The sequence below is a fragment of the Sphaerisporangium sp. NPDC004334 genome (genome assembly GCF_053602655.1).
This window is the reverse complement of record NZ_JBSGDZ010000048.1, coordinates 1-40,425: the sequence shown is the minus strand read 5'-3', so window position 1 is coordinate 40,425 and position 40,425 is coordinate 1. Positions and strand designations below refer to the sequence as shown.

Annotated in this window: 38 protein-coding genes; 26 read left to right on the top strand and 12 right to left on the bottom strand. The window is 72.1% G+C overall.

Annotation, left to right across the window (positions count from 1 at the left end; translation table 11 throughout):
- On the bottom strand, window positions 1-492 hold a 492-nt coding region (locus ACWEN6_RS38510; protein ID WP_452576914.1), incomplete at its 3' end, for a carbamoyltransferase N-terminal domain-containing protein.
- 164 nt (window positions 493-656) lie between these two features.
- Between ACWEN6_RS38510 and ACWEN6_RS38505 the strand changes: the two genes are divergently transcribed.
- Together ACWEN6_RS38505 and ACWEN6_RS38500 are read left to right on the top strand one after the other, a co-directional pair.
- On the top strand, window positions 657-1,181 hold the full coding sequence (locus ACWEN6_RS38505) for a D-glycero-alpha-D-manno-heptose-1,7-bisphosphate 7-phosphatase (RefSeq protein ID WP_452576912.1): 525 nt from the start codon (window positions 657-659) through the stop codon (window positions 1,179-1,181).
- Window positions 1,182-1,194: 13 nt separating this feature from the next.
- Window positions 1,195-2,142, top strand: a complete 948-nt coding sequence (locus ACWEN6_RS38500) for a glycosyltransferase (RefSeq protein ID WP_452576910.1) — start codon at window positions 1,195-1,197, stop codon at window positions 2,140-2,142.
- Window positions 2,143-2,250: 108 nt separating this feature from the next.
- Here ACWEN6_RS38500 and ACWEN6_RS38495 read toward each other — a convergent pair whose 3' ends face one another.
- The 3 genes from ACWEN6_RS38495 to ACWEN6_RS38485 all read right to left on the bottom strand — a co-directional run bounded on the left by ACWEN6_RS38495 (window position 2,251) and on the right by ACWEN6_RS38485 (window position 5,253).
- The gene (locus ACWEN6_RS38495; RefSeq protein WP_452576908.1) at window positions 2,251-3,000 is read right to left on the bottom strand and encodes a hypothetical protein; all 750 of its coding nucleotides are present in this window, start codon (window positions 2,998-3,000) and stop codon (window positions 2,251-2,253) included.
- Window positions 2,958-4,706: a hypothetical protein gene (locus ACWEN6_RS38490; protein ID WP_452576907.1), complete on the bottom strand. Its 1,749-nt coding sequence runs from the start codon at window positions 4,704-4,706 to the stop codon at window positions 2,958-2,960. Before ACWEN6_RS38490 ends, ACWEN6_RS38495 begins: the two co-directional genes overlap by 43 nt.
- 166 nt (window positions 4,707-4,872) lie before the next feature.
- Window positions 4,873-5,253: a VOC family protein gene (locus ACWEN6_RS38485; protein ID WP_452576905.1), complete on the bottom strand. Its 381-nt coding sequence runs from the start codon at window positions 5,251-5,253 to the stop codon at window positions 4,873-4,875.
- A 463-nt stretch (window positions 5,254-5,716) separates the two neighbouring features.
- Here ACWEN6_RS38485 and ACWEN6_RS38480 point away from each other — a divergent pair, with 463 nt between their 5' ends.
- The 6 genes from ACWEN6_RS38480 to ACWEN6_RS38455 all read left to right on the top strand — a co-directional run bounded on the left by ACWEN6_RS38480 (window position 5,717) and on the right by ACWEN6_RS38455 (window position 13,789).
- Window positions 5,717-7,771 carry a glycoside hydrolase family 6 protein gene (locus ACWEN6_RS38480; RefSeq protein ID WP_452576903.1) on the top strand — a complete coding sequence of 685 codons (2,055 nt, stop codon included), beginning with the start codon at window positions 5,717-5,719 and terminating at the stop codon, window positions 7,769-7,771.
- 286 nt (window positions 7,772-8,057) lie between these two features.
- Window positions 8,058-8,726 (top strand): HEAT repeat domain-containing protein, encoded by a 669-nt coding sequence (locus tag ACWEN6_RS38475; RefSeq protein ID WP_452576901.1) that lies wholly within the window; start codon window positions 8,058-8,060, stop codon window positions 8,724-8,726.
- Window positions 8,727-8,732: 6 nt separating this feature from the next.
- Window positions 8,733-9,737: a HEAT repeat domain-containing protein gene (locus ACWEN6_RS38470; RefSeq protein ID WP_452576900.1), complete on the top strand. Its 1,005-nt coding sequence runs from the start codon at window positions 8,733-8,735 to the stop codon at window positions 9,735-9,737.
- A 360-nt stretch (window positions 9,738-10,097) separates the two neighbouring features.
- Window positions 10,098-11,540, top strand: coding sequence for an MFS transporter (locus ACWEN6_RS38465; protein ID WP_452576898.1), 1,443 nt, complete (start codon window positions 10,098-10,100; stop codon window positions 11,538-11,540).
- Complete coding sequence (locus tag ACWEN6_RS38460) at window positions 11,537-11,953, top strand: MarR family winged helix-turn-helix transcriptional regulator (RefSeq protein WP_354840680.1); 417 nt, start codon at window positions 11,537-11,539, stop codon at window positions 11,951-11,953. Before ACWEN6_RS38465 ends, ACWEN6_RS38460 begins: the two co-directional genes overlap by 4 nt.
- A gap of 237 nt (window positions 11,954-12,190) precedes the next feature.
- Window positions 12,191-13,789, top strand: coding sequence for an AAA family ATPase (locus ACWEN6_RS38455; protein ID WP_452576896.1), 1,599 nt, complete (start codon window positions 12,191-12,193; stop codon window positions 13,787-13,789).
- Window positions 13,790-14,195: 406 nt separating this feature from the next.
- Here the strand turns inward: ACWEN6_RS38455 and ACWEN6_RS38450 are convergent, their stop codons facing one another.
- From ACWEN6_RS38450 to ACWEN6_RS38435, 4 genes are all read right to left on the bottom strand, one after another.
- Window positions 14,196-15,572, bottom strand: coding sequence for a hypothetical protein (locus ACWEN6_RS38450; protein ID WP_452576894.1), 1,377 nt, complete (start codon window positions 15,570-15,572; stop codon window positions 14,196-14,198).
- A gap of 342 nt (window positions 15,573-15,914) precedes the next feature.
- Window positions 15,915-16,481, bottom strand: coding sequence for a dienelactone hydrolase family protein (locus tag ACWEN6_RS38445; RefSeq protein ID WP_452576893.1), 567 nt, complete (start codon window positions 16,479-16,481; stop codon window positions 15,915-15,917).
- Window positions 16,482-16,686: 205 nt separating this feature from the next.
- Entirely contained in the window at window positions 16,687-17,850 is a 1,164-nt protein-coding gene (locus ACWEN6_RS38440) for a family 2 encapsulin nanocompartment cargo protein polyprenyl transferase (RefSeq protein WP_452576891.1), read from the bottom strand.
- A gap of 261 nt (window positions 17,851-18,111) precedes the next feature.
- A complete protein-coding gene (locus ACWEN6_RS38435; protein WP_452576890.1) occupies window positions 18,112-19,521 on the bottom strand; it encodes a family 2B encapsulin nanocompartment shell protein in 1,410 nt (469 codons plus the stop codon).
- A 729-nt stretch (window positions 19,522-20,250) separates the two neighbouring features.
- Here ACWEN6_RS38435 and ACWEN6_RS38430 point away from each other — a divergent pair.
- The 17 genes from ACWEN6_RS38430 (at window position 20,251) to ACWEN6_RS38350 (ending at window position 36,160) form a co-directional block, all read left to right on the top strand.
- Entirely contained in the window at window positions 20,251-22,260 is a 2,010-nt protein-coding gene (locus ACWEN6_RS38430) for an erythromycin esterase family protein (protein WP_452576889.1), read from the top strand.
- Between the two features lie 94 nt (window positions 22,261-22,354).
- A complete protein-coding gene (locus ACWEN6_RS38425; protein ID WP_452576888.1) occupies window positions 22,355-23,065 on the top strand; it encodes a dienelactone hydrolase family protein in 711 nt (236 codons plus the stop codon).
- 134 nt (window positions 23,066-23,199) lie between these two features.
- Window positions 23,200-23,811: a D-sedoheptulose-7-phosphate isomerase gene (locus ACWEN6_RS38420; protein ID WP_452576886.1), complete on the top strand. Its 612-nt coding sequence runs from the start codon at window positions 23,200-23,202 to the stop codon at window positions 23,809-23,811.
- A 63-nt stretch (window positions 23,812-23,874) separates the two neighbouring features.
- Window positions 23,875-24,645 carry a D-sedoheptulose-7-phosphate isomerase gene (locus tag ACWEN6_RS38415; protein WP_452576885.1) on the top strand — a complete coding sequence of 257 codons (771 nt, stop codon included), beginning with the start codon at window positions 23,875-23,877 and terminating at the stop codon, window positions 24,643-24,645.
- Between the two features lie 10 nt (window positions 24,646-24,655).
- Window positions 24,656-25,732 carry an NADH-quinone oxidoreductase subunit B family protein gene (locus ACWEN6_RS38410; RefSeq protein WP_452576883.1) on the top strand — a complete coding sequence of 359 codons (1,077 nt, stop codon included), beginning with the start codon at window positions 24,656-24,658 and terminating at the stop codon, window positions 25,730-25,732.
- 40 nt (window positions 25,733-25,772) lie between these two features.
- Complete coding sequence (locus tag ACWEN6_RS38405) at window positions 25,773-27,560, top strand: nickel-dependent hydrogenase large subunit (RefSeq protein ID WP_452576881.1); 1,788 nt, start codon at window positions 25,773-25,775, stop codon at window positions 27,558-27,560.
- Window positions 27,547-28,128 carry a NifU family protein gene (locus tag ACWEN6_RS38400; protein ID WP_452576879.1) on the top strand — a complete coding sequence of 194 codons (582 nt, stop codon included), beginning with the start codon at window positions 27,547-27,549 and terminating at the stop codon, window positions 28,126-28,128. The genes ACWEN6_RS38405 and ACWEN6_RS38400 overlap by 14 nt, the downstream gene beginning before the upstream one ends.
- Before the next feature lie 179 nt (window positions 28,129-28,307).
- The gene (locus ACWEN6_RS38395) at window positions 28,308-28,973 is read left to right on the top strand and encodes a DUF5947 family protein (RefSeq protein ID WP_452576878.1); all 666 of its coding nucleotides are present in this window, start codon (window positions 28,308-28,310) and stop codon (window positions 28,971-28,973) included.
- The gene (locus ACWEN6_RS38390; RefSeq protein WP_452576877.1) at window positions 28,966-29,598 is read left to right on the top strand and encodes a DUF6084 family protein; all 633 of its coding nucleotides are present in this window, start codon (window positions 28,966-28,968) and stop codon (window positions 29,596-29,598) included. The genes ACWEN6_RS38395 and ACWEN6_RS38390 overlap by 8 nt, the downstream gene beginning before the upstream one ends.
- Complete coding sequence (locus ACWEN6_RS38385) at window positions 29,595-31,046, top strand: hypothetical protein (protein WP_452576876.1); 1,452 nt, start codon at window positions 29,595-29,597, stop codon at window positions 31,044-31,046. The genes ACWEN6_RS38390 and ACWEN6_RS38385 overlap by 4 nt, the downstream gene beginning before the upstream one ends.
- A complete protein-coding gene (locus ACWEN6_RS38380; protein WP_452576875.1) occupies window positions 31,043-31,696 on the top strand; it encodes a hydrogenase maturation protease in 654 nt (217 codons plus the stop codon). Before ACWEN6_RS38385 ends, ACWEN6_RS38380 begins: the two co-directional genes overlap by 4 nt.
- 15 nt (window positions 31,697-31,711) lie before the next feature.
- A complete protein-coding gene (locus ACWEN6_RS38375; protein ID WP_354840723.1) occupies window positions 31,712-32,104 on the top strand; it encodes a hydrogenase maturation nickel metallochaperone HypA/HybF in 393 nt (130 codons plus the stop codon).
- Complete coding sequence (locus ACWEN6_RS38370; RefSeq protein ID WP_452576874.1) at window positions 32,079-32,330, top strand: HypC/HybG/HupF family hydrogenase formation chaperone; 252 nt, start codon at window positions 32,079-32,081, stop codon at window positions 32,328-32,330. The genes ACWEN6_RS38375 and ACWEN6_RS38370 overlap by 26 nt, the downstream gene beginning before the upstream one ends.
- Window positions 32,331-32,335: 5 nt before the next feature.
- Window positions 32,336-33,463, top strand: a complete 1,128-nt coding sequence (gene hypD, locus ACWEN6_RS38365) for a hydrogenase formation protein HypD (protein ID WP_452576873.1) — start codon at window positions 32,336-32,338, stop codon at window positions 33,461-33,463.
- Between the two features lie 182 nt (window positions 33,464-33,645).
- On the top strand, window positions 33,646-34,830 hold the full coding sequence (hypE, locus tag ACWEN6_RS38360; RefSeq protein ID WP_452576872.1) for a hydrogenase expression/formation protein HypE: 1,185 nt from the start codon (window positions 33,646-33,648) through the stop codon (window positions 34,828-34,830).
- A 273-nt stretch (window positions 34,831-35,103) separates the two neighbouring features.
- Window positions 35,104-35,634, top strand: a complete 531-nt coding sequence (locus ACWEN6_RS38355; protein WP_452576871.1) for a cupin domain-containing protein — start codon at window positions 35,104-35,106, stop codon at window positions 35,632-35,634.
- Between the two features lie 118 nt (window positions 35,635-35,752).
- Complete coding sequence (locus tag ACWEN6_RS38350; protein WP_452576870.1) at window positions 35,753-36,160, top strand: hypothetical protein; 408 nt, start codon at window positions 35,753-35,755, stop codon at window positions 36,158-36,160.
- Window positions 36,161-36,394: 234 nt separating this feature from the next.
- On the opposite strand, the gene ACWEN6_RS38345 is transcribed toward ACWEN6_RS38350, so the two are convergent.
- The 4 genes from ACWEN6_RS38345 to ACWEN6_RS38330 form a co-directional block, all read right to left on the bottom strand.
- Window positions 36,395-37,495 carry a hypothetical protein gene (locus ACWEN6_RS38345; protein ID WP_452576869.1) on the bottom strand — a complete coding sequence of 367 codons (1,101 nt, stop codon included), beginning with the start codon at window positions 37,493-37,495 and terminating at the stop codon, window positions 36,395-36,397.
- A gap of 62 nt (window positions 37,496-37,557) precedes the next feature.
- Window positions 37,558-38,022: a GNAT family N-acetyltransferase gene (locus ACWEN6_RS38340; RefSeq protein ID WP_452576868.1), complete on the bottom strand. Its 465-nt coding sequence runs from the start codon at window positions 38,020-38,022 to the stop codon at window positions 37,558-37,560.
- Window positions 38,023-38,092: 70 nt separating this feature from the next.
- A complete protein-coding gene (locus ACWEN6_RS38335) occupies window positions 38,093-39,184 on the bottom strand; it encodes an HD domain-containing protein (RefSeq protein WP_452576867.1) in 1,092 nt (363 codons plus the stop codon).
- Entirely contained in the window at window positions 39,172-39,501 is a 330-nt protein-coding gene (locus ACWEN6_RS38330; protein WP_452576866.1) for a PadR family transcriptional regulator, read from the bottom strand. Before ACWEN6_RS38330 ends, ACWEN6_RS38335 begins: the two co-directional genes overlap by 13 nt.
- Before the next feature lie 161 nt (window positions 39,502-39,662).
- On the opposite strand from ACWEN6_RS38330, the gene ACWEN6_RS38325 reads away from it, so the two are divergent.
- Window positions 39,663-40,337 (top strand): SDR family NAD(P)-dependent oxidoreductase, encoded by a 675-nt coding sequence (locus tag ACWEN6_RS38325; RefSeq protein ID WP_452576865.1) that lies wholly within the window; start codon window positions 39,663-39,665, stop codon window positions 40,335-40,337.
- The last annotated feature ends 88 nt before the right edge of the window (window positions 40,338-40,425 follow it).

Genomic DNA, 40,425 nt, shown 5'->3' with positions numbered 1-40,425 from the left:
CAGGTCGCCGCCGCGGTAGTGGCCGGCCAGGTGCGACACCGCCTCACCCCGCCCGTCGCACACCAGCACCGCCGAATCACGATACGGCGCCGCCAATCCGGCCGAGGCGGCGTGCGCGACGTGGTGCGGCACGTAGGCGACCTGGTCGGGGTCCAGTCCCGGCAGGTAGGTGGACAGGAACGACGGGGCGCGGCGGGCGTAGGAGGTGCGCAGGTCCTCCCAGCGCTGGTCCTGACCGGGGCCGCCGGGGCGCACGAGCGCGGGGTCGTAGGAGTAGGCGACCGCGTCCAGGTCCTCAGGGCGCAGGCCCGCCTGGCTCAGGCACCACGCGGCGGCCTGCTCGGGGAGCTCCCAGGCCGAGAAGGGCACGGGACGCTTGCCATGTTTGCGGCGGCTGAACCGTTCCTCCTCCGCGGCCGCCACCACGCGCCCGTCGACCACGAGCGCGGCGGCGGGGTCGTGGAAGATCGCATTGATGCCGAGGAACCTCATCGCTTCTCCCTCCATCGGCGGGGGATGACTACCGAGAGAAGCGCTTCCCAAACAGTAAGCAGCGGCAAAACGGGCACTAAGGAAGGAGCACGCTGCGTGTCGTCACCCAAAGTAGTCGTTTGTCCCTTACGAGAAAGGGCATCCGGCAGGCTGGAGGTCTCCCCGTGCCGATCCACCCCCGTCCACGCGCGGTGCTGTTCGACCGCGACGGCACGCTCATCCACGACGTCCCCTACAACGCCGACCCGCGGCTGGTCAGCCCCATGCCCGGCGCACGGGCCGCCCTCGACCGGCTGCGCGGGGCCGGAATGCCCCTCGGCGTGGTCACCAACCAGGCCGGCGTGGCCAAGGGCCTGTTCGACGCCGTCGCCCTGCGCAGGGTCAACGCCCGCGTCGAGGAGCTGCTCGGCCCGTTCGGGGTCTGGGCGGTGTGCCCGCACGACGACGGCGACGGTTGCGCCTGCCGCAAGCCCATGCCCGGCCTCGTCCTGCGGGCCGCGCGGGCCCTCGGCGTCGCCCCGGCCGACTGCGTGGTCATCGGCGACATCGGCCGCGACATGGAGGCCGCCCGCGCGGCCGGGGCCAGGGGCATCCTGGTCCCGACCCCGGTGACCCTCCCCGCCGAGGTCGACGCCGCCCCGGAGGTCGCCCGCGACCTCGCCGACGCCGTCGAGCGGGTGCTGACATGAGAGAGGCGAGGCCATGAGGGTGCTGCTGTGGCATGTGCACGGGTCCTGGACGACCGCGTTCGTCCGGGGCGGCCACGACTACATGGTGCCGCTCACCGCCGGCCGTGGCCCCGACGGGCGCGGAAGGGCGCGCACCTACACCTGGCCCGCCTCCGTCCGCGAGGTCCCATGGGACCGCCTGCGCGAGGAGGACGTCGACGTGGTCGTGCTCCAGCGGCCGCACGAGCCGGACCTGGCCGAGCGCTGGCTCGGCCGCCGTCCCGGCCGGGACGTGCCCGCCGTCTACGTCGAGCACAACACCCCTGCCGGGGACGTCCCGGCCACCCGCCATCCGCTGGCCGGCCGAGACGACATCCCGCTGGTGCACGTCACGCACTTCAACGAGCTGTTCTGGGACGCGGGGCGGGCGCCCACCCGGGTCATCGAGCACGGCGTCGTCGACCCCGGCCACCGCTACACCGGCGAGGTGGCCCGGGCCGGCGTCGTGGTCAACGAGCCGGTGCGCCGCACCCGGGTCGCCGGGACCGACCTGCTGCCGGCGTTCGCCGCCGCCGCGCCGCTGGACGTGTTCGGCATGAAGGTCACCGGCCTGCCGTACGGCGTCTTCGAGGACCTGCCGCAGCGCGAGATGCACGCCGAGCTGGCCCGGCGCCGCGTCTACCTGCACCCCTACCGGTGGACGTCGCTGGGCCTGTCGCTGATCGAGGCCATGATGCTGGGCATGCCGGTGGTCGCGCTCGCGACCACCGAGGCCGTCGAGGCCGTGCCGCCGGAGGCCGGGGTGATCTCGACCCGGCTCGCGACGCTGACCGCCGCCCTGCGGGCGTTCACCGCCGACCCGGCGGCGGCGGCCCAGGCGGGCAAGGCGGCCCGGGCCGCCGCCTGCGCCCGCTACGGGCTGGACCGCTTCCTCGCCGACTGGGACCGGCTCCTCGCCGAGACCGCGACGGCCCGCGCCTGACGCGCGGGCTGTCACAGCCTGTGGCGCGGGCCGTCGTGCCAGACGCGCGGGTCGTCCCGCCCGAGGTTCGGGGCCGCCGGTGTCGGCCCGCGGCCCCGCCTCAGGCGGTCAGCCGTGGTCGGCGCAGCACGGGGTGGGGTTCGGCACCTCGGCCGGCATGAGCATCCCGCCCGCCGCCGGCATGGCGAGCAGGACGATCCGCCCGTCGCGCCACTGCGGCCGGACGAAGTCGTTGGTGGCCAAGGGCGCGTCCGGCGCGGGGTCCTCGGTCCGGCCGAGCACCACGACCCGCTCGACCGCCGAACGGGCGAGCACCTCGGCCGTGGTCAGGGTGCCGGTGAGCGCGTCCCTGCCCGGGAACAGCACCAGACGGCCGCTGGACCCCGCGGCGTGCGCGGCCGCCGCGAGCGCGGCGCCCTCCGCGAGGTCGCCGGGCCCGGTGCGGGCGTCGCCGAGCGCCGCCCCCAGATAGGCCGGCAGCGCGCCGAGATCCACGACGCCTGCCAGGGCCGTGCTCCCGCCGCCGGCCGTATCGGCATGCGTACCGCAGAGCCGAGCCGTGCCCGCACCGCCGGCCGTATCGGCCTGCGTACCGTCGGCGCAGGGCGCGCCCGCGCCGCCGGCCGGAGCGGTGCCCGCATCCTTCCCCGTCGCGGCGGGGACGGACAGGGAGCAGGCCACGTGCGCCAGGCCCGTGGTGCGGACGAAGTGCGTGCAGCCCACGGTCCCGGCCGGGAGGCCGAGCGACTCCGCCATCTCGTGGAGAAGGTGCTCGGCCTCCGCGACCGTCCGCGAGCCCGCGTCCAGGCCGAGGATCATCCGCGCGGCGCGATCCAGATCGGGTTGCTGTAGAACCACAGGTCCTTCCACGGGTCGGCGTCGCCGAAGACGTCGATCGCCGGGCCGGCCGGGTCCACCGACGCGCCCAGCAGGCCCACGGCGCCGCGGTTGCCGTCGGTGCCGCGCAGGCGCACGTACACCGGGCGGTCGACGGCGCCGACCTGGTAGGTGAAGGTGACCGTGCCGGTGTTCTTCTTCACCTCGAAGGACTTCACGACCTTGGTCGCCGGGGTGGTGAAGACGTCCTTGTCGGACACCGGGCCGGTCACCTCGCCCTGGATGACGTCCACGCGGGCCAGGGCCGGGATGAACTGCGCCCAGTTGGGCTGGTTCGCCAGGGTGATCTCGATGGCGATCTCCACCTTGGCGCCCTTGCGGACGTGCAGCGTGTCGCCGAGCGTCACCCCGCGCTGGCCGGTGCCCGTCTGGCGGGCGCGGACGACCAGGGCGGTGATCAGGCCGCCGTGGTCCACCCAGACGCGGCCCTGGCGGATGCCGTCCATGACGGCGGTGTAGGAGAACTCGCGCGACCCGACGTGGGTCTTGCTGTAGTAGCCCGGCCAGAAGTCGCCGCTGGAGGTGTTCGGCACGCCCTTGTAGATCGGATCGTTGTACCGGCCGTCGGTGTCGAAGTTCCCGCCCGGCCCGCGGTCGCTGGTGTCGAGGTACACCGTGTGGGAGTCGGAGTTGGCGGTGATCCACCAGCTCTTGCCCTCGGCCAGGAGGCTGTCCCACAGGCCGCCGACGGTGGCGGTCATCCAGTCGAACCCGCCGAAGGTCTTGTAGCTCTCGGGGGGGTAGGCGGCGAAGGAGTCGGCGCTTGGGCTGTTGTCGTAGAAGCCGCGCCCGCTGCCGGCGCCGTTGGGCTTGGCGATGCCCGCGGCCTGGTGGCCGGGCGCGCCCTCCATGCCGACGGCGATGGACGGCTGCGCGTCCCGCCAGCCGCGGATCTCGTGCGGGGTGTCCAGGCCCTTGCGCGCGGGGTGGTTGGCGAGGAACAGCGCGTCCTCGACGCGGCGCCGGCGCACGGCGTCGGCCAGGAAGTTCAGGCCCGCGATGGCCAGCGCCTCGTTCTGCGGGGTGCCGGCGGTCGCGCCCTTGACCGAGCCGTCGAAGGAGTTCTCGAACTCCTTCAGCGTGGCGACCTCGTTGCGGCCCGGCGCCACGAAGACGGTGCCGTGCTCGGCGGCCGGGATGTTCCACTCGAGCCCCTGGAAGACCAGGGTGTCCTTGACGGCCTTGCGCGTGGCGACGATGTCCGGGTTGACCTTGTCCACGCCGATCTTGGCGTGCGCGACGCTGCCGTGGTCGGTGATGACCATCCAGTCCAGGCCGTAGGCGTTGCCGTGCCTGACCTGGTCGCTCACCTTGTACATGCCGTCGCTGCTGTGCTGGGTGTGGATGTGGTGGTCGCCGGCCAGCCACAGGTAGCCGTCACGGGGCTCGGTGCTCGTGCGGGTGCGCTGCGTGGCGGCGGCCGCGGCGCCCTGCGTGCCCAGCACGCCGGCGGCGGTCAGGCCCGCGCCCAGCAGGCCCGCGCGGCGGAACATCTGGCGGCGCGAGAGCTCGCCGGGGGAGAGCTCGGCGTCGGGAACCGACAGGTCCACCACCGGCGCGAGGTCGCCCTGGCCGGCGTGCCCGGCGCCGTGGGAGTGGTCGTGGGGGTGAGCGTGCGAGTGCTCGTGAGGGTGGTCGTGCCCGTGGCCCATTTCTTGCCCTTCCATCCCGCCGGAGAGATCTTGCCCCGGCTACGTCAGGCAGATTGGCAAGAGCGGCTGAACCGCGCGTGAACAACCCGGATCGGCGGAAGGGCGATCGGCTTGCGACGTCGCGTACGGCCTGGGCGGTCAGCGGCCTGGTCGTAGGGCGGTCAGCGACGGACGTCGCGGGCTACTCGGTGGTGAACAGGCAGAAGGGGTGGCCGGCCGGGTCGAGGTAGACGCGGACGTCGTCCTGTGGCTGGAAGTCGGCCAGGACCGCGCCCGAAGCCGCGGCGTGCGCGCCGGCGACCTCCAGGTCCTCCACCTTGATGTCGAGGTGGACCATCATCCGCTGGTCGCCGGCGCCGGCGGGCCAGGTCGGCCGGGTGTACGCGGTCTCGGTCTGGAACGACAGGCCCGGCCCGCCGTCCGGGGCGGCGAGCTTCACCCAGTCCGGCTCGTCCTGCGACACCGTCCAGCCCAGGAGCCGGCGGTAGAACGCCGCCAGTTCCTGCGCGTCGGGGGCGTCGAGCACGATGCCCGACAGCGACATGCTGGGCCTGTCCGACATTCCGCCTCCTGTGACGTGGGGTTCCGTCCCCGGTTCCTGCACCGGCGGAAGCCGGTTAAACGACGGGTTTCGATTGCTTTCAGCGGGGCGTGGGACGGCGGTGGGCGGGGCGAGCGCCGGATCACCGGTCCGTGACCGGCGCGAAAGCGCCCAGAACGCGGTTCCAGATGAATGTTTCATCGGGCTGCCCGGTGATCCACTGTGCTGTGACCCGCGTTTGCCAAGGCCACCGCGGGTCCGGTGGGCCACGCGGGACATCGGCGGTTGCGGCCTTGCGGGGGCGGTGCGCAATCTGCTGTACATCCTCCCGAAACACTCCGACGATGGGAGCGCTCCCACAGGCGATGTCGAGCTGGGTGCTGCTTGGCCGTCTCAAGAAGGCGGCGAACCCCATCAGTTTCATGAGGGAGACAAACAGACAATGGGACCCCACCAGAGATCCTGGCGACGAGGCTTGACGGCGGTGACAGCGCTAGTGCTCACCGGCATCGGGCTCGCCGCGGCCCCGACCACGGCCCACGCCGCGGTCGCCTGTGATGTCACGTATACCAAGTCGTGGGAGGGCGGTGGCGGGTTCGGTGGCAACCTCGTCATCAAGAACCTCGGCGACGCGCTGTCCAACTGGACGCTGACGTTCACCTTCCCCGGCAACCAGCGGGTGACCAACGGGTGGAGCGCCCAGTGGTCGCAGTCGGGCGCCAACGTGAGCGCGCGGAACGAGTCCTACAACGGCAGCCAGGCCAGCGGCGCCTCGTGGACGCTCGGGTTCAACGGCAGCTTCAGCGGCAGCAACAGCAACCCGACGAGCTTCGCCATCAACGGCACGACGTGCAACGGCGGCCCTCAGCCGACGCCGACCCCCACGCCGACGCCCACCCCGACGCCGACGCCGACTCCCACGCCGACCCCCACTCCGACTCCGACCCCGACTCCGGGCGTCCAGTCGCTGGTGGTCAGCCCGACGTCGGTGACCGTCCCCGAGGGCAGCACCGCCACCTACGGCGTGCGCCTGGCGCGGCAGCCCAGCTCCAGCGTGACGGTGACCTCGACCGCCGGCAGCGGCGACTCCGACCTCACCGTCAGCAGCGGCTCCAGCCTGACCTTCACCACGTCGAACTGGAACACCGCGCAGAACGTCACCCTGGCGGCCGCCGAGGACAGTGACACCACCAGCGGCTCGCGTACCTTCAGCGTGGCCTCCTCCGGTCTGTCCTCGGTGTCGGTGACCGCCACCGAGTCCGACAACGACGGCGGCACCACGCCGACGCACGTCGACAACCCGTACTCGGGCGCGACCGGTTACGTGAACTCCGACTGGTCCTCCAAGGCCGCGGCCGAGCCGGGCGGCTCCGCCGTCGCCAACCTCTCGACCGGCGTGTGGCTGGACCGCATCGCCGCCATCGAGGGCAGCTCCAGCGTCAAGGGCGTGCGGGCGCACCTCGACGCGGCCGTCCAGCAGGACGCCGCCAACGGCAGCACCCCGCTGACGATCCAGTTCGTCGTCTACGACCTGCCCAACCGTGACTGCTCGGCGCTGGCCTCCAACGGTGAGCTCAAGGTCTCGGAGAACGGCCTCAGCCGCTACAAGAGCGAGTTCATCGACCCGATCGCCGCCATCCTGAGCGACTCGAAGTACTCGAACCTGCGCATCGTGACGGTCATCGAGATCGACTCGCTGCCGAACCTGGTCACCAACACCAGCATCGCGGCGTGCGCCGAGGCCAAGTCCAGCGGCGCCTACGTCCAGGGTATTCAGTACGCGCTGAACAAGCTGCACGCCATCAAGAACGTCTACACCTACATCGACGCCGGGCACCACGGCTGGCTCGGCTGGGACAGCAACTTCCGTCCCTCCGCCCAGCTGTTCGCCGACACCGTGCGCGGCACCACCGCCGGCTTCGCCAGCGTCGACGGCTTCATCACCAACACCGCCAACTACTCGGCCCTGACCGAGCCGTACTTCACCATCAACACCACGGTGGGCGGCCAGTCGGTGCGTCAGTCCAAGTGGGTCGACTGGAACTACTACGTCGACGAGCTGACCTATGCGCAGGCGTTCCGCCAGGAGCTGGTCTCCCAGGGGTTCAACTCCAACATCGGAATGCTGATCGACACCTCGCGCAACGGCTGGGGCGGCTCGGCTCGGCCCTCCGGGCCCAGCACCTCGACCAACGTCGACACCTTCGTGAACGCCTCCAAGGTCGACCGGCGCGTCCACGCCGGCAACTGGTGCAACCAGAGCGGCGCCGGCATCGGCGAGCGGCCCAAGGCGGCTCCCGCCACCGGTATCGACGCCTACGTCTGGATCAAGCCTCCGGGTGAGTCCGACGGCTCCAGCAAGGCGATCGACAACAACGAGGGCAAGGGCTTCGACCGGATGTGCGACCCGACCTACGGCGGTAACGAGCGCAACGGCAACAACCCGACCGGCGCCCTGCCGGACTCCCCGATCGCCGGTGCGTGGTTCTCGGCGCAGTTCCGCCAGCTCCTCGCCAACGCCTACCCGCCCATCAACTGACAATCGCAGACTGCGGACCTCGCCCCGGCTGACACGGCCGTGGCGGGGCCCGCCACCACCACCCAGCGTGGTCCCACTCCGGACAGGGGTCCTTCCGGAGCGGGACCACGCTGTTTTGTGTCCACCGCTGTGTCCACCGCTGTGTCCACCGCTGTGTCCACCGCTGTGTCCACCGCGCCCGGGGTGAGCGCGGGGCCTGTGACCTCTCCTGGCGACCTCACGGCGTGATCCCGCTTGACCTTGACACGGTGACAAGGTCTTCACTGTGGCCGAGGAGGTGGTCCCGATGACCATGCCGGACCAGGACACCGAGACGATTCGAGCCATCCAGGGGCTGGAGAACGGCGACCCGTCAGTGCGGCTACGGGCGGCGCTGGCGGTGGGCACGAGCCCCGGCCCGCGGTTCGTCGACGCGCTCGTCGAACGGTGCGCGGTAGAGCCGGAATTCTACGTACGCGACATGCTCACGTGGGCGCTCACCCGCCACGCGGCGGCGATGACGGTTCCCAGGCTCATCGACGAGCTCCGCTCGGAGCGCGCGCAGGCACGAAGTCAGGCCCTGCACACGCTGTCCAAGATCGGCGATCGGCGGGCGTGGCCGGCGATCACCAGGGCGCTGCTGACCGACGCCGACGACGAGGTCGCGCGGAGCGCCTGGCGGGCGGCGGTCGTGCTCGTGCCCGAAGGTGAGCGACCCGAGCTGGCCGGAGTGCTGGCCACACAGCTCGGACGCGGCGAACGTGCGACACAGTTGAGCCTCAGCCGGGCGCTGGTCGCGCTCGATAATGTGATCACGCCGGCCCTGCGCGCCGCCATGACGCATCCCGACCCCCGTGTGCGTCAGCACGCGATCGCCACGGAGCGGCTGTCACGCGATCCGGATGCCGGATTCGAGTTCGCGATCGAGGAGGCGAAGCGCGTCGTCGCCCTCGGCGGCTCCGGCAAGGAGGAGTGATGGGCAGTGTTGATCGGTGATGTGGCCCGGCGGTCCGGGGTCAGCGCCCGCATGCTCAGGCACTACGACGCGCTCGGTCTGGTGCGGCCGACGGGCCGTACCAGCGCCGGCTATCGCGAGTACTCCGGTGAGGACATCCGGCGGATCTTCCATATCGAGAGCCTGCGGTCATTGGGGCTGTCGCTACGTGAGATCGGGCGCGCGCTGGATGACCGCGACTTCACGCCCTCGGAGCTCGTCGACGACCTCATCCGCCAGACGCAGGAACGCATCGCGGCCGAGACGGAGCTGCTCACCCGGCTCCGCCGGATCGGCGCGGCGGAACCCGCGGGCTGGGAGGAGGTCCTGCAGATCGTCGCACTCCTGCGGGACCTCGGGGCCGCGAGCGCCGGCAGGCGCCAGCACGCGGCCCTGTCCTCGGCCGGTGAGGTCCCGGTGCCGGTGGAAGCGCTGGTCGAGGCGGCGCTGAGCGAGGCGGACCCGAACGTCGCCGGAGCCCTTCGGTGGGCGCTGGCGCGATCGGGCGATGACGCGCTGGCGCCGCTGGCGCAGGGCCTCGGCTCACCGGCGGCCGAGGTGCGCGTCCGTGCCGTCCGGTCGATCGCCGAGATCCCGGACGGCGGAGCGACCACGCTGCTACGGGACGCCCTCGAGAACCCCGACGTCGTGGTCCGCAGGTACGCGGCGCTGGCACTCGGGACCCGTGGAGTGGCCGACGCGGTCCCGATGCTCGTCGACATGGTCGTCGAGGGCGTGAACGACGTCGACGCCGCCGACGCGCTGAGCGCGCTGGCGAGTCGTCCGGCTTCGGCGGAACAGATCGCCGCCAGGCTCGTCGATCACCTCGCCCCTGGCACCGTCGGACCGTCCGCCCGTCTACGGCTGGCCCATGCGCTCGCGGAGATCCCGGGAACCACCGCCTCGCGAGCCCTCGCCGGCCTGTCGCAGGACGAAGACCGCGCCGTCGCGCTCACCGCGGCGTACATCCTCCGGATACGCGACGCACGATAACCGCCCTTCGCCGTTGGACGCTGCCCCGGACCTCACCCAAGGGTGCGATCGGGGACGGGTGGGGGACAGCCACGTGACGGCGCCATCGTCGCGGCCGGACGAGATCGGCCGCGGCGAGTCGCGGCAGGCCGCTGTCCCCCAGAGCGCGGCGACGGCGGAGCCCGGCCCGAACGCGCTGCGCGGTCCCCGGCGGACGTCCGTGAACGGAGTCCGGCTCAGGAGACCGGCCGTCGCACGCCCCCACGAAGTCGTCCTTCCCCGGCGTTCGCCATGTATCCGCAGCTCATGGGCATAAATCCGGCTATCGAGGCATTGGTTGTACTATTAAAACCATTGTATGCCTACAAGTATGGAGGCGTCGTGCCGGAGCTCAGCCGCCGCAGGCGAATGCTCGTCCTGGTCATCTGCTGCATGAGCCTGTTCATCGTCGGGCTCGACAACACCATCGTGAACGTCGCCCTCCCGGCGATCGAGCGCGACCTGCACGCGCCCGTCTCGGGCATGCAGTGGACCATCGACGCCTACACCCTTGTGCTGGCCAGCCTTTTGCTGCTGGCCGGCTCGACCGGCGACCGCGTCGGACGGCGGCGCACGTTCCAGACCGGCCTGGTGGTCTTCGCGCTCGGCTCCCTGCTGTGCGGGCTCGCGCCGAGCCTCGGCTGGCTGGTGGCCTTCCGCGTCGTGCAGGCCATCGGCGGCTCGATGCTGAACCCCGTCGCCATGTCGATCGTCACCAACATCTTCACCGACCCCCGCGAACGCGCCCGCGCCATCGGCGTGTGGGGAGGCGTGGTCGGCATCAGCATCGGCCTCGGCCCGGTCGTCGGCGGCGCGCTCATCGACTCGATCGGCTGGCGCGCCATCTTCTGGATCAACGTGCCGGTCGCCGCGGCCGCCCTGGTGCTCACCGCCGTCTTCGTCCCCGAGTCGCGGGCCTCGCGCGCCCGCCGCATCGACCCCGTCGGGCAGGTGCTGGTCATCGTGACACTGGCCGCGCTCACCTACGCGATCATCGAGGCGCCGGGGCACGGCTGGGGGTCGCCGCTCATCATCGGGTTCTCCCTCCTCGCGGTCGCCGGGCTCGCCGGCCTGCTCATCTACGAGCCGCGCCGCCGCGAACCCCTCATCGACCTGCGCTTCTTCCGCAGCGTCCCCTTCTCCGGCGCCTCGGTCATCGCGATGAGCGCGTTCGCCGCCTTCGGCGGATTCCTGTTCCTCAACACCCTGTACCTGCAGGACGTCCGTCACCTGTCCCCGTTCCACGCGGGCCTGTGCACGCTGCCGATCGCCGCGATGACCCTGCTCTGCGGCCCGCTGTCCGGACGGCTGGTCGGCGAGCGCGGGCCCCGGCCGTCCCTGGTCATCGCCGGTGTCGCCTTCACCGTGAGCGGGCTCATGCTCACCCGGCTGAGCGCCGACACGCCCCTGCTCTGGGTCCTGGCCGCCTACACCGTCTTCGGCCTGGGCTCCGGCATCGTCAACGCCCCGATCACCAACACCGCCGTCTCGGGCATGCCGATCTCGCAGGCCGGGGTCGCCGCGGCCGTCGCCTCGACCAGCCGCCAGGTCGGCCAGTCGCTCGGCGTCGCCATCGCCGGCTCGGTGCTCGCCACCGGCCTGTCCGGATCGCTCCGCGACGGCTTCGCCTCCGCCGGGCGGGCCGGCTGGTGGATCACCGTCGCGTACGGGACTGTCGTGCTCGCTCTGGGTATCATCACCACGGGCAGATGGGCGAAGGGCACCGCGGAGCGGACCGCGGCGCACCTCTCCGTCGAGGACACGAGGATTCCCGTCACGTCATGAGCCACGACCCCCAGATGGCCGCCCGAGCCTGGCACGGCATGCGCACGCTCATCCTCGACCGGTACGACCGCCGCAAGGAGGTCACCGCGGCCCTGGACATGAGCTTCATCCGCGTCAAGGCCCTGCGCCACCTCGCGGGGTCACCGATGACCATGCGCCAGCTCGCCACCGAGCTCTCCATAGACGCGCCCTACACCACCCTGGTCGTGGACGACCTGGTCCGCCGCGGCCTGGTGGTGCGCGACGTCCACCCCGACGACCGCCGGCAGAAGATCGTGACCGTCACCCCCGAAGGCGAGAAGGCCGCCGCCCGCGCCGAGGGCATCCTCGACGAGCCCCCGCCCGCCATCCTCGCCCTCGACCCCGCCGACCTCGCCACCCTCGACCGCATCATCGCCACCCTCACCCGCTGAATGACGATGCTGGTTGGATCAGAGCTCACTGCCCCCCGGACCTCCGGCCGGGGCGCTTGCCGGCAGCGCCCGGAACTCGGTGACCGACGGCCGGTCCTGCCGCTCACGCGGCACGGCCCGCAGCACTAGGCGCCCGGTCTCGATGATGTGCTGACTCCGATAGGCGGGCGTGAGAACGGCGCATCTGCATGGTTCCGGCGGCAGGACGCGAGCGCCGGGGAATGGCAGACTGTGACCATGCGGCCACCCCGAGCGAGGTACTTCAACACCACCGGCCCGTGCGGTCCTCTGCACCACTACATGTTGCCCGCCGCGCAGCGGCTTCCGCAGGCGCGGGTGCTCGTCGAGATGGACCGGTACTTCGTGCTGCACGCGCCCCGGCAGACCGGGAAGACCACCACGCTAGGCACCCTGGCCTCCGAGCTGACCGCCGAAGGCGACACCGCCGCCCTGATGTTCTCCTGTGAAGAGACCAAGGTGGCCGGTGACGACTTCGCGGTAGCGGAATCGATTTTGCTGGATTCCATCCGTGAGGCCGCCGAGCGGTCGGGATGGCCCGATGAGCTGATGCCACCCGATGAGTGGCCGCAGTCGCCCCCTGGTACCCGGGTCCGTACGGCGCTGAGCGAGTGGTGCCGCCGCTGCCCGCGCCGGGTGGTGCTGTTCTTCGACGAGATCGACGCCCTGCAGGGAAATGGCATGGTCAGCATCCTCAGCCAGCTCCGCGCCGGTCACAACGCGCGGCATGAGAGCTACCCGTTCCCCGCTTCCGTGGTGCTGTGCGGGTTGCGGGACCTGCGTGACTACAAGGTCGCCTCGGGCGGCGAACCCGGCCGCTCCAACCCGGCCAGCCCGTTCAACATCGTCGCCGAGTCACTGCGTCTCAGCGACTTCAGCGCCGACCAGATCGCCGAACTGTACGACCAGCACACCCAGGCGACCGGCCAGGAGTTCACCAAGGACGCGATAGAGCGCGTCTTCGAACTCACACAAGGACAACCATGGTTGGTCAACGCCCTGGCCTTCGAAACCATCCTCCAGGTAGGGATGACTCCCACCATCACCGTCGGGCAGATAGAGGACGCCAAGGAGCGGCTGATCCGCAAGCGCGCCACTCATCTGGACGCGCTGGTCGCCCGGCTGCGGGAGCCCAGAGTAAAGCGGGTGATCGAGCCCATCCTGGCCGGGGACTTCCCCGACGTCGACCTCACCTTCTCCGACGACCTGTCCTATGTCCGCGACCTGGGCCTGGTCAAGGAGCAACCCCCGCTGCAGGTGGCGAACCCGATCTACCGGGAGGTCATCCTGAGGGTGCTCGGCAACCCGTCGGAACAGTACGTGATGGCCGATCCGCGCAGCTTTGTGCTGCCGGACGGCCGGTTCGACCTGCCGCGCCTGTTGCGGGAGTTCGTCGTGTTCTGGCGCGAGCACGGCGAGGTGCTCGTCCGGCAGGAGGGCTACCACGAGGCCGCCTGTCAGATCATCCTCATGGCCTTCCTGCACCGGCTGGTCAACGGCGGAGGCCGGCTCGACCGGGAGTACGCCGCCGGCACCAAACGCCTGGACGTGCTGGTCCGCTGGCCTTACACCGGCCCAGAAGGCGAACGGCTCACGCAGCGCGAGGCCATGGAGCTGAAGGTCTGGCGAGCGGGCGAGAACGACCCGATGCCCGACGGCCTCGCGCAACTCGACCGGTACCTGGACCGCCTCACCCTCACCACCGGCGCGCTGGTGATCTTCGACCGGCGCCCCGAAGCCCCGCCGTGGAGGGAACGAGGCGCATTCGAGCAGGCGACCACGCCGTCCGGCCGCCAGGTCACCGTTCTGCGAGTGTGACGAGATCGGCGTCGTCTCCGCCGTCGAAGGGTTCGATCAGCCGATCGGCGGTCATGGGCTGCGGCGGCCCGTGCTCGGTGGTGATACCACGGCGGCGGCCTGCCGGCTTGGAAGCAAGCACCTGGTCAGGGGAGATGAGCCGGGTGGGTGAGTGGGTCTCCGGCGCTGGGGCGATGCCGCGTGGAGTACCACCGAGGGGGAGTCGGGTCACTATGGGACGTATGGATGAGGCATTGGCGCTGGATGAGATGACGGGGAACGTGCTGACCGGTTCCACGGTAGGCGTGCTGACCGTCCAGGGATGAGGCGCGCTGCCTCGAGCGATCGTGACGGCCGGCATGACTCTGACGTGTCGGCCTTGGATCATCCCTGGTCGCCTGATGGACCCGTGTGGTGCTTGAGGTGCTCAGGTGGGGAGCAGGGCCAGCAGGTTGGCGGGGAAGTTGGTGAAGTCGTCCGGGCGGATGGCGCGCAGGACGGTCGCCGCGAGCACCGGGTCGCGCTGGATCATGAGGGTCGCGGTGTCGGGCTGGCTGAAGAACTGCACGGTCATGGACAGCAGTTCGGTGTCGCCGGAGACGTACAGCTTGGCGGGGTAGTACTTGCCGCTTCTCTGCGCATCCGGGTTGGTGTAGTACGCCTCGAACGCCGGCATGGCGCTGACGTCGAAGGCCGGTTCGGCCTTCTCTGACTTGGGATAGATGTTGACGAGCTGAGCGCCCACCATGCGCATTCTGATGATCTGGTGCAGGCGCATCCATTCGACCGCGGGAAGGTAGAACTCGACCTGGTGCCCGATCTCGTGCACGACCGTGGACACGTCGTCCATCACCGACAGGCGCACCTTGTTGCCCACGCGCGCGGCGTTCGCCCGGTACTGCGTCACGCGGGTGCCGAGCCAGAACCGGCCGGGCTCGACGGTGTCCTCGGTGACCTCGATGTTCGACACGTGCCTCGCGGGAGGCCTGCGCGACGGCTGCACGAGTGCGGCATAGATCACCATGCCGGTCGGCGCGTTCTTGAAGAACTGGTCGGCGTACTTGCCGAAGTGCTTCTGGGTCTTGCAGGCGGCGGTCACCACGATGGTGGGCAGAGAACCGCCCTCGGCCCCGGCGCCGACGGCGAGCTTGCCGTTGTACATGGCCTGGACCACCGGGAGGGCCTCCAGGGCCTGGACCAGCGCGGCCTTCTCGGCGTTGGTGGGGTCGGCGGGCGTGTGCGCCGCCTGCAGGATCTGCTCGGCGGCCTCCACCAGGGGGTCCTTGACCGAGCCGCCGGCGTGGTTCTGGATGAGGGCCTTCAGGTCGGCGGGGACGTCCGCGTGGTTGAGGTACAGCTGCCGCTCACAGGCGACCACGTACGGGTCGAAGCGCGCGCGAACCGCCAGGCCCACCTGCGCGACCAGGTGCTCGTCGGCGGCGACGTTGGTGGCCGACGCGTAGGTGTTGGTCGCCTTGGAGGTGACCATGGACGCGTAGGACGAGACCGAGGCCCCGGAAGCCATCACCGAGCACGCGTGCATCGCCGCGTCGATGTGATTGCTCAGGACGCCCAGCGCGGGCATGGCGAGGGTGTCGATCCCCGGATCCTGGATCGCCGCGAGATAGCTTCGGACCGCGCCGTCACACACCGCGTTCTGGGTGATCCCGGCCTCCTTGACGTGGTCCTCCAGGCGCGTCAGCAGCAACGGGAAGGCGGTCGGCGCCACCGCGCCGGGATCGGAGTTCGTCTTGGAACGGTCCTCGCGCATGCCGCTGTCGGGGGACGGTTGAGCGGGAAACATGGTGGGCCTCTTTCGGGAGAGGAACGCTGAACCTGGTGCGAGCACGCCGAACAGGCGCGGTGCTCAGCGGACGGGGTGGCTTGTGCAGCGTAAGCCGGGCACGTCGCCCCGGCAATCGCCAACCGTCCCGTGTCCGCATCAGGCCAGAGGACCGCAATATCCCACTCGACCGCACCTCGATGTCCCCCGTGGCCCCAGACCGGATCCCTGACATGGTCTGTCGGCGTACGAGGAGAGCCACCCGGCTAGAGCGCAGAGCCGGGTCGGCTTCACATCGAGCGCATCCGATGGTCCATTCGTCCTCTCCTCCCGCCTCGGCGCCGGTGTTCCCCCATCGGCGGGTTAGAGGTGGCGGAGGAAGTCCATGCTTCGCTGCCAGGTGAGGGCGGTGGCTTCTTCGTCGTGTTCGCGCAGAGTCGCGTCGGTGTAGAAGTGCCCGGCTCCCGGATAGGTGAAGACCTGTACGACGGAGCCGGCGTCCGTCGCGGCACTTTCCCATGCGGCGACGGCGGCGGGAGGCGCGAACGCGTCCGGGTCGGCGACGTGCAGTTGCACGGGCAGGCCGGCCCGAGCCGAGGCGGGGATCTCGGCTATGCCGTGCACGAGCAGCACGCCCGCCGTGTCGCGCCGATCCGCCAGCAGGTCGCCGATGACCCCGGCGCCCATCGAGACGCCGGCGAGGACCGTGCCGGCGGGCATCTTCCGTACCGCGTCGCGCGCCCGTTCGACGATGACCTCCCAGCCGATCCGTTTCTGCAGGACGAACCCTTGGTCGATCGTCGTCGCGCTCTCACCTGCGTACAGGTCGGGCGTGACGACCTCGTGCCCGGCGGCGCGGAAGCGGTCGGCGGCGGCGCGTTCGACGTCGCGCAGCCCGTAAACGGAATGGAACAGAGCGATGTGAGCCATCCCGCCATCCTCCCCGACCGCCACCACCACCTTCGGCCGTCCAGACCCGGCCGCGCACGTCTTCCCTGGTGACAGAGGCCGACCCGGTTGCGGCGTGTATCAATTCCTCCGCCTCCAGGGGGTGGAGGGGGAGGAATTGATACACGCGTCTCGCCGAGACCGTGCCTCGCCGCAGGCTCGGACATGGAGCGGGCAGGCCGGTGGGTCAGTGGTCGCGCTTGGCGAGGAGGTGGGCCAGGGCGTGGAGTTCGGCGGCGGGGCGGGGGGCGGGGTCGGCGGAGGCGAGGTGGGCGAGCGCCTCGGCCAATAGGTCGTCCGCCCGGGCCTGGGTCCAGGCGCGGCCGCCGGCGGCCTCGATGAGTGAGGCGATGCGCGCCAGTTCGGGGGTCCCGGGCGCCTGTTCGGCGGGGGCGAGAACGGACGAAGCGGACGAGGCGGGCGGTTGACCCGCCGGGGAGATCCCCGGTGCGGCTGCGGCATGCCCGGATCCGGCGGGGGTGGATGGCCGTGCCGGTGAGGTGGGGGGTTGGGGGTGGCGGTAGAAGGCGGTCAGTTGCTTGCCGGGTGGGGTGGCGGAGGTGAGGGCGGCGACGACGGGGAGGGACTTCTTGCGGTTGCGCAGGTCGGAGAAGACCGGTTTGCCGGTCACCGACGGGTCGCCCCAGATGCCGAGCAGGTCGTCGACCATCTGGAAGGCCAGCCCGAGACGCGAGCCGAACGCGCGCAGGGCCTCGATGACCTCGGGACCGCCGTCGCCGGACAGGGCGCCGAGGGCGCAGGAGGCGGCGAGCAGGGCCGCGGTCTTCCCCTCGGCCATGCTCACGCACTCGGCCAGAGTGACCTCGTCGCGGGTCTCGAAGGAGGTGTCGGCGCTCTGGCCCTCCACCAGGTCGAGCACCGCCGCGCCGAGCACCCGCGTCGCCTCGTCGGCGACCGGGCCGCCGCCGGCCCGCAGCACCTCGAACGCGAGCGTCAGCAGGGCGTCCCCGGCGAGGATCGCCCCGCTGACCCCGAACACGCTCCAGGCGGTCGGACGGTGGCGCCGGGTCGCGTCGCCGTCCATGACGTCGTCGTGCAGGAGCGAGAAGTTGTGCACCAGCTCCACCGCCACCGCCGCGGGCACGGCCGAGGCGGCCGAGCCCCCGGCCGCCTCGGCGGCCAGCAGGACCAGCGCGGGTCGTACGGCCTTGCCCGCGTTGCCCGACGCGGGACGGCCCTGCTCGTCCAGCCAGCCGAAGTGGTAGGCGGCGATGCGCCGCATGGAGGGCGGCAGCGACTCCACCGCGGACCGCAGCGGCGGCCCGGTCAGCTCGCGGCTCCACGCGAGCACCTCCCGGGGCGGCCGTCCGGTGGTCACCGTCTTCGCCATGAGCACGGCTCCTTCCCGCTCGCTCATCGTGCCGGCCATGCGCGTCACGCCCTTTCACCGGCCCTCGGGGCGTCCCGGCGCCCGGCCGGTGGGCGCGCGGGACGTGCGACGGCCGCCGGGCGCGGCCGGGGTCGTTCGCGCGGCCCCGGCGTCACCCGGGTCGTTCCCCGGGTGGTGCGCCGGCCGCCGGTCTGTCAGTGACCCCGACGGTGGTCGGCCGCCCGTTGGTTTGTTCCCCGAACGGCGTGTCCGACCGCGGTTTCAGTGACCGATCTCGACGTGTTCGAGCACGCCCAGTGCGTCCGGCACCAGGACCGCGGCGGAGTAGTAGGCGCTGACCAGGTAGGAGATGATGGCGTGCTCGTCGATGCCCATGAAGCGCACCGACAGGCTCGGCTCGTACTCGTCGGGCAGGCCGGTCTGGTGCAGGCCGATGACGCCCTGGTCGTCCTCGCCGGTGCGCAGCACCAGGATCGAGCTGGTGCGGGTCTTGGTGATCGGGATCTTGTTGCAGGGCAGCAGCGGGACGCCCCGCCAGGCCGGCACGGCGTGGTCGAACAGCTGCACGGTGTCCGGGTACAGGCCGCGGCGGCTGCACTCCCTGCCGAACGCCGCGATCGTCTGCGGGTGGGCCAGGAAGAAGTGCGACTTGCGGCGCCGGCACAGCAACTCGTCGAGGTCGTCGGGGGTGGGTGGGCCGGTGCGGGTCTGGACGCGCTGCCGCAGGTCGGCGTTGGGCAGCAGCCCGAACTCGGGGTTGTTGATCAGCTCGTGCTCCTGGCGCTCGCGCAGAGCCTCGATGGTGAGGCGCAACTGCTCGTGCGTCTGGTTCATCGGCTGGTTGTACAGATCGGCGACGCGGGTGTGGATGCGCAGGATGGTCTGCGCGACGCTGAGCTCGTACTCGCGGGGGCTGGCCTCGTAGTCGACGAAGGTGGTCGACAGCGACGGCTCGCCGGAGTGGCCTGAGGTGATGTCGATGGCGGCCTCGCCGTGCTTGTTGTGCGGGGGCCGAGGGTGCCGTTCGTGCTCCTCCACGTGGTCGCGCAGCGTCGCCGACTGGTCGAGCAGCTCCTGGAACGCGTGGCGGGAGAGGGTGAGGACGGTGGTCGGGGTGACCGCCTTGATCGTGTGCTCCCACGTGGCCGGGGTGGCCGCGGACAGGGAACGGTCGCCGTAGTACTCGCCGTCGGCCAGGACGGCCAGGGTGGTCTGGTCGCCGTACTCGCCGGCGCCGATCTTGTTGACCTTGCCGTGCGCGATGAGGATGAGCCGGTCGGCCGGGTCGCCGATCTGCGCGATGGTGCTGCCGGGCTCGTGCTGGTGCTGGGTGAAGCGGCTCGCCAGCGCCTCCAGCACGCCGTCGTCGCCGAAGTGGCGCAGCAGCGGAAGCTCGCGCAGCTCGGGCGGGACGACGCGCACGTCGTTGCCCTGGTTGGTGAAGCTCAGCCGCCCGTCGCCGACGGCGTAGGTGAGGCGGCGGTTGACGCGGTAGGCGCCGCCGGGCGTGTTGACCCAGGGCAGCATGCGCAGCAGCCATCGTGAGGTGATGTTCTGCATCTGTGGCTGCGACTTGGTGGTCGTGGCCAGGTTGCGTGCCGCCGTGGTGGCCAGGCTCTGCTGCGGCCTGCCGTTTTCCGTGCCTGTCATCTCGCTGGTCGTCTCGGTCACGACCACACCACCAATCCCTATCGCATCGAACGGAGGAGACGCTGAAACAGGAGCGAGGTCTTCCCGGATGACTCCGGGTCGTACGGTGCGCAGTGATCGGGTGTTCGCCAGGTGTACATGAAGGAATAGTTGTGGAAACCCGCGCCGGCCCTGGCGGCCGGGGGTCCGGTGATTTCCGGGGCGGAGGCGGAAACGCCGGGAACGCGGGGTGGAGCGCTGTGATGCCGTTTTGTCTTTCATGGCGCCGGTCGAATGCGCGATGGTGCGCTCTTCGCCGTGGTCGGGGGATCGTCGCTGAGTCGGGAACGGGGGTGCTCTGGCCACGTGTCGCTTTCCGCGGCCTGCTCGGACGCAATGATTATGGAGCCTTGATCTTCGGTGTGTCAATTACCGTTTTCCCTGGCCATTGCCCGTGGGGCGAATCAGATATCACTGGCGAGAAGACGCGCTGGTCGATATTTCATAAAGTGCCGTGTTTATTAATTGAATGTGGTTTGGCGGGTTTGGTGGTCTTCATCGGATGCCCGCCGCTAGCCGGCGCTCGAGCTCGCGGCCCGCCCGATCGCCGGCCCGCCGGCGGCTGCGTCACCCGTGCCCGAAGGCCGCGGCGGGAGAAGGCGTAGGCTCGGCGGTATGGCCCAGGACCACCCGTCCGAGGCCCGTGCCACCGGCTCGGCCGGCGCGTCGTGCGGCCGGGGGGCCCGCCGCCGAGCACGATAGGGGGCCTCGATGCCCGACCGCCTCTTCTCGGACCGCAGGGATGCCGGGCGCGCGCTCGCCGGTCTCCTCGACCACCATCGGGGGCGGCCGGACCTGCTGGTGCTGGCGCTGCCACGCGGTGGCGCCCCCGTGGGGTACGAGGTGGCGCGGGCCCTCGGCGCAGACCTGGACGTCTTCGTCACCCGCAGCCTCGGCGTGCCCGGCCAGGAGGACCTGGCGATGGGCGCCATCGCGGGCGACGGCGTCATCGCCCTCAGCGACGACGTGGTCAGGGGTCTGGCCATCCCTCCAGGGGTGGTCGAGCACGTCGCCGGCCTGGAAGGACGGGAGATCACCCGCTGGGAGCGGCACTTCCGCCAGTGTCGTCCCGCGCAGCCGGTCGAGGGCCGGGAGGTGATCGTCGTGGACGACGGCCTGGCCACCGGCGCCGCCATGACCGCCGCGCTGAAAGCCCTGCGGCGGCAGCGCCCCGCGCGCGTCGTCGTCGCCCTGCCCGCCTGCTCGGCCGCCACCTATGAGGAACTGCGGATGACGGCGGACGAGGTCGTCGTCGCCACCACGCCCTCGCCGTACTTCGTCGTAGACCCCTCCTACTGGGACTTCGTCGAGGTGACCTTGGAGGACGTGCGCGACCTGCTGCGGGCCTCGGCCACCTCGGCGCAGGCCAGGGCGCCCGGGCAGGGGCCCGGGGCCGTCGCGGGCCTGCGCGCGGAGGCGATACCGCTCGACAACGGCGTGCCGTCGCCGGACGTGCTGTTCGACCTGGTGGGTGAGGCCAGGTTCGTGCTCATCGGTGGCGCTTCCCACGGCACCCACGAGTTCTACGCGGCGCGCGCCGCCATGACCCGGCGCCTCATCGAGGAGCGCGACTTCCGCGCCGTCGCCGTGCAGGCCGACTGGCCCGACGCCTACCGGGTGAACCTGTACGTCCACGGCCGCGGCAACGACGCCACCGCCGAGCAGGCGCTGGGCGGCTTCGAGCGGTTCCCGTCGTGGATGTGGCGCAACGCGGTCGTGCTGGACTTCGTCACCTGGCTGCGCGACCACAACGACGGCGTCCTCGCCGGGCTCTGCGGCCAGGCCGGCTTCTACGGGCTCGACGTCTACGGCGCGCACCGGACGATGCGGCGGGTCGTCGACTTCCTCCAGGAGACCGACCAGGTCGCCGCCGCCCGCGCCCGCGACCGGTACGCCTGCTTCGACCACCTCGGTCCGGAGGACCGGCCGTACGGGCTGAGCCCGGCCTGCGGCGCCGGCGAGAGCAGCGAGGAGGCGATGATCGCTAGGCTCGTCGCCCTGCGGCGCGAGGCGATGAGCTCCGCCCGCGAGGAGGGCCTGCTCGCCGAGGACGAACTGTTCTACGCCGAACTCAACGCCGCGGCCACGAGGAACGCCGACGAGCACTACCGGTCCATGCTCGGCGGCCGCATCTGCGCCTGGAACCATCGCGACCGCCACATGGCCGACACGCTGGACGCGCTGTCGGAGCACCTCGCGCGGCGGCGCGGCGGCCCCGCCAAGATCGTCGTATGGGCGCACGACGCCCATGTGGGGGACGCGCGGGCCACGGAGGCGGCGTGCCGGGGCGAGATCAACCTCGGCATGCTCGTGCGCGAACGGCACGGGGACGCCTGCCGCAGCATCGGAATGACCACCTACACCGGCACGGTCACCGCCGCCGATCAGTGGGGCACGCGGCCCGAACGCAAGTGGCTGCGCCCCGCCCTGTCCGACAGCGCCGAGGAATTGTTCCACGAGGTCGGGGAGAAGCAGTTCCTCACCTGGTTCGCGGCGGCGCCCCGCAGCGCCGACGTGCTGCGCTCGGCCCGTCTGCAGCGCATGATCTCGGCGGTGTACCGCGCCAGGTCCGAGCGCCGGTGCCACTACTTCCGCGCCCGCCTGAGCGACGAGTTCGACGCGGTCCTGCACATGGACGAGACCCGCGCGGTGGAGCCGCTCGACCGGACTCCCGAATGGGACCACGACCGACTTCCCCGCGCCTGTCCCCCCGAGGGGTGATCGCCGTCGCGGTCCTCACGACGCCGGGGGCCGCGCCGGCCGGGCAGGGCCGGAGGACACCGGCCGTTTCCCGCCGACCAGGAAGGAGGAGGTGATGGCGGAGCCGCGGAGCCTGGCCGTTCCGGCGGGGGACGTCTCGCTCGGGGCGGACGTGGCCGTGCCGCCGGACGCCCAGGGTGTGGTGGTGTTCGCCCACGGCAGCGGCAGCGGGCGGCACAGCCCCCGCAACCGGCACGTCGCCGCCGAGCTGAACGCCGCGGGGCTGGCCACCGTGCTGATGGACCTGCTGACCCGCGAAGAGGAGGAGATGGACGCCTTCACCGGCGCCCTCCGCTTCGACATCGGCCTGCTCGCCGAGCGGGTGGTCGCGGTCACCGACTGGGTGGCGCGGCAGGAGCGGCTGTCGGCCCTCGGCATCGGGATCTTCGGCGCCAGCACGGGCGCGGCGGCGGCCCTGGTGGCCGCGGCCCGGCGTCCGGACACGGTGCGGGCGGTCGTGTCGCGCGGCGGGCGGCCGGACCTGGCCGGCGACCACCTGCGCGAGGTGCGTCAGCCGACCCTGCTCATCGTGGGCGGCGACGACCCGATGGTGATCGTCCTGAACCGGGAGGCCATGGAGCGGATGCCCGGCCCCACCGGGTTCGCGGTCGTCCCCGGCGCCACCCACCTGTTCGAGGAGCCCGGCACGCTCGACGAGGTGGCCCGCCTGGCCGGGGAGTGGTTCGTCCGCCACCTGAGCGGCGCGGATTCCAGCGGCGGGCACCCCGGCGGCGGGTCCCCCGGCGGCGCGCACCCCCTTTCCTGAGGCGCGTTCTTCACGGCGCTCAGGGCCCCCAAGGTAGGAGATCAAGCCTTTACTCCCGGTTGTCCGCCTTGGGGTGTCGGCACCGTGTGTACGCATCGTAGCCTGACGACTACGGTACATAACGGAGCGTGAACATGCCTGTGACGTCGACCACGCGCGAGGCGGTCAGCGAAGCCTTCTCCCGGCGGGAGCCGGCGGGGCGCCGGCTCGCCGAGGACTCCGAGCGCATCACGCGCGCGTGCCGTGCCATGGCCGTGCGGTTCCACCGCGGCGGCAAGCTGATCGTCTTCGGCAACGGCGGCGCGGGCACCGACGCCTCCCACATCGCCGTCGAGTTCATGCACCCCGTCGTCGTCGGCAAGCGCGCCCTGCCCGCGATGGCGCTCGGCAACGACGCCGCCACCGTCTCCGCGGTCGGCGCCCGCGACGGCCTGGCCGAGGTCTTCGCCCACCAGGTGCGCCACTGGGGCGCTCCGGCCGACATGGCCCTCGGCGTCTCGCCCGACGGGTGGTGCGCCAACGTCCTGAAGGGGCTGGAGGCCGCCCGCGAGCAGGGCCTGTTCACGATGGCCCTGCTCGGCGGCGACGGCGGCGCGATCGCCCGCAGCGCGGCGGTGGACCACGCGCTCATCGCCGGCTCCGAGGACCCCGCGGTGGTCAAGGAGATCCACGTCACGATGTACCACGTCCTGTGGGAGCTGGTCCACGTCTTCCACGCCCGCACCCGCCCGGACACGTCCCGATGACCCCTCGCGAGGGCACGCCCGCGCCCGTCCGCCGCGCCGCCGCGCGCGCGGGGAGGAGCGCCGATGGGCGCCGGTGACGAGGCGTCGGCGGAGGGCACGCACAATCTGTACCCCTTCCTGCGCGGACGCGGCCACGGGCCCGGCGGCGAGCACGGCCGGCGCGGCGAACTGGAGGAGCACGCCGTCCGCTCGACCGCGGCCAAGGCGGAGGAGATTCTGCGGCTGCGCGCGCAGGTGGGCGAGTTGCACGCCGAGCGGCTCGCCGCGTGCGCGCAGGACATGGCGGACCGGTTCTCCGCGGGCGGGCGGCTGTTCACCTTCGGCAACGGCGGCAGCAGCACCGACGCCCAGGAGGTCGCCACCCTCCACCTGCGGCCCCGGCACGGACCGCCGCTGCCCGCGCTGTGCCTGACCTCCGACGTCGCCGTCGTCACGGCCCTGTCCAACGACGTCGGGTTCGACGTCGTCTTCGCCCGGCAGATCGCGGCCCTGGCCCGTCCCGGCGACATCGCCCTCGGCCTGTCCACCAGCGGCGGCTCCGCCAACCTCGTCCAGGCCTTCGAGGAGGCGTGGGGACGCGGCCTGCTCACCGTGGGCCTGGCCGGCTACCAGGGCGGACGGCTCGCCGAGCTGGCGGAGCTGGACGTCCTGGACCACCTGTTCGTCATCCCGTCCACGTCCGTGCACCGCATCCAGGAGGCGCAGACGACGCTCTACCACGTGCTCTGGGAGGTCACCCGGCACCTGCTGCAAGACGCGCCCGCCACCGGCCGCGGCGACGAGCGGGGGCGCGTCCCGACGCTCACCGACACCGGCCAGGAGTGCCAGGAGTAATGGAGGCGGTATGGGCACCATGACAGAGTCCGCGCAGGACAGGGCACGGGAGCAGAAGGAACCCGTCGTCCACATCCTCTGGATCAACGCCGGCATGAGCTGCGACGGCGACTCCGTCTCGCTCACCGCGGCGACGCAGCCGAGCATCGAGGACATCGTGCTGGGCGGCCTGCCGGGCCTGCCGGCCGTGGACGTCCACTGGCCGCTGATCGACTTCCACAGCGGGCCGATGCAGGGCGCCGACGCCATGATCGAGTGGTACTTCCTCGCGGCGCGCGGCGCGCTGGAGCCGTTCGTCCTGGTCGTCGAGGGCTCGATCCCCAACGAGTCGATCAAGCAGGAGGGCTACTGGTCGGGGTTCGGCAACAACCCTGAGACCGGCCAGCCGATGACCCTGCCCGAATGGCTGGACATCCTGGCCCCCAAGGCGACCGCCGTCGTCGCGACCGGCACCTGCGCCACCTACGGCGGCATCCACGCCATGGCCGGCAACCCGACCGGGTGCATGGGGCTGGCCGACTACCTCGGCTGGGAGTGGCGGTCCAAGGCCGGCGTCCCGATCGTGAACGTCCCCGGCTGCCCGGTGCAGCCCGACAACATGTCCGAGACGCTTCTGTACCTGCTCTACCAGCTCAACGGGCAGGCGCCGATGATCCCGCTGGACGAGGCGCTGCGCCCCACGTGGCTGTTCGGCCAGACCGTCCACGAGGGCTGCGACCGGGCCGGGTACTACGAGCAGGGGCAGTTCGCCGTCGAGTACGGCTCGCCGAAGTGCCTGGTCAAGATCGGCTGCTGGGGGCCGGTCGTGAAGTGCAACGTGCCGAAGCGGGGCTGGATGGCCGGCCTCGGCGGCTGCCCGAACGTCGGCGGCATCTGCATCGCCTGCACGATGCCCGGCTTCCCCGACAAGTTCATGCCGTTCATGGACGAGCCGCCCGGGGCGATGGTGTCCTCCTCGATCAGCACGGTGTACGGCGGGGTCGTGCGCAAACTGCGCGGGATCACGCTGCACACGGTCGACAAGGAGCCGAAGTGGCGGGCCAAGGGCCGCGCCCTGCTCACCGGGTACCGGGCGCCGTGGAGCTGACACATGACCGCCCGAACCGCACGGCGCCCTGGGAGCAGACATGACCACCGCCAAGGATGAGAACCGCGACCTGGTCGAGATGGCCTGGGACCCGATCACCCGCATCGTGGGCAGCCTGGGCATCTACGCCAAGATCGACTTCAAGGCCCGCGAGGTCGTCGAGTGCCACAGCACCTCGTCGATCTTCCGCGGCTACAGCGTGTTCATGAAGGGCAAGGACCCGCGGGACGCGCACTTCATCACCAGCCGCATCTGCGGGATCTGCGGCGACAACCACGCCACCTGCTCGGTCTACAACCAGAACATGGCCTACGGCGTGCGCCCGCCCGCGCTCGCCGAATGGATCATCAACCTGGGCGAGGCGGCCGAGTACATGTTCGACCACAACATCTACCAGGAGAACCTGGTGGGGGTCGACTACTGCGAGAAGATGGTGCGCGAGACCAACCCCGGCGTGCTCGACCTCGCCGAGCGCACCGAGTGCCCCAACGCCGGCGCGCACGGCTTTCGCACCATCGCCGACATCATGCGCTCGCTGAACCCGCTGGAAGGCGAGTTCTACCGTGAGGCACTGGTCATGAGCCGCGTCGCGCGCGAGATGTTCTGCCTCATGGAGGGCCGGCACGTCCACCCCTCCACCCTCTACCCCGGCGGGGTCGGCACGGTCGCCACCGTTCAGCTCTTCACCGACTACCTGACCCGCCTCATGAGGTACGTCGAGTTCATGAAGAAGGTCGTGCCGATGCACGACGACCTGTTCGACTTCTTCTACGAGGCGCTGCCCGGGTACGAGCAGGTCGGGCGGCGGCGGGTGATGCTCGGCTGCTGGGGAAGCCTCAACGACCCCGAGCACTGCGACTTCACCTACGAGAACATGAGCTCCTGGGGCCGGGAGATGTTCGTGACGCCCGGCGTCATCGTCGACGGCGAGCTGATCACCAACGATCTGGTGGACATCAACCTCGGCATGCGCATTCTGCTCGGCAGCTCCTACTACGAGGACTGGGCCGACCAGGAGCCGTTCGTCACCCACGACCCGCTCGGCAACCCCGTCGACATGCGGCATCCGTGGAACCAGCACACCATCCCGCGGCCGCAGAAGCGCGACTTCGCCGACAAGTACAGCTGGGTCATGTCGCCGCGCTGGTACGACGGCACGGACATGCTCCCGCTGGACACCGGCGGCGGGCCCATCGCCCGGCTCTGGTCGACGGCGCTGTCCGGCCGGGTGGACATCGGCGGCGTCGAGGCCACCGGGCACAGCGTGATCATCCGGCTGCCGAAGACCGCCACCAAGCCCGAGACGACGTTCGAGTGGAAGATCCCCGAACGCGACGGCGAGCTGCTGTCCAACGCGCTCGAACGCAACCGGGCCCGCACCTACTTCCAGGCGTACGCCGCCGCCTGCGCCCTGTACTTCGCCGAGAAGGGGCTGGACGAGGTGCGGCGGGGGCGCACCCAGACCTGGGAGCCGTTCGAGGTGCCGGAGGAGGCGATCAGCTGCGGCTTCACCGAGGCGGTGCGCGGGCTGCTGTCCCACCACATGGTGATCAGGAACGGCAAGATCGCCAACTACCACCCGTACCCGCCGACGCCCTGGAACGCCAGCGTCCGCGACAGCCACGGAACGCCCGGCCCGTACGAGGACGCCGTGCAGAACACGCCCATCTTCGAGGAGAACCCGCCGGAGAGGTTCAAGGGCATCGACATCATGCGGACCGTCCGCAGCTTCGACCCGTGCCTGCCGTGCGGGGTGCACATGTACCTCGGCGGGGGCCAGGAGCTCCGCAAGCTGCACAGCCCCCACGCCTTCAATGCCGGCACCTGAGCGGACGCGCCCGGCGCGGGACGTGCGGGCCGCCGGGGAGCGCGTCGAGACGCTGATCGACCAGCTCGGCGCGCTCGCCGACCCCGCCGCCCGCGCCCGCGCCGAGGAGCTCGTCCGCACCCTGGTCGGCCTCTACGGGGCCGGGCTGGAGCGGGTCATGGCCATCGTGGTCGAGAGCGAGGCCGCCGAGGTGCTGCGGCGGCTGGCCGGCGACGAGCTGGTCTCCGGGCTGCTCGTCCTGCACGACCTGCACCCGCTCGGCACCGAGGATCGCGTCCGCGCCGCACTGGACGCCGTGCGCCCCTCCCTCGGCCTGCACGAGGGAGGGGTGGAACTGCTCGGCGTCGACGAGGCGGGGGTGGTGCGGCTGCGGCTGTCCGGCAACTGCCACGGGTGCGCCTCCTCGCGGGTCACCGTGACCCAGGCCATCGAGCGGGCCGTGCTCGGCGCGGCCCCCGAGGTGACGCGGCTGGAGGTGGACGGGGTGGTGCAGGACGCCCCGGCCCTCCTGCAGATCCAGCGCCGCCCGCCCGGCCCGTGCCCGGTCCCCGAGGAGGCCGCGCCATGACCGCGTCCGGCTCCCCGGTACCGCCCTGCCCCGGTGGAGCCCGCGGGCCCGGAGCGGTGGCCGGTGCGGGTGTGCCGTCCGCGCCGGCGGCGGCCGCAGGTCACGGCCGGGACGGCGTGGGGCTGCGCCGGTTCCGGGAGCCCGTCGAGTCACGGGGGCCCGTGGCGGAGGTGTGCGAGATGTGCGCCGAACCGCTGGGCGACCGGCACGGCCACGCGGTCGACACCGGCACCCGCGCGCTGCTGTGCGTCTGCGCGGCCTGCCGCCTGCTGCTCTCGCGCGGCGGCACCGTCGCCCGGGGCCGCTACCAGGCGGTGCCCGAACGCTACCTGTACCTGCCGCGGATGCGGCTGTCGGCGGCCGACTGGGAGGAGCTGCAGATCCCGGTGCGCACCGCGTTCCTGTTCCACAACTCCGCGCTCGGCCGTTTCGCGGCGTTCTACCCGAGCCCCGGCGGGGCGACGGAGTCGCTGCTCGACCTGTCCACCTGGGAGCGCGTCCTGGCCGCCAACCCCGAGCTGCCCCCGGCCGAGCCGGACGTCGAGGCGTATCTGGTCGACCGCCGCCCGGACGGCTTCGCCTGCCACCTCGTCCCGATCGACGCCTGCTACGAGCTGGTCGGCCTGGTCCGGGTGCACTGGAAGGGCTTCCACGGCGGACAGGAGGCGCAGGAGGCCATCGCCTCCTTCTTCGACGGGCTCCGCCGCCGCGCCGAGACGATCCCGGCGGACGTCCACGGGGACGCAGCCCCGGCAGACGTGGTCACAACGGACGCGGTCTCGGTGGACCCGCCGCCGGTGGGCGCCGCACCGGCGGCGCGGGAGGAGGGACGCGGGCGTGACTGAGATCGGGTTCCGGTGCCTGGGCGTGCGCCCCGACCCGTACGGGGTCTTCCCGACGCTGCTGTTCCGGCTCGGCATCACCGCGCCGGACGACGGCGCCGTCCACGCCATTGCGCTGCGCTGCCAGATTCGCGTCGAGCCTCGGCGGCGGACCTACGGCGCCGCCGAGAGCGAACTGCTCGCGGACCTGTTCGGCGACCCCTCCCGGTGGGGCGAGACGGTGCGCCCGTTGCAGTTCGCCAACGTGTCGGTCATGGTCCCGAGCTTCACCGGCGCCACTGAGATCGACCTGCCGGTGCCGTGCGGCTACGACCTGGAGGTCGCCGCGGGCAAGTACTTCGCCTCGCTGGACGACGGCGAGGTGCCGCTGCTGCTGCTGTTCAGCGGCACGGTCTTCGCCAGGGCGGGGGAGGGGTTCACCGTCCGGCAGGTGCCGTGGGACCGCGAGGCCCGCCAAGGGCTGCCGGTCTCGACGTGGCGGGAGATGATCGACCGCTACTTCCCCGGCGGCGGCTGGCTGCGCCTGTCCACCGACACGCTGCGGGCGCTGCAGCGGTACAAGTCCGAGCGCGCCCTGCCCACATGGGACGAGGCCATGGAGGCCCTGCTCAAGGAGGCCCGCCGATGAGTGCGCCGATGGACGTCGCGCGCAAGGTGGCCGACGCCGTGCTGTACGAGGGCTACCTGCTCTACCCCTACCGGGCGTCGGCCGCCAAGAACCGGCTGCGCTGGCAGTTCGGCGTGCTCGTGCCCCCCGCGTACACCGCCACCGCCGAGCCGTCCGCGAGCGTGACCGAATGCCTGGCGGACGGCGCCGCGCACGCCCTGCTGCGTCTTCGCCTGCGGTTCCTGCACGTCAAGGAGCGCAAGGTCGAACGCTTCCGGCAGGGCCGGTTCGTGCCGGTCGCCGAGCTGGACTGCGACGGCGTCACCCATCTCACCTTCGACGAGGCGACCGCCCGCGAGGTCGAGGCAGTCGTGCCGATGCCCGGACTGGTCGGCGCCGAGCGGGCGGTCCGCGTGCGCCTGCCCGGCGACCGCGCCGAGCGGCCCATCACGGCGGCGTCCGGCGAGGTGCTGGGCCGCGTCGTCACCGCGCACCGGCCGGTGCGGGCGGTGCTGCGGATCGCGGCCGAGCGGCAGGACGGCCCGTACGGGCTGCTGAAGGTGCGGGTCAGGGTGGAGAACGCGGCCGAGGCGCCGCCCGCCGCCACCCGCGAGGAGGCGTTGCGGCACTCGCTGGTCGCCGCCCACCTGCTGCTCGCGGTCACCTCCGGCGCGTTCCTGTCGCTGACCGACCCGCCGGAGTGGGCGCGCCCGGCCGCGCGGGGCTGCCGCAACGTCAACACCTGGCCGGTCCTGGTCGGCGAGCCGGGGCGGCGCGACGTCGTGCTGTCCTCCCCGATCATCCTGGACGACCACCCCGGCATCGCGCCCGAGAGCCCCGGCGACCTGTTCGACGCGACCGAGATCGACGAGATCCTCCACCTGCGGACGATCACGCTGACCGAGGAGGAGAAGCGCGAGGCGCGGGCCACCGACCCGCGGGCGGCGGAGATCATCGACCGGGCCGGCGACCTGCCGCCCGAACTGCTGGAACGCCTCCACGGCGCGATCCGCCGCCTCGGCCCGCCCGCCACGCCGCCGTCCTCGCCGGCATCGCCACCGTCCTGGTCGGCGTCGCGGCCGTCCCCGTCAGGACCGTCGCCCGGACCCCGCCGGCGGGGATCGTCGTCCGGACCTTCCGGACCTTCCGGACCTTCCGGGGCGGAGGAGGACGGGAGGGTGACCGTGGGCGGGGTCGAGATCGGCCGGGGCGCACGCGTCCGGCTCACTCCCGGCGCCCGGCGCGCGGACGCGCACGACATGTTCCTGACGGGCAGGACCGCCCAGGTGGAGGCGGTGCTCCACGACGTGGACGGCACCCGCTACCTGGCCGTCACGCTGGACGACGACCCCGGCGCCGACCTGCACCGCTCCCACGGCCGCTTCCTGTACTTCGCCCCCGACGAGGTGGAGCCGGTCGTCCCGGACGGGGCGGGGCCGGTCGTTCCGGACGGGGAGGCGGGGGCGTGAGGACGCTGGTCGCGGGCGTGGGCAACGTCTTCCTCGGCGACGACGGCTTCGGGGTCGCCGTGGCCCTGCACCTGGCCTCGGCCGGGGTGCCGGAAGGCGTCGTGGTGTCCGACTTCGGCATCCGCGGCGTCCACCTGGCCTACGAGCTCACCGGCGGCGGGTACGACCTGGCGATCCTGGTGGACACCGTCGCCCGGGACGATCCGCCCGGCACCCTGTACGTCCTGCGTCCCGCGCCGGAGCAGGTGCCCGGCACGTTCGTGGACGCCCACGACATGACCCCCGAGGCGGTCCTGGCGCTGGCCGGGACGCTCGGCGGGGACCTCGTCCCCGTCCTGCTCGTGGGATGCCGGCCGGCGGATCTGTCGCCCGGCATGGAACTGAGCCCGCCGGTCGCCGGCGCCGTCGGCCGGGCGGCGGACCTCGTCCTCGAGATCGTCGAGGACCACAGAAAGGAGACCGATGGTGAAGCGACTGATCATGCTGACGGCCGTGGTGGCGGTCGGCGTCATGGTGTACCGGTCGATTCCGGACCTCAAGCGGTACATGAAGATCCGCCAGATGTGACCCGCGCGCCGGCGGGCGAGGTCGCCCGGGACCGGCCGGCCGGTGCCCGCACAGGAAGTCGGACACCGACCTTCCAGATCTGAGAGATGAGGTGGACCGTGCACGAATACGGGATCGCGGAGTCGATCCTCGCCGCGGTGGAGGGACGGGCGGACGGCCGTCGGGTGCGCCGGGCCCGGGTGCAGGTGGGCGCGTTGCTGCGCGTCGCCGAGCCGTCGATCAACGACGCGTGGAGCCTGGTCACCGAGGGGACGCTGGCCGAGGGCGCGCGTCTGGACCTGGTCACGCTCCCGGTGCGGCTCACCTGCCGTGACTGCGGGAACGCCACCACCTCGGTGGACCCCTACGCGGTGTGCCCCGCCTGCGGGACCACCGACGTCGACACCGAGGGCGGCGACGATCTCGTCCTCGAATCCATCCAGCTCGCGGAGGCGACTCATGTGCCTGGGGATCCCCGGGGAGATCGTGGAAATCCTGTCGGATCGTCCTGACCTGGCCAAGGTGGACGTCAGCGGCGTGCGGCGGGCCGTCAACATCGGCCTGCTGGAGGGCGAGGCGCTCGCGCCGGGCGACTGGATCCTCATCCACGTCGGGTTCGCGCTGTCCAAGATCGACCAGGAGGAGGCGCGGGCGGCGCTCGACTTCCTGGAGAGCATCGGGCAGGCGTACGAGGACGAGATGGCCGCCCTGCGCGACTCCGTGATCGAGCAGGGGTGAGGCCGATGCGGTTCGTCGACGAGTACCGCGACGCCGGCAAGGCCCGGGCCCTGGCCGCGCGCATCGCCGCGCTGTGCGAGCCCGGCCGGGCGTACAAGTTCATGGAGGTGTGCGGCGGGCACACCCACACCATCTACAAGCACGGGCTGGAGGACTACCTGCCCGCATGCGTCTCGCTGGTCCACGGCCCGGGATGCCCGGTCTGCGTCATCCCGATGGGCCGGGTGGACGACGCGATCGCCATCGCCGAGCAGCCGGATGTGATCATGACGTCGTTCGGCGACATGATGCGCGTCCCGGGCGGCAACGGCTCCTTCCTGGACGCCAAGGCGCGCGGCGCGGACATCCGCATGGTGTACTCACCCCTGGACGCCCTCAAGATCGCGCGCGACAATCCGGACAAGCGCGTGGTCTTCCTGGCCATCGGGTTCGAGACCACCGCCCCGTCCACCGCGATGACCGTCATGCGCGCCGCGGTCGAGCGCATCGGCAACTTCTCGGTCTTCTGCAACCACGTGACGATCATCCCGGCCATCAAGGCGATCCTGGACTCGCCCGACCTGCGGCTCGACGGCTTCATCGGCCCCGGTCACGTCTCGACGGTGATCGGTTGCCGGCCGTACGAGTTCATCGCCCACGACTACGGCAAGCCGCTCGTGGTCGCCGGGTTCGAGCCGCTGGACGTGCTGCAGGCGGTCCACCGCAACCTCATCCAGCTCGCCGAGGGACGGGTGGAGATCGAGAACCAGTACGGCCGCGTGGTGCCCTGGAACGGCAACCCCAAGGCCCTCGCGGTGATCAACGAGGTGATGGAGCTGCGTCCCACCTTCGAATGGCGGGGCCTGGGCTTCATCTCCGACTCCGCGCTGTGCGTGCGCGAGCGGTACGCCGAGTTCGACGCCGAGCGCGTCTTCCACGTCCCCGGCTTCCGGGTGGCCGACCCGAAGGCCTGCCAGTGCGGCGAGGTGCTCAAGGGCGTACTCAAGCCGTGGGAGTGCAAGGTGTTCGGCACCGCCTGCACGCCCGAGACCCCGATCGGCACCTGCATGGTGTCCTCGGAGGGGGCCTGCGCGGCGTACTACAACTTCGGCCGCTTCTCGCGCGACCGGGTCAAGGAGGCGACGCGCGCATGAACCGCGACGAGCAGGTGCTGAACCCCGGAGACCGCCTTCCGGATCGGGCTGCCCGCGACCGCGAGGGCGGACCTCTCCCGCCCGCCGGAACCGGGGACCGCGAAGGGGATCGCACCCCGGCTCCCGCGGCGAGGGACCGCGAAGGGGATCGCACCCCGGCTCCCGCGGCGAGGGACCGCGAAGTGGATCGCCTCCCGGCCACGCCCGAAACCCGGGACCGGGAACGGCTGGTCCTCGCGCGCATCGAGCGGGCGCGCCGCGCCCGGCCGCGGCTGCGCGAGGAACTGGTCACCCTCGCCCACGGCGCGGGCGGCAAGGCGGGCCGCACCCTGGTCGAGGCGGTCTTCCTGGAGGCCTTCCGCAACCCTCTCCTGGAGCCGCTGGCCGACGGCGCCATCCTCGCGCCCGCGACGTCCCGCGAGCGGCCGGACGCCGAACGGCCGGTCGAGCGGTCCGCCGATGGGCGGGTCGACCAGGGGACGAGCGCCCCGGCGCTGGCCTTCACCACCGACTCTTACGTGGTGACCCCGCTGTTCTTCCCCGGCGGCGACATCGGGGACCTCGCCGTCAACGGCACCGTCAACGACCTGGCCATGTGCGGGGCGCGGCCGGAGCACCTGTCGGCGGCGTTCATCCTGGAGGAGGGGTTCCCGATCGCCGACCTGCGCAGGATCGCCGCCACGATGGCCGAGGCGGCGCGGGCGGCCGGCGTGGCGATCGTCACCGGGGACACCAAGGTCGTGCAGCGCGGCAAGGCCGACGGCTGCTATATCACCACGGCCGGCGTCGGCACCGTGGCGCCGGGGGTGCGGCTCGGCGCGTCCGAGGTCCGGCCGGGGGACGCGGTCATCGTCTCCGGGCCCATCGGCGAGCACGGCGTCACGGTGATGCTCGCGCGCGGCGGGCTGGACATCGAGGCCGACGACCTGGTCTCCGACACCGCGCCGCTCAACGGCCTGACCGCCCGTCTGCTCGACGCCTGCCCCGGCCGGCAGGTGCGGTGCCTGCGGGACGCCACCCGGGGCGGGGTGGCCACCGTGCTCAACGAGGTGGCGCAGACGGCGGAGGTCGCCGTGGTCGTGGAGGAGGAGGCGGTCCCGGTGCGCCCGTCCGTGCGCGGCGCGTGCGAACTGCTCGGCATCGACCCGCTGTACGTCGCCTGCGAGGGCCGCATGGTCGCCGTGGTCGCCGGCGACCGCGCCGACGCGGCCCTCGCGGCCCTGCGCGGGCATCCGCTGGGGGAGGGCGCCGCCGTCGTGGGCCGCATCGGGGAGGACCCGCCCGGCCTGGTCCTGCTCAAGACCGGCTTCGGCGGTACCCGCATCGTCGACCTCCTCGTCGGCGACCCGCTGCCCCGCATCTGCTGATCGACGGGGTGGAGATCATGAACCGGGGGCCTCGCCGTCGCGGCCGTGATCTTCGAGCAAGGACGCTTCCGCCTTCCGTCGCGGCAGGTGTTCCCTCTGGCGCAGGCGGCCCGAGCGCTCGCGCTCGCCGCGCGAGGGCCGCGGCGGGGCAAGATGTGCTGACCGTCCCTCCCGGCACGGCGTGACCGGCGGGGCCGTCAGCCGAGCGTGTGGAGAAGGGTCCGCAGGGCTCGGTCATTCGGATCAAAACTATCGGCGAGCGAAGGATGGACGATGTCCTCTACCGATGGCCGCGCGACCGAGCCGGTCCTGACGCGTGCGGGTGAGGCCGAGCACCTCGGCGGGTCGCCCAACGGCACCTGGCTGCTGGCCGACGCCGGCGATACGGGCGGCGTCATGAACGCCGTCCGCACCACCTTGGGCCCGGGCACCGACGGCCCGCCGCCGCACTTCCACAAGCGGGCGCCCGAGCTGTTCTTCATGCTGGACGGCGCGCTGCGCGTCCTGACCGGCGAGCGCGTCGTCACGATCGAGAGGGGCGACTTCCTGCTGGTGCCCCCGCTGATGACGCACGCGTGGGGCACGCCGGACGGCGTGGGCGCCGACGTGCTGATCATCAAGGCGCCGGGCGACGACCGGTTCGACTACTTCCGGCTGGCCGACCGCGTCCGCCGGGGCGAGGCCGGCCCGGGGGAGATCTTCCAGACCCAGGAACGCTTCGACAACCACTTCGTCGACAGTCCCGTCTGGCGACAGGCGACCGGCGCGGGCGGCCAGGCCCGGGCCAGGCTGGTGGACCTCTGACGGCGCCGGAACACCGCCGCGGCGGCGGCGGATCCGGGGGATGCCCAGGTGGGTGGGTATGTACATGGACGTCGGCGCATGTTCGATGACGTCGCCGGCCGAACGGGGGGTGGAGATCATGACTGAGCCACGAGGACCCGGCGGTTCCGCCGGGAGCATGCCCGACATCGAGGAGATCCGCCGGCAGGTCCACCGGGACGTCGCCATGGCCGGCGACCGCGCGTTCGACAGCCCGCCGCGCGGCGGCGTCCGTCCGCCGCGGGTGATGACCGAGGTGGAACGGCACGGCGTGTCCCCGATCGACAGCCAGGCCAGTTCGCCGCTGGGAGTGGGCACGAGCAGCACCGCCCGCGCCGAGCGCATCGCGCACCGCAAGGAGGAGCCCGGGCGCAGGAAGGTCGGCGTCGAGCACCGGGCCCGCCGCCCGTACGGCGTCTCCACCCCCGAACACGGCACCGGCGTCGGCCCCTCGGGGCCCGTGGACGAGGAAAGCCCCTACTTGCCCCCCGGCGACCAGGCCGGCTGACCGACCGACCTGCCGGCCGACCGGCTGACCGGCTGACCTGCCGACCGACCGGCTGACCGGCTGACGGGCGACGGCCGAGCCGGCCCTGGCCCCGCGCACCGGAGCCCGGGCCGGCTCACCTGGCCGCCGGACGCCTCACCAGGGCTACCGGGCGCGTCACCCCGGCCGTCGGCCACCTCACCCGGCCGTCGGCCGCGTCACCGGGGCCGGCGTGCCGGGTGCCGGGCGAGGGCGTCAGCCGCCGCAGGCGGCGAAGAAGAAGGTGTTCTTGACCCGGTAGGTGTCGCGGACCCGGACGGCGCCGGTCCCTGGATCGACCTGGAGAATGTGCATCGTGCCGTTGCCGGCATCGCCGGTGAGGACGTGCAGGGTGACCTGGCGGGCGCCGGTCCAGTCGACCATGTCCGGCGCCCCGCCCCCGGGTAGCTTCACCCGCACGCTGTTCACCACGGCGTTGGAGCGCAGGTCGAACAGCTTCAGAGCCCGAGAGCCCTCGGAGAAGAAGGCGACCAGGTCGCCGTCCGCGTGCAGCGCCATCGGCACGTCCTGCGCCGCGATCTGCGGCGGCACCTGCCGCGTCGCCTCCGCGCCGCTCAGGTCATAGGTGATGATCTCCGTGGTGTTCTCGTCGGTCTGCCTCCTGGTGAGCACCTGGTCCTCGTCGCCGCTGAACCCCAGCAGTTCGTCCCCCGCAGGCAGGGAGCCGAGCCGCCGGCCGGACGCCACGTCGTAGAGCCACAGGAACTTCTCGTTCGCGCCGTCGTGTACCGCCAGCGTGCTCCCGTCGAGCGACAGGGCCAGGTCAAGGCCCATCATGTTCGTCTTCGCCGGCAACGCGGCCGCCGGCATGACGTGGACCTTCCCGGTGAGCTCCCGTACCACCAGGCGGTCGTCGCGTTCGCGCACGTACGCGATGTGCCCGCCGTTCCCGCTGACCGCGATCGGGGCCGGCGAGTCCTTGTGCACCTTGCGATGCTCGTCGCGGGGGAACACCCGCGCGTCGGGCAGTTCCCTGACCTTGCCGCTGTGCAGCATGAGCCGCCAGGGCCCGCAGGGCCTGTCCTCCTTCTTCTTGCTCGTGCACGTCCTCAGCGCGGCATAGCGCACCGCGTCTCCCGCGTCTCCCGTGTCTCCCGCGTGCTCGTGCCCGGACATCCCCCGTCCGGTCGTGCCCGTCCCGGCGGCGCTCCTGGGGGCGGCGGCGGCCACGGTGGTGGCCGCGCCGAGGCCCGCGGCGGTGGCCGGGCCGCCGTGGCCGGGCGCGACGGCGGCCGACGCCGGTGCGGCGACCATGAGCCCCCCGAGGACCAGCGCGGCCAGTGTGCGTATTCTCATGACTTCTCCCTTCGCACTGGTTAGAGCGCCGGCCAGGGAAGAAAGTTCGCGCGGAAGAGGGTTCAGAGCGTCCGGGTCATGTAGACGCTGTTGGGGTCGTGCCCGTAGTCCGCGAACGGCTCGCAGTAGGCGAAGCCGAGCTTCTCGTACAGCCTCCTGGCGGGCAGGAAGAACTCCTGCGACCCGGTCTCCAGGCTCAGCCGGGTGAACCCCTCGCGCCTGGCCTCGCCGATGATGTGCTCCAGCAGCAGGGTGGCGACGCCGCTCCGCTTGCGCCGCGGCGCGGTGCGCATGGACTTCACCTCGGCGTGCCCGGCGTCCAGCCTCTTGATCGCGCCGCAGCCCACCAGGATGCCGCCGTCCATGACCGACCAGAAGGTGACGTCGGGCTTGCGGAGGGCGTCGAGGTCGAGGGCGTGCACGCTCTCGGGAGGGGTGATGGACCGCATCTCCGCGAGGTGCGCCCGGAGGAACTCGGCGATCCGCGGACCGGAGAGGTCGTCGGCCACGATCTCGATGCTGCTCACTCTGTCTCCGGGGCTCGGCTTCGGCGGGTGCGTTCCCAGCGTAGGCGGCTTCGGGCGAGGTCTGCCGTCGTCAGCAACGGTCCTTGGAGGGGCGGGGATGGGGCACGCCGAGCCGGGAGCGCAGCGCGCGCACCCCCGCCTGCAGCACCGGAGGAAGGGACAGCACCATGGCCAGGGCGTCGCCGAGGCCGGTCGCCGCCGTCTTGACGACCACCCACCCCACCGGCGGCGCGAGCAGCGTCCACGCGCGGACGTCGCTTGCGATGGCCCAGCGGACGACGCGGGCGCCGCGTTCCAGCAGCCGCCGGACCGGGACGGGCGCCGTCCGCCGGAGCGCGAGCGCCATCCGCGGCATGCCCGCGAGAAGCTGCGCGGTGAAACGGGCACGGGCTCGCCCGCCGGGCATCGCGTGCAGCTCGCCGCGCCACTCCGCCAGCCAGCGGGCACGGGCCGAAGCGGGGAGCAGGGCCGCGCCCAGCGAGATCGCCCCGAAAGCCATGCGCATCCCGCTCTGGTCGTCCGCGGAAGGTCGCGACCCCGGGACGGCCTCGCCATGGCCGGTCAGGGCGGTCTGGGCGGTCTGGGCGGCGATCGTGGCGGTCGCCAGCTCCTCGATCTCTCTTTCGATCTCCGCCACGCCCAGCCGCCGGGCGACGGGCACGAACACCTCCAGAGACTGCCGCGACTTCAGGCGCTGCTTGGCGGGGCTGAGGAACCGCAACGTCCGCAGGTTGTGCAGCCGGTCGGCGAGCTTGAGCATGAGCACGCGCGTGTCGGTGGAGGTCCGCCAGCCGTCAGGGGGTCCAGCGGGGTCCTCCAGGCGCCGCAGGACCGCGAGCAGGCCGGTGACGCCGGCGCCGAACTCGCCCGCCAGCTCGGCCTCGGAGCAGCCGGTGTCCTCCAGCACGTCGTGCAGCAACGCCGCGCACACCACCTCGTGATCCATGCCCGCCTCGGCGAGGATGACGGCGACCGCCACAGGATGGGTGATGTAGGGGTCGCCGCTGCGGCGTCTCTGATCGCGATGCCAGTATGCGGCCACCGCGTACGCGCGCTCGACCAGCTCTGCGCGTTCGCCGGTGGGAGCCTCGCGGAACGCGCGCAGCACCGCGCCGGCGCCGCAGGCGCCTTCGGCGGGCGCGCGCCGGGTCACGACGCCCATCCCGTCGTCCCGGGGTTGGCGAGCCAGGCCGGGACGGGCTGGCGACGGGAGCGGTAGGCCCGTGCGATGGCGTCGCGGCCGAGGGCCGCGCCGTCCGCCGTGATCGTGTAGTAGCGGCGCCGCGGACGGCCCTCGCTGACATGCGCGGCGGGATCCTCCCACCGGCTCTCCACCCAGCCGATCTGCTCCAGCCGGGCCAGTATGGGGTAGACCGTGCCGCTCGGCAGGCCCGTCGCCTCGCACACCTCCAGCCCGTAGCGCTGTGTGCCGGGCTCGTCGAGAAGCGCCCGGAGCACCCCCTGCACCTGCGTCGTCATCCGGGGACCACCTGGCATACTGGAACTCTACATAGGTAGAGATAGCCTGCCAGATCTCCCGGCGGCGACAGTGTGCTCACCTGGGCGACGCCCCCCGGGCGTCCGGGTCTCCCGTCGCGGCGGCGTCTCGCCGTTCGTCGAGCGAGCCGAAGGAGGCGCAGGTGTCCGGAGCTGTGATCATCGGAGTCGGCCCCGGCATCGGGCAGGCGGTCGCGCGCCGGTTCGCCCGCGAGGGGCTGCCCATCGCCGTCATCGCGCGAAGGGAGGCGACGGTGCGGGAGGCGGTCGACGCCCTGGCGTCCAGCGGGGTGCCGGTCGAGGGCCTGGTGGCCGACGCCACCGACGAGGACGCCCTGCGGGACGCCCTCGACGCGGCGGCCGACCGGCTCGGCCCGCCCGACGTCGTGGTCTACAACGCGGCTCTGGTCAGGGCCGACCGGCTGGGAGAGCTGACGGCGAAGACCCTCCTGGACACCTGGGCGGTCAACGTGGCCGGAGCGTTCACCGCCGCCATGCACGTCCTGCCCGCGATGGCCGAGCGCGGCGCCGGCACGTTCGTCATCACCGGGGGGATGCCCGAGCCGGAGCGGCGGTACGCCAGCCTCTCGCTCGGCAAAACCGGTGTGCGCACGCTGATCGCGCTGCTGGACCAGGAGTACGGGCGCTCCGGCGTCCACGTGGCCGGCGTCACCGTGGGCGGGGTCGTCGGGCCGGGCACCGCCTTCGACCCCGACGAGATCGCCGAGCACTACTGGCGGCTGCACACCCAGCCACGCGACCGGTGGGAGCGGAATGTGCTCTACAGCGGTCGCGAGCCGGCCGCGAGCGGGGACTGAGGCCCCACGGTGGTGTGGCGGGGGGGGGGGGGGGGGCGCGCCCCCCCCGGGGGGCGTGGGGGGGGGGAGGAGGGGGGGGGTGGGGAGA

What these genes read in the sequence shown, in the direction of transcription:
- ACWEN6_RS38485 (WP_452576905.1), bottom strand. Translation starts at nt 5,253, where the DNA reads ATGTCGGACAGGCCCAGCATGTCGCTGTCGGGCATCGTGCTCGACGCC.
- ACWEN6_RS38355 (WP_452576871.1), top strand. Translation starts at nt 35,104, where the DNA reads ATGTCCTCTACCGATGGCCGCGCGACCGAGCCGGTCCTGACGCGTGCG.
- hypD (WP_452576873.1), top strand. Translation starts at nt 32,336, where the DNA reads ATGCGGTTCGTCGACGAGTACCGCGACGCCGGCAAGGCCCGGGCCCTG.
- ACWEN6_RS38440 (WP_452576891.1), bottom strand. Translation starts at nt 17,850, where the DNA reads ATGGCGAAGACGGTGACCACCGGACGGCCGCCCCGGGAGGTGCTCGCG.
- ACWEN6_RS38395 (WP_452576878.1), top strand. Translation starts at nt 28,308, where the DNA reads ATGTGCGCCGAACCGCTGGGCGACCGGCACGGCCACGCGGTCGACACC.
- ACWEN6_RS38475 (WP_452576901.1), top strand. Translation starts at nt 8,058, where the DNA reads ATGACCATGCCGGACCAGGACACCGAGACGATTCGAGCCATCCAGGGG.
- ACWEN6_RS38415 (WP_452576885.1), top strand. Translation starts at nt 23,875, where the DNA reads ATGGGCGCCGGTGACGAGGCGTCGGCGGAGGGCACGCACAATCTGTAC.
- ACWEN6_RS38460 (WP_354840680.1), top strand. Translation starts at nt 11,537, where the DNA reads ATGAGCCACGACCCCCAGATGGCCGCCCGAGCCTGGCACGGCATGCGC.
- ACWEN6_RS38350 (WP_452576870.1), top strand. Translation starts at nt 35,753, where the DNA reads ATGACTGAGCCACGAGGACCCGGCGGTTCCGCCGGGAGCATGCCCGAC.
- ACWEN6_RS38490 (WP_452576907.1), bottom strand. Translation starts at nt 4,706, where the DNA reads ATGGAAGGGCAAGAAATGGGCCACGGGCACGACCACCCTCACGAGCAC.
- ACWEN6_RS38455 (WP_452576896.1), top strand. Translation starts at nt 12,191, where the DNA reads ATGCGGCCACCCCGAGCGAGGTACTTCAACACCACCGGCCCGTGCGGT.
- ACWEN6_RS38445 (WP_452576893.1), bottom strand. Translation starts at nt 16,481, where the DNA reads ATGGCTCACATCGCTCTGTTCCATTCCGTTTACGGGCTGCGCGACGTC.
- ACWEN6_RS38330 (WP_452576866.1), bottom strand. Translation starts at nt 39,501, where the DNA reads ATGACGACGCAGGTGCAGGGGGTGCTCCGGGCGCTTCTCGACGAGCCC.
- ACWEN6_RS38430 (WP_452576889.1), top strand. Translation starts at nt 20,251, where the DNA reads ATGCCCGACCGCCTCTTCTCGGACCGCAGGGATGCCGGGCGCGCGCTC.
- ACWEN6_RS38400 (WP_452576879.1), top strand. Translation starts at nt 27,547, where the DNA reads ATGCCGGCACCTGAGCGGACGCGCCCGGCGCGGGACGTGCGGGCCGCC.
- ACWEN6_RS38385 (WP_452576876.1), top strand. Translation starts at nt 29,595, where the DNA reads ATGAGTGCGCCGATGGACGTCGCGCGCAAGGTGGCCGACGCCGTGCTG.
- ACWEN6_RS38345 (WP_452576869.1), bottom strand. Translation starts at nt 37,495, where the DNA reads ATGAGAATACGCACACTGGCCGCGCTGGTCCTCGGGGGGCTCATGGTC.
- ACWEN6_RS38335 (WP_452576867.1), bottom strand. Translation starts at nt 39,184, where the DNA reads ATGGGCGTCGTGACCCGGCGCGCGCCCGCCGAAGGCGCCTGCGGCGCC.
- ACWEN6_RS38450 (WP_452576894.1), bottom strand. Translation starts at nt 15,572, where the DNA reads ATGTTTCCCGCTCAACCGTCCCCCGACAGCGGCATGCGCGAGGACCGT.
- ACWEN6_RS38425 (WP_452576888.1), top strand. Translation starts at nt 22,355, where the DNA reads ATGGCGGAGCCGCGGAGCCTGGCCGTTCCGGCGGGGGACGTCTCGCTC.
- ACWEN6_RS38500 (WP_452576910.1), top strand. Translation starts at nt 1,195, where the DNA reads ATGAGGGTGCTGCTGTGGCATGTGCACGGGTCCTGGACGACCGCGTTC.
- ACWEN6_RS38410 (WP_452576883.1), top strand. Translation starts at nt 24,656, where the DNA reads ATGGGCACCATGACAGAGTCCGCGCAGGACAGGGCACGGGAGCAGAAG.
- ACWEN6_RS38405 (WP_452576881.1), top strand. Translation starts at nt 25,773, where the DNA reads ATGACCACCGCCAAGGATGAGAACCGCGACCTGGTCGAGATGGCCTGG.
- ACWEN6_RS38420 (WP_452576886.1), top strand. Translation starts at nt 23,200, where the DNA reads ATGCCTGTGACGTCGACCACGCGCGAGGCGGTCAGCGAAGCCTTCTCC.